At 68.8% G+C, this 57,671-nt stretch carries 50 protein-coding genes (1 of these 50 running past the window's edge); 24 read left to right on the plus strand and 26 right to left on the minus strand.

Annotated elements, in window-relative coordinates; all coding sequences use genetic code 11:
• Both CA236_RS15090 and CA236_RS15095 read right to left on the minus strand, forming a co-directional pair.
• A partial coding sequence (locus CA236_RS15090; RefSeq protein ID WP_206430593.1) for a hypothetical protein occupies positions 1-304 on the minus strand: 304 nt, incomplete at its 3' end.
• Positions 305-375: 71 nt separating this feature from the next.
• The gene (locus tag CA236_RS15095) at positions 376-3,813 is read right to left on the minus strand and encodes a S8 family serine peptidase (RefSeq protein ID WP_164518960.1); all 3,438 of its coding nucleotides are present in this window, start codon (positions 3,811-3,813) and stop codon (positions 376-378) included.
• Positions 3,814-4,261: 448 nt separating this feature from the next.
• Here CA236_RS15095 and CA236_RS15100 point away from each other — a divergent pair, with 448 nt between their 5' ends.
• Positions 4,262-5,299, plus strand: coding sequence for a zinc-dependent alcohol dehydrogenase family protein (locus CA236_RS15100; protein WP_125946201.1), 1,038 nt, complete (start codon positions 4,262-4,264; stop codon positions 5,297-5,299).
• Here the strand turns inward: CA236_RS15100 and CA236_RS15105 are convergent.
• The 6 genes from CA236_RS15105 to CA236_RS15130 all read right to left on the minus strand — a co-directional run bounded on the left by CA236_RS15105 (position 5,296) and on the right by CA236_RS15130 (position 12,413).
• Positions 5,296-5,697, minus strand: a complete 402-nt coding sequence (locus tag CA236_RS15105; protein WP_125946202.1) for a hypothetical protein — start codon at positions 5,695-5,697, stop codon at positions 5,296-5,298. The genes CA236_RS15100 and CA236_RS15105 overlap by 4 nt on opposite strands.
• Positions 5,698-5,712: 15 nt before the next feature.
• Entirely contained in the window at positions 5,713-7,116 is a 1,404-nt protein-coding gene (locus CA236_RS15110) for a hypothetical protein (RefSeq protein WP_125946203.1), read from the minus strand.
• Positions 7,117-7,309: 193 nt separating this feature from the next.
• The gene (locus CA236_RS15115) at positions 7,310-7,813 is read right to left on the minus strand and encodes a hypothetical protein (RefSeq protein ID WP_125946204.1); all 504 of its coding nucleotides are present in this window, start codon (positions 7,811-7,813) and stop codon (positions 7,310-7,312) included.
• A gap of 772 nt (positions 7,814-8,585) precedes the next feature.
• Positions 8,586-9,863: a replication initiator protein A gene (locus tag CA236_RS15120; protein ID WP_125946205.1), complete on the minus strand. Its 1,278-nt coding sequence runs from the start codon at positions 9,861-9,863 to the stop codon at positions 8,586-8,588.
• Between the two features lie 139 nt (positions 9,864-10,002).
• Complete coding sequence (locus CA236_RS15125) at positions 10,003-11,127, minus strand: ParB/RepB/Spo0J family partition protein (protein WP_125946206.1); 1,125 nt, start codon at positions 11,125-11,127, stop codon at positions 10,003-10,005.
• Positions 11,128-11,213: 86 nt separating this feature from the next.
• Entirely contained in the window at positions 11,214-12,413 is a 1,200-nt protein-coding gene (locus CA236_RS15130) for an AAA family ATPase (RefSeq protein WP_125946207.1), read from the minus strand.
• Positions 12,414-12,562: 149 nt separating this feature from the next.
• Here CA236_RS15130 and CA236_RS15135 point away from each other — a divergent pair, with 149 nt between their 5' ends.
• The 6 genes from CA236_RS15135 (at position 12,563) to CA236_RS15160 (ending at position 21,617) form a co-directional block, all read left to right on the plus strand.
• Entirely contained in the window at positions 12,563-12,841 is a 279-nt protein-coding gene (locus CA236_RS15135) for a type II toxin-antitoxin system Phd/YefM family antitoxin (protein ID WP_125946208.1), read from the plus strand.
• Positions 12,838-13,167: a type II toxin-antitoxin system RelE/ParE family toxin gene (locus CA236_RS15140; protein ID WP_125946209.1), complete on the plus strand. Its 330-nt coding sequence runs from the start codon at positions 12,838-12,840 to the stop codon at positions 13,165-13,167. Before CA236_RS15135 ends, CA236_RS15140 begins: the two co-directional genes overlap by 4 nt.
• Before the next feature lie 13 nt (positions 13,168-13,180).
• Complete coding sequence (locus tag CA236_RS15145; protein WP_125946210.1) at positions 13,181-14,428, plus strand: DNA repair exonuclease; 1,248 nt, start codon at positions 13,181-13,183, stop codon at positions 14,426-14,428.
• Positions 14,428-17,742: a YhaN family protein gene (locus tag CA236_RS19290; RefSeq protein WP_125946211.1), complete on the plus strand. Its 3,315-nt coding sequence runs from the start codon at positions 14,428-14,430 to the stop codon at positions 17,740-17,742. The genes CA236_RS15145 and CA236_RS19290 overlap by 1 nt, the downstream gene beginning before the upstream one ends.
• Before the next feature lie 58 nt (positions 17,743-17,800).
• Positions 17,801-19,606, plus strand: a complete 1,806-nt coding sequence (locus CA236_RS15155) for an SLC13 family permease (protein WP_125946212.1) — start codon at positions 17,801-17,803, stop codon at positions 19,604-19,606.
• Positions 19,607-20,126: 520 nt separating this feature from the next.
• Positions 20,127-21,617: an alginate export family protein gene (locus CA236_RS15160; RefSeq protein WP_206430594.1), complete on the plus strand. Its 1,491-nt coding sequence runs from the start codon at positions 20,127-20,129 to the stop codon at positions 21,615-21,617.
• 17 nt (positions 21,618-21,634) lie between these two features.
• On the opposite strand, the gene CA236_RS15165 is transcribed toward CA236_RS15160, so the two are convergent.
• On the minus strand, positions 21,635-23,479 hold the full coding sequence (locus tag CA236_RS15165) for a M14 family zinc carboxypeptidase (protein ID WP_241212694.1): 1,845 nt from the start codon (positions 23,477-23,479) through the stop codon (positions 21,635-21,637).
• A gap of 126 nt (positions 23,480-23,605) precedes the next feature.
• Between CA236_RS15165 and CA236_RS15170 the strand changes: the two genes are divergently transcribed.
• The 4 genes from CA236_RS15170 to CA236_RS15185 are packed head-to-tail and all read left to right on the plus strand — an operon-like array spanning position 23,606 to position 29,119.
• A complete protein-coding gene (locus CA236_RS15170) occupies positions 23,606-25,669 on the plus strand; it encodes a TonB-dependent siderophore receptor (protein ID WP_241212695.1) in 2,064 nt (687 codons plus the stop codon).
• A gap of 11 nt (positions 25,670-25,680) precedes the next feature.
• Entirely contained in the window at positions 25,681-26,421 is a 741-nt protein-coding gene (locus CA236_RS15175) for an ABC transporter ATP-binding protein (protein WP_125946214.1), read from the plus strand.
• Positions 26,418-27,872 carry a DUF3526 domain-containing protein gene (locus CA236_RS15180; protein ID WP_125946215.1) on the plus strand — a complete coding sequence of 485 codons (1,455 nt, stop codon included), beginning with the start codon at positions 26,418-26,420 and terminating at the stop codon, positions 27,870-27,872. The genes CA236_RS15175 and CA236_RS15180 overlap by 4 nt, the downstream gene beginning before the upstream one ends.
• On the plus strand, positions 27,869-29,119 hold the full coding sequence (locus CA236_RS15185; RefSeq protein ID WP_125946216.1) for a DUF3526 domain-containing protein: 1,251 nt from the start codon (positions 27,869-27,871) through the stop codon (positions 29,117-29,119). Before CA236_RS15180 ends, CA236_RS15185 begins: the two co-directional genes overlap by 4 nt.
• A 14-nt stretch (positions 29,120-29,133) precedes the next feature.
• Here CA236_RS15185 and CA236_RS15190 read toward each other — a convergent pair whose 3' ends face one another.
• A complete protein-coding gene (locus CA236_RS15190) occupies positions 29,134-30,231 on the minus strand; it encodes a DUF5694 domain-containing protein (protein ID WP_346962776.1) in 1,098 nt (365 codons plus the stop codon).
• A gap of 79 nt (positions 30,232-30,310) precedes the next feature.
• Positions 30,311-30,967 carry a YoaK family protein gene (locus CA236_RS15195; RefSeq protein ID WP_125946217.1) on the minus strand — a complete coding sequence of 219 codons (657 nt, stop codon included), beginning with the start codon at positions 30,965-30,967 and terminating at the stop codon, positions 30,311-30,313.
• A gap of 246 nt (positions 30,968-31,213) precedes the next feature.
• On the opposite strand from CA236_RS15195, the gene CA236_RS15200 reads away from it, so the two are divergent.
• On the plus strand, positions 31,214-31,519 hold the full coding sequence (locus CA236_RS15200; RefSeq protein ID WP_125946218.1) for a hypothetical protein: 306 nt from the start codon (positions 31,214-31,216) through the stop codon (positions 31,517-31,519).
• A 40-nt stretch (positions 31,520-31,559) separates the two neighbouring features.
• On the opposite strand, the gene CA236_RS15205 is transcribed toward CA236_RS15200, so the two are convergent.
• From CA236_RS15205 to CA236_RS15225, 6 genes are all read right to left on the minus strand, one after another.
• Positions 31,560-32,306: a Crp/Fnr family transcriptional regulator gene (locus CA236_RS15205; RefSeq protein ID WP_125946219.1), complete on the minus strand. Its 747-nt coding sequence runs from the start codon at positions 32,304-32,306 to the stop codon at positions 31,560-31,562.
• A gap of 607 nt (positions 32,307-32,913) precedes the next feature.
• Positions 32,914-33,087, minus strand: a complete 174-nt coding sequence (locus CA236_RS18830) for a hypothetical protein (RefSeq protein ID WP_164518961.1) — start codon at positions 33,085-33,087, stop codon at positions 32,914-32,916.
• Between the two features lie 169 nt (positions 33,088-33,256).
• Positions 33,257-33,829 (minus strand): class I SAM-dependent methyltransferase, encoded by a 573-nt coding sequence (locus tag CA236_RS15210; RefSeq protein WP_125946220.1) that lies wholly within the window; start codon positions 33,827-33,829, stop codon positions 33,257-33,259.
• The gene (locus CA236_RS19165; protein WP_241212696.1) at positions 33,826-34,461 is read right to left on the minus strand and encodes a PIG-L family deacetylase; all 636 of its coding nucleotides are present in this window, start codon (positions 34,459-34,461) and stop codon (positions 33,826-33,828) included. The genes CA236_RS15210 and CA236_RS19165 overlap by 4 nt, the downstream gene beginning before the upstream one ends.
• 29 nt (positions 34,462-34,490) lie before the next feature.
• Positions 34,491-35,474: an acyl-CoA dehydrogenase gene (locus CA236_RS19170; protein WP_125946222.1), complete on the minus strand. Its 984-nt coding sequence runs from the start codon at positions 35,472-35,474 to the stop codon at positions 34,491-34,493.
• Entirely contained in the window at positions 35,471-36,484 is a 1,014-nt protein-coding gene (locus tag CA236_RS15225) for a glycosyltransferase family A protein (protein ID WP_125946223.1), read from the minus strand. The genes CA236_RS19170 and CA236_RS15225 overlap by 4 nt, the downstream gene beginning before the upstream one ends.
• A 200-nt stretch (positions 36,485-36,684) precedes the next feature.
• Between CA236_RS15225 and CA236_RS15230 the strand changes: the two genes are divergently transcribed.
• From CA236_RS15230 to CA236_RS15255, 6 genes are all read left to right on the plus strand, one after another.
• Entirely contained in the window at positions 36,685-37,587 is a 903-nt protein-coding gene (locus CA236_RS15230; RefSeq protein ID WP_125946224.1) for a LysR family transcriptional regulator, read from the plus strand.
• A gap of 128 nt (positions 37,588-37,715) precedes the next feature.
• Entirely contained in the window at positions 37,716-38,258 is a 543-nt protein-coding gene (locus CA236_RS15235) for a nuclear transport factor 2 family protein (RefSeq protein WP_125946225.1), read from the plus strand.
• A 150-nt stretch (positions 38,259-38,408) separates the two neighbouring features.
• Positions 38,409-38,924 carry a 2Fe-2S iron-sulfur cluster-binding protein gene (locus CA236_RS15240; RefSeq protein WP_231621852.1) on the plus strand — a complete coding sequence of 172 codons (516 nt, stop codon included), beginning with the start codon at positions 38,409-38,411 and terminating at the stop codon, positions 38,922-38,924.
• Entirely contained in the window at positions 38,921-39,913 is a 993-nt protein-coding gene (locus tag CA236_RS15245) for a xanthine dehydrogenase family protein subunit M (protein WP_125946226.1), read from the plus strand. The genes CA236_RS15240 and CA236_RS15245 overlap by 4 nt, the downstream gene beginning before the upstream one ends.
• The gene (locus CA236_RS15250; RefSeq protein WP_125946227.1) at positions 39,910-42,132 is read left to right on the plus strand and encodes a xanthine dehydrogenase family protein molybdopterin-binding subunit; all 2,223 of its coding nucleotides are present in this window, start codon (positions 39,910-39,912) and stop codon (positions 42,130-42,132) included. Before CA236_RS15245 ends, CA236_RS15250 begins: the two co-directional genes overlap by 4 nt.
• A 30-nt stretch (positions 42,133-42,162) precedes the next feature.
• Positions 42,163-42,906 carry an SDR family oxidoreductase gene (locus CA236_RS15255; protein WP_125946228.1) on the plus strand — a complete coding sequence of 248 codons (744 nt, stop codon included), beginning with the start codon at positions 42,163-42,165 and terminating at the stop codon, positions 42,904-42,906.
• Between the two features lie 20 nt (positions 42,907-42,926).
• On the opposite strand, the gene catB is transcribed toward CA236_RS15255, so the two are convergent.
• Complete coding sequence (gene catB, locus CA236_RS15260; RefSeq protein ID WP_125946229.1) at positions 42,927-43,565, minus strand: type B chloramphenicol O-acetyltransferase; 639 nt, start codon at positions 43,563-43,565, stop codon at positions 42,927-42,929.
• A gap of 308 nt (positions 43,566-43,873) precedes the next feature.
• Between catB and chrA the strand changes: the two genes are divergently transcribed.
• Complete coding sequence (gene chrA / locus CA236_RS15265; protein WP_125946230.1) at positions 43,874-45,262, plus strand: chromate efflux transporter; 1,389 nt, start codon at positions 43,874-43,876, stop codon at positions 45,260-45,262.
• A 46-nt stretch (positions 45,263-45,308) separates the two neighbouring features.
• On the opposite strand, the gene CA236_RS15270 is transcribed toward chrA, so the two are convergent.
• Entirely contained in the window at positions 45,309-45,761 is a 453-nt protein-coding gene (locus CA236_RS15270; RefSeq protein ID WP_125946231.1) for a DUF3597 domain-containing protein, read from the minus strand.
• Positions 45,762-45,839: 78 nt separating this feature from the next.
• The gene (locus CA236_RS15275) at positions 45,840-46,724 is read right to left on the minus strand and encodes an SDR family NAD(P)-dependent oxidoreductase (RefSeq protein ID WP_125946232.1); all 885 of its coding nucleotides are present in this window, start codon (positions 46,722-46,724) and stop codon (positions 45,840-45,842) included.
• A 150-nt stretch (positions 46,725-46,874) separates the two neighbouring features.
• On the opposite strand from CA236_RS15275, the gene CA236_RS15280 reads away from it, so the two are divergent.
• Both CA236_RS15280 and CA236_RS15285 read left to right on the plus strand, forming a co-directional pair.
• Positions 46,875-47,195, plus strand: coding sequence for a UvrB/UvrC motif-containing protein (locus CA236_RS15280; protein WP_125946233.1), 321 nt, complete (start codon positions 46,875-46,877; stop codon positions 47,193-47,195).
• A 100-nt stretch (positions 47,196-47,295) separates the two neighbouring features.
• The gene (locus CA236_RS15285) at positions 47,296-47,778 is read left to right on the plus strand and encodes a MucR family transcriptional regulator (protein WP_125946234.1); all 483 of its coding nucleotides are present in this window, start codon (positions 47,296-47,298) and stop codon (positions 47,776-47,778) included.
• A gap of 55 nt (positions 47,779-47,833) precedes the next feature.
• Here CA236_RS15285 and CA236_RS15290 read toward each other — a convergent pair whose 3' ends face one another.
• Together CA236_RS15290 and CA236_RS15295 are read right to left on the minus strand one after the other, a co-directional pair.
• Positions 47,834-48,160 carry a hypothetical protein gene (locus CA236_RS15290; protein ID WP_125946235.1) on the minus strand — a complete coding sequence of 109 codons (327 nt, stop codon included), beginning with the start codon at positions 48,158-48,160 and terminating at the stop codon, positions 47,834-47,836.
• A 132-nt stretch (positions 48,161-48,292) separates the two neighbouring features.
• A complete protein-coding gene (locus tag CA236_RS15295) occupies positions 48,293-49,372 on the minus strand; it encodes a hypothetical protein (protein ID WP_125946236.1) in 1,080 nt (359 codons plus the stop codon).
• A gap of 210 nt (positions 49,373-49,582) precedes the next feature.
• Here CA236_RS15295 and CA236_RS15300 point away from each other — a divergent pair, with 210 nt between their 5' ends.
• Positions 49,583-50,233 carry a hypothetical protein gene (locus tag CA236_RS15300; protein WP_164518962.1) on the plus strand — a complete coding sequence of 217 codons (651 nt, stop codon included), beginning with the start codon at positions 49,583-49,585 and terminating at the stop codon, positions 50,231-50,233.
• A gap of 97 nt (positions 50,234-50,330) precedes the next feature.
• Here the strand turns inward: CA236_RS15300 and CA236_RS15305 are convergent, their stop codons facing one another.
• From CA236_RS15305 to CA236_RS15315, 3 genes are all read right to left on the minus strand, one after another.
• Positions 50,331-50,879, minus strand: coding sequence for a GNAT family N-acetyltransferase (locus CA236_RS15305; RefSeq protein WP_125946238.1), 549 nt, complete (start codon positions 50,877-50,879; stop codon positions 50,331-50,333).
• Between the two features lie 122 nt (positions 50,880-51,001).
• Positions 51,002-52,825, minus strand: a complete 1,824-nt coding sequence (locus CA236_RS15310; protein ID WP_241212697.1) for a DUF885 domain-containing protein — start codon at positions 52,823-52,825, stop codon at positions 51,002-51,004.
• Positions 52,826-52,883: 58 nt separating this feature from the next.
• Complete coding sequence (locus CA236_RS15315; RefSeq protein WP_164518963.1) at positions 52,884-55,544, minus strand: M1 family metallopeptidase; 2,661 nt, start codon at positions 55,542-55,544, stop codon at positions 52,884-52,886.
• A 264-nt stretch (positions 55,545-55,808) separates the two neighbouring features.
• Between CA236_RS15315 and CA236_RS15320 the strand changes: the two genes are divergently transcribed.
• A complete protein-coding gene (locus CA236_RS15320) occupies positions 55,809-56,621 on the plus strand; it encodes a hypothetical protein (RefSeq protein ID WP_125946239.1) in 813 nt (270 codons plus the stop codon).
• A gap of 18 nt (positions 56,622-56,639) precedes the next feature.
• On the opposite strand, the gene nikR is transcribed toward CA236_RS15320, so the two are convergent.
• Positions 56,640-57,119, minus strand: a complete 480-nt coding sequence (gene nikR, locus CA236_RS15325) for a nickel-responsive transcriptional regulator NikR (protein ID WP_046407725.1) — start codon at positions 57,117-57,119, stop codon at positions 56,640-56,642.
• A 116-nt stretch (positions 57,120-57,235) separates the two neighbouring features.
• On the opposite strand from nikR, the gene CA236_RS15330 reads away from it, so the two are divergent.
• On the plus strand, positions 57,236-57,671 hold the beginning of the coding sequence (locus CA236_RS15330; RefSeq protein WP_125946240.1) for a TonB-dependent receptor. Its footprint extends 1,664 nt past the window's final position; 436 of the gene's 2,100 nt are visible here — the first part of the coding sequence; the start codon lies at positions 57,236-57,238; its stop codon lies beyond the right edge, outside the window.

Below are 57,671 nucleotides of genomic sequence, written 5' to 3' on the forward strand. Positions count from 1 at the left end.
CGTAAAGGCGCCAGCCGCGCAGCACCATGCAATCCTCGATCGTGGGGGTTGCGACGGCCTCCCACGGCAGGGGAGCGGGGTTTTCCGGCCTGGGTGCGGCCTGTTTCTGGAGAGGAATGGCCGGGGTCAGCGCAGCGGCGGCCCCATCCCCGCCGACCGCATCGGCATGGGGACCGGTGGTGATCATCCGGCAGCGGCGCAGCTCAGCGTCGACCATCGCGGGCGTCGCGCCGGGACGGTTGTAGAAGGTGGCGGCGGGATCGGGGGTCGCCGCGAGAAGGAGCAAGGCAAGCGGCAGCGACACCCGGACATCCTTCCGTGCTGGAAGCGGGGCGGCGGTGGTGCCGGCCCCGCTTCGTTACCGCCCGCCCCCGCCTAGAACCGCACCGTCACGCCGGCGCGGTACGAGCGGTTGCGAACATCCTCGCGCCCGACCGTGCCGTCGAGCGCGACGGAGAACTCAAACCGTTCGGTGCCATAAGCGAGGCCGGCGGACAATTCGCCCCAGTTGCGATCCTGCCCGGCGACGAGGAACGGCGCCTGGATGCCGGTGCCGCCCGCGAGGCCGGCGAAGAACACGTCCGGCCGATCCTTGAAGTCATGGACGAAATAAGCCGAGGCGACCGGTCGGAAGCCGGCGCGGTTGCCGTCGAGCTGAAGCCCGGCGCGGCCCTGCACGCTGAGGAAATCGTCCTTGGCGATCGCCAGCGCCGGTCCGGTGCCGGTTTCGACCAGCGGGGTATATTCGATCCGGCTGGCGCGCACCGCGGCGCGCGGGGCAATGCGAAGCGCGTCACTGCCAAAGGCGTAGCTTGCGCCAAGTTCGGTCGAGAGCGCGAAGGAATTGTCGCGCCCGCGCAGGTCGAACGGCGTGCCGGCGAAGGTGCCGGTGCGATGGGTGCGCGATTCATACACGCCGGCGCTGAACTGCGTATCGAGCGCGGCGCCGAAATCCTCTCCCAGGCGGCCATACAGGGTACCCAGGATCAGCTTGCCATCGGTCTTGCGGCCGAGGCGACGATCGGCGTCGAGATCGGTATAGGACAGGCCGAAGCCGAGCACCGCCGTGTCGGTCACCTGCGCCTCAAGCCCGCCGGCGATGAAGAAGCCGTCGAACTTGTCACGCCCGCCGCCCAGGATCGTGCCGGGCATCGGCCGGCTGGAACCGTCGACATAGCCGCCCGCGAGATAGGCCGAGACCGTGCTGGGCAGCGCGCCTTCCCGAACGACCGTCGCCGGCGTGTCGCTGACCGTCTGCGGCTGGCCCGGCATGACGATGGCATTGGCGGCGAATTGCAGCGGCTTGCCGATCAACGCCACCTGACCGCCGGCGAAGCTGCCGGGGCGCATCGCGCCGGTCCGCTCACGGTAGAAGCGCGCCATATTGTCCAGCCCGACGGTGCCGATCGCACGGCGCGTCGTTTCGGTGGTCGGCGCGAGCTGTTCCAGCGAGGCGCGGATCGTGCCGACACTTTGCAGGTCGAGCGCGTCATAGACGTTGCGCAGCGACGCATAGGCCGGGCGATTGCCGTCGAGCAGCCGGGCGTAGGCGGTCTGCACCGGCGTCCGGTCCACGACGCTGGCATAGGGGCGTGCGGCGATCGTCGCCTGCACCTGGCCGCCGGCATAGCGCACCTCCGGATAGAGGATCGCGCTGAACGGCGTCGCGGCATCGAAGCGGCCCGTGGTGCCGTCGGTGGTGGTCAGCACGGTGTAGCTGGCGCCGTAGCGCGGGAGCTGCCCGAGCGGCGCGAGCGTCAGCGTGCCGCCGAGCTGCGCGCGGTTGGCGACCAGCCGGTCCGAGCTGCCCGAGGCGCCGATATCGATCAGCAAGGTGCTGCCGGCGTTGAACACCGCGTCACCCGCGACCGTCAGCGTGCCGATCGCCCCGGCGCTGCCCGGGGCGACGGTGCCGCCCGACAGCGCGAGGAACGAGGGCACCGTGCCATTGCCGCCCAGCGTGCCGCCATTGCCGATGGTCACCGCGGAGGCCGTGATCCGGCCGTTGACCGTCAGCAGCCCCTGATCGGCGCGCGTCGCACCGGTGTAGCTGTTGCTGCCGGCGAGGATCAGCTCACCCGCGCCACGCTTCGTCAGGCCGCCGATATCATTGCCGAAGCCGGCGAGAACCTCCGCCGAATAGCGATCGCGCGCGTCGGTGATGTCGTTTGACCAGACATCGACGGTGCCGCCGGCGACCTCCACCTCGCGCACGGCGCGAAGCGCGGTGGGGCCGCGGAGCGCAGTGCCCATCTGCGGCGCGCCCCAGCCCGAACGCAGATCGACGCCGGGCGTGTCGAGATCGCGCGAACTGGACACCAGAATGTCCGAAATCAGCGCGGTATTATATTCGGGGAACGCCTCCATCAGCAACGCGGCAAAGCCCGAAACATTGGGCGCCGCCATCGAGGTGCCGGTCAGCGCGGCATAGCCGGGCCCGGTATAGGTGATGAAGCGTGCCAGTTCGGCGCTGATCAACGCATCCGCCTGGGTCAGCACCGAGCCGACGAACTCCGGCGTGAACAGATTGACGTTCGACACCAGGATGTTGGCGAGGGTCGACGTATAGCCATTGGGATCGCCGCCGACGAAGCGCGCGCCATAAGCGAGCGAAATGCCCACCGCCTCGCGTGCGACAAGGGTGCGTTCGCCCGCCTCGTCGAACGGCCGCCCGGCCGCCTGTGCCGCGGCCCGGCGGCTGAGATAGCCGTTCAGCACGTTGATCCAGGCGGTGTTGGCGGCCGATTGCAGCTGCGCCACGGTTCGCCCGGCGTAGATGCCGGGATAGGCCGCCGCCGTATAGGTGGCGCGGATCGCATCGACATTGACGGTATAGCCAAGCGCGCTGGAGATGATCGCACTGCCCGGGCCGGAGACGCACCAGGTGGCCGTCTGGCCGCACAGGCTGGTGCTGGCGGCGGCGGTGCCGTCGGCCAGGTAATTGGTCACCGACAGCCAGTTGCCGCGCAGCCGCGGATCGTTGAGCGGCGTGACCGCGTCGATGCTGGCATGGACGCCGCCGCCATTGCCGGCCGAGAAGACGACCAGCACGTCATTGTCGAGCACCGGCTGGTAGAAGTCGCCCAGGTTCTGCACGAACGTTGCCCGCGCCTGCGCCAGCGTGGCGGTGTAGGGCAAGGTCGTGCCCGAGCCCCAGCTGTTGTTGATGATCCGCACCTGTCCGGTGCTGGCGAGATCGACGATGTTTTCGCGCGGGGTGGCGACAGTGGTGCCGTCGATGAATTCATCCTTCCACCACAGGAAGTCGCCGGCGGCGAAATTGGCGGTCGCCGAGAAGATGTTGGCGCCAAAGGCGTTGCCGAAGCTGCGCTCCCCCGCGATCCGGTTGCCCGCGGCGGTGCCGGCGACATGGGTGCCGTGGATTTCCCAGCGGCGCCGCTGGTTGACGAGGCCGTCATTGCCATAGCCCGCGGGGATCGCGGTGCGCAGGCCGCTGAACTTGCCCGCGCCGGAGAACAGCGGATGATCGACCAGCACACCCGAATCGTTGATGCCGATCGTCTGACCCTTGCCCGTCAGGCCCATCACATAGGCATATTCGAGGCCCATATTGGCCTTGCTGTAGTCGACCGCGAATTGCGCGTCCTCACGCCAGCTTTGCAGCGCGGCGTTGTAATCCGCGGTGCGGGCGCCGGTGGCGGTGTAATAGCCGCCGGCGGGGGGTGGCGGCGCCGCCGCCGCGGCGGGCGCGCCGGTTTGGGCCGCGGCGGGCATGGTGACGAGGCAGGTTGTGCACAGCGCAAGAGCAGACAAAGCAAGCCGTGCAGACGGACGACGGGACGCAGCGAACATCAATGATTCTCCCCGGAACGCGAACTCTTCGGAAATCGCGTCTCGGGCGAGAGAATATTCGTCACGCCTGAAACTTGTCGATGTGAAACCAACATATGTGAAAATGGATCAGATTCCGTGGCTTTCGCGCCACATAGGACCAAAGTCCGGATTGCAAAAACATCCGAGATATGCGTCTCGCGGGATAGTTCTACGCTGCGGCGCAACTGACAACGGTGGCATGATCGCGCCGCGCGGGACGGGTTTACCCTCCCCTCATCTTCATTTCATCGAAGGCGTTATCACGACCGCGCCGCCCACCACCAGATGCGTAATTCCCGAGTCTGCCGGGGCGGGATCGCAGCGGGTACAGCAGCGTCTTCCCGGACCCGGCGCGACCGACGGTGAGATCGCGTGCCGCCAGCGACGCCGCGTCCGCCGACCTCTCGGAAGTGAGAAAGGGCTCTCAATGAAAGCGCTTGTCTACAAAGGCCCCGGCCAGAAGGCGTTCGAAGAGCATGCCAAGCCCGAGATTCGCGATCCCGGAGACGCGATCGTCCGCATCACTCGGACGACGATCTGCGGCACCGACCTGCATATCCTGAAGGGCGATGTGGCGACGTGCGAGCCGGGGCGGATCCTGGGGCATGAGGGCGTCGGCGTGGTCGAGGCGGTGGGGCCCGCGGTGACCACGTTCAAGCCGGGTGACCGGGTGCTGATCTCCTGCGTCAGCGCCTGTGCCAAGTGCGAATATTGCCGGCGCGGCATGTATTCGCATTGCACGACCGGCGGCTGGATCCTGGGCAATATGATCGACGGCACGCAGGCTGAGTTCGTCCGCACGCCGCATGCCGACACCAGCCTGTACCCGATCCCGGAAGGGGCGGACGAGGAAGCGCTGGTGATGCTGAGCGATATCCTGCCCACCGGGTTCGAATGCGGCGTGCTGAACGGCAAGGTGCAGCCCGGCGCGACGGTGGCGATCGTCGGATCGGGGCCGATCGGACTCGCCGCGCTGCTGACGGCGCAATTCTACTCCCCGGCCGAGATCATCATGATCGACCTCGACGACAATCGGCTGGAGATCGCCAAGAGATTTGGCGCGACGCGGACCGTCAACAGCGGCGATGGCAAGGCGGTGGACGCGGTCAAGGCGCTGACCGGCGGGCATGGCGTCGATACCGCGATCGAGGCGGTCGGCGTGCCGGCGACGTTCGAACTGTGCCAGCAGCTGATCGCGCCGGGCGGGGTGATCGCCAATGTCGGCGTGCACGGCCACCCCGTGTCGCTTCACCTCGAGGCGCTGTGGGATCGTAACATCGCCATCACCACGCGGCTGGTGGATACCGTCACCACGCCGATGCTGCTGAAGGTGGTGGGATCGAAGAAGATCGACCCTGCCCTCCTCATCACCCACCGCTTCACCTTCGATCAGATGCTGGAGGCGTATGAGACGTTCGGCAATGCGCAGAAGACCGGCGCGATGAAGGTGATCATCGCCGCCTAGCCGCCGGCGGCGAGCGATGGCGCGGGGGCGATGCCGGGTGCGGCATGGCCCGCGCGGGCGAGGAGCAGATCCTCCAGCCGCCGGATCCGCGCGAGCACTTCGCCGTCGCGGCGTTCGCGCATCCCGGCGATGGCGATGGCGCGCGCGACCGGCCCCGCCGCCTCGCCCAGCGCCTTGCGCTCATCCTTGCCGTAGATCGTGCCGTCGGGCCGCGGGCCGAGCACGAGCCAGCCGACGCGGCCGACCGCCTCCGACTCCAACGGGAGGCGCATCGGGAAGGTCGCGTCGCCGCGCGCGACGCCGGCCGGCTCGACCGCCAGATCGCGTTCGTCCAGCCATGCCCCTGCCGCCTCCGGCGAGAGCCCGTGCGTCGCCACCACGCGATCGCCGACCAGCACGGCGGCGCGGGTGGCCTAGACGTTGCGGGCAGCGGAATCGACCACCGTCTCCGCGATCTGGCCGACCGACCCGGTTTCGCGCAGGTCACCGACGATCTGCGGCAGCCCCTGGCTCAGGCGCAGCAGCTGGCGCTGGAAGCGGCGCTCCGCCCAGCCGCTGACGCGGTGGTGCAGCGGCACGATCAGCACCGCGGCGAGCGCCGCGGCGAGGCCCCCGGCGAGCGCACCGACCTGCGCGTCGAGATAGGTTTCGCACAAGGTCTCGATCAATTTCTCCCCCGCCGCGAACAGCGCGACGAAGCCGAGCGTCAACACGCCATAAGCGGCGGAGCGCCCGATCACCGTGTCCGCGTCATAGAGGCGGTAGCGCAGCAGCGAGACGAGCAGCCCGCCGACCATCGAGATCGTCGCGAATAGGCTGCAGATCAACGAGAGGCCATGAAGCTGGCTATATTGCCCCCCCGCCCCTGTCCCTTGCGCTGCCAGAAACGCCATGCCCGACAGGATCAGCCAGAAGGTGCCCGTGGCGAGGCCGAAAAAGCCCCAGCGGACCTGCTGCCGCATGATGCCTGCCGGCATCTGGCGGTAACGCAGCGCCATCCGCACCAGCACGACCGCGCACAGCGACAACACATAGGGCATGATGATCCACGGCCCGCCGACCCGTAAGATCACCGCCGGCGGGTAAAGCAGGATCAGGCCGATGATTGTCCAGGAGCGCGCCGACCCGATACGACCATCGGGAAAGCCGGCCAGGCCCACGAGCAGCATCGCCAGGCTGAGCGAACCCATCCACTCGCTCAAGAACGGGATGTCCAAGATATCGGCGAGTGGCGTGTTGGCGGTCGCGGCGTTGGTCGCAAAGGCCAGGGCGAGCAGCGCGGGCACCGGTTCACGGCGACGGCGGAACAGGAGGGCCGCGGCGATGAGAAAGGCGATGGACGACACGGTTTCGCTGAACCCCTGGAGCAGGCGCACCTTCTCCACCTCCCGCGTGTTGCTGGCCGCGCGGGTCAACCGGTGCGTGCGCACCTCCCCCTGCGCATTGCGCAGGGTCAGCGCAAGGACGGCGCCTTCGGGCCGGTCGAGCAACCGACGCTGCTCGGCGAAATCCAGAGCGCGCATGGGACGACCATCGATGGCGAGGACTTCGTCGCCGGCCCGGATCCCGGATTGTTGCGCCTGTTGTCCCGTGACAGCGAAGATTTCGCTGCCTGATGACGACGCGCTCAGGCCGTAATTGAGCCAGCGATAGGGATACGGCTTGAAACTCTGCCACGTTCCAAAGACGGTGACGATCAATGCTGTCGCAATGGTCGCGGCCCAGATGATGCTGAAGATACGCAGCCCCGTGCCGGTCAGCCGCGGCAGTGTTTCCGGCAGCCGGATTCGCCATCGTGCAACAGACAGACTGATCATGACATTCCCCCGCGATAGTCATGCCCGACGGGGGCGGTTGCTGTCCAGCCGGGTCGCGACGCGATATCAGCGCGTTACTGTTGCCATGTCTTGTTGCGGGATCGGATCTTCTATGGGTGATCTGGATCAAGGGGCGTGACCGGGCCGGTTCATTGCCCGGGGAGCGTGTTGATACCGGCGGGGTGCCCCCCCCTTACACAAGGGTCGGGCGGGAGCGGATGGCGTTCAGGACCGGGGGTTCGACGGCATAGACCGCCATGCGGCGACCGCCGCGGTTGACGTGATCGGTGATGCGGCCGGCATAGTGGCGGCGGACGAGGCCGGCGCGGACCAGATCGGAGACGGCGCGGCTGACATTGGCGCGGCCGATCGCCAGCGCCTCCTCCGCCACGGCGGCGTCGATCACCGCGGCGTCCTCCGTCGCGATGCGGGCGGCGACCTTGGCGCGCAGCGTGGCGCGGCGGCGGTCGTTGGCGGCGAGCGGGGCGAGTTGCCGTGCGAGCCAGTCGCGCAGGGCGACCCGCTCCCCCTCCCCTTCCGGGCCCTGAGTGCGCGTGCGGATCCAGGGACCGGCGCGGCCGTCGGCACGGGCGGCCTCCGCGATCAGTCCGAGGACGAGGAAGGCGTAGCGCGGACGGCGCGAGGCGGCGGTCAGCGTGGCGAGGATCGAACCGAGATCGAGGGTGCTGCTGCTCATGCGGCGAATCAAGCACAGTGCGAACACAAGGTGAATCCCCCTTGTGCGTCGGCGTGTCGTCTTTGTCGCGGGTGACACTTTCCCAGAAGGGTCTGGGCAGAGTGTCATGGCTGACGCTCGTCGGGCTGCGTCCGAGGCGCGGCGCTTCTCGACTTGGCAGGCTGGCTTGTGGACCGCGGGGCACCGGCAGAGTGTCACCCGTGACGCAAGGCGGACGGCGGTGTCGGCCTGACGGTGGCGACGCGCGGTGAATCCCCTCTTCCAATCCAAAGGATTTCACATCGCCCTTACGGGTTAGACGGTTTATCTTAGGGTTAGAGAGTTAGGCGGCTGCGACGGGCCACCAAACCACTGATATCATGTACTTTCTGGAGGGGCGCTGTTCCCGGAGTGTCGTCGCTGTGTTCCTGAAGGTGCGAGGATGGCGTTCCTGAAGTGTCGGTTGATGGTTCCTGAAGGTGCGAGGGATGTTCCCGGAGTGTCGAAGGACGTGATCGCAGGCCTGTTTGGGGCAGGGAATTGAATCGAAATCGGAGTGGGTGGCCGGATCGACGTTCAAATCTCCGGCGCGGCGCGGTGGACATGGCTGGGCGGCGGCGTTGAGCCGACACTTCGGGAACGGATCGGCGGGACGCGAGGGTATTTTGTCGGTGCTGCCTCCCCTGCCCCGGCCTGGCTTGGATGTCTGCGCGACCTAGCTTGAGAGGTGGTGCGCGATGCGGGGCGGGGAGGTTTTCGGGGCGCATGAGCGGGTGGCCCCCCTCCCCTGTCGTCACCGGCCGAGTTCGTGGCGGTGCTTGTCGTCCCAGCGTTTGACGAAGCCGATGAACGCGTTCTGGTAGTTGACCGGGGTGCGCGCGGGATCGGCGTCGATCCACTGGCGGAACTCTGCATGGAGCGCCTGATAGTCCCAGCCGGGATATTCGGCGCGGAGCGTGTCGAGCGTCGCGTCGGTGAGGTCGCCGGCGGTGGCGCGCGTCGCCAGGCTCTTGACCGAACGGCTGACCGAGCGGCGGATCATCGATGCCATTTCGGACAGCTCTGCGGTGCGCTCAGGCGAGGGGGCGGGGTCACGCGACAGGGCCGGGAGCGGCGGCTGCGCGGGGGTGGTGGGGGCAGCAGCGGGTGTTTCCCCGGGGAAACGGGGCTCTGCGGGCGCCTTTGAGGTGGTGCGCTTGCTGACGGATTTGGGCGTCGCTTCGGCCGCGGCGCCATCGGGGCGGCGGCGCATGCGCAGGTTCGGTTCGCGCTTGCCGGCCGGCTGTTCGATCGCGAGCGTATAGCCGGGCAGGGGGTCCTTCTCGGCAATCTTGGCGATTTCGAACTTGAAGCGGCGATACTGGCCCTCGGCGCCCGATTTCTCGAACAATGTGGGCATGGAGATCGCGAAACCCGCCTCGCCTGCCCCGCCCGCATGCTTGCGCGCGACCTTGTAGAGCCAGCGTTCGCGCCCGCCGGTGAGATCGAAATAGGCGCGGTCGATGCTGAGCACCCCGCCGGTCATCATCACGCCCTCCCAAAACCAATTGGAGAGCTCAATCGTCATGCCGCGCGATCGCTCGGTCTTTTCGTCGACGAGCTGGGTCCAGCCGTCGAGCCAGCTGAATGTCGCCTCGCGGCGATTCTCGGCGCGAATGTTGGTCTTGATCGTGGTGGCGACGAGCCGGTCGAGCGCCTGGCCAAGCAGCTCATAGGCGCGGCCCGTGGTGGGGCGTCCGATCGCGCGCAGCAGGTCGTAGGGCATGAGGTGCAGCTTGCGCGGCACGTCGTTGACGCCGCGGCGCGCCATGTCGGCGAGCACGCTGGCGCAATAGATCAGGATATCGGCGTCCCAGATCGTCGCCATGCCGTAATCGGGGTTGGCCGAGACATGGACCCACAGCTTCCCGTCGGGGCTGCGATAGTCGATCGGTTTCACCCGTTTCGACTTCGCAAGGCTGAAGAACGGTCGCTCCATCATCTCGCGCTGATCGCGCAGTGGCAGATCGGCGAGATAGGGGAGGAAGAGGTCGAATTGTTCGGGCACCGCCTCGCGGCTGGCGCGCGTCACTGGGTGTTTCCCCGGGGAAACGGTGGGTGCCGGGCCGGGACCGGGGGAGGGGAAACGCGCGGCTGTTTCCCCGGGGAAACAGCCGCCGCGGGGCGCAAAGTTCGTGAAGTTGATGCGTATGAGGGGGTAAAAGCGTGGGTCAACGCTGCAGACCCCGGCCCTGCGCCTCCAGATGGGCGAGCGCGCGGCGCAGCGCATCGGCGAGTTCATCCGCGTCGGCGCCGGAGCCCGCATGAAGCCGGATCGTCACGCCCTGGCGGTTGGCGGACTGGATCGACAGGGCAGGGCGGCCGTGCGGGGTGGTCCACACCCAGGGGCGCTCCCCCGCCCCGCCCGCGCCCGCCAGCCGCGGCGCATCGAGCAGCTGGCGTACCACGTCCGCGGCACTCCACGGCCCAAGCCCCTGTTCCTGGCGCGATTTCTGTTCCCGCGCCATCGCCTTCGCCTTGGCGAGGATGGCGGGCGCTGCGCTCTTGTCGTCGAGTGCCTGCGCCAGCGTGTAGGCCGGCTTGAGCTGCACGTCGGCGGGGGAGGCGAAGGCGGCAATCACCGTGTCGGGGAGGGCAGCGACCTTCAGCATCTTCGACAGCCAGCCCTTGGAGAGCTTCAGCCGTTCGGCCATGCGCGTCAGGTGATTGTCGTAATGGCTCCTGAGCGCAGCGGCGTAATTGCGCGCGCGTTCGAGGTCGGAGACGTCCTTGCGGGCGCGGTTCTCGAGGTCGGCGAGGCGGAAGGCGGCCTCGTCATCGAGCACCGCGACCTGCGCGACGAACACCATGTCGGGGTAGGAATGGGCCCGCAGCCACGAGATCGACCAGTGCCGCCGGGTGCCGGCGATCACCTCATAATCGTAATCGGGATCGCCCTCCACGCGGCGGACGACGGCTGGCACCTTCTGCCCGCCCTCGGCAATGATCGAGTCGATCAGTTCGCGGCAGCCCTCTTCGGAGAGATGCGCGTAGGAACGCGCATTGCCGGGCCAGATCCGCACGCGCGCGGGATCGAGCAGCAATTGCGTGACCTGCCGCACCTCACCGCTGGCGACGCGCGCCAGGGCCGATTCGCGGCCGAGCAAGGTGGTGCCGCGCAGCCGCTCGCGCCGTTCCGGCGCAGGGGCGGGCGGTGCCACGGGAGAGGCCGCCGCGGGGGAGGGGACAGATGCCGGGGCAGCGTCCGGGATCGCGTGCGCGACCGGGGCAGTGATCACCGGCGGTTCGTCGTCGGCGAGCAGCCCTGCGAGATAGTCAGATTGCTTACGCGCCATGCCGTGCCTCCATCGCGCGGAACATAGAGTGAACATTGAAAAGTAGGAAAGCCCCCGCCGCGGGCGCCTGCACCGAGGGTGCCTGGTCAGGCCGCGGCATGGATCACATCCTCCTCACGCGCAGGGGCGACGCGGCCCCAGCCCTGGCGGACGAGCTGCTCGATCTGCCCCATCGCCTCGTCGAGGTTGGCGCGGCAGCGCTTGTGCGTCTTGGGCGTGCCGATCGGGCGTTCCAGCTCATAGACGGTCATCATGCGCAGCGCGGCGTGGCTGATTTCCGCGCTGTCGAGGATCGGCACGGGGAGGAGGGCAGGGCCGAAGCTCTGTTCCATGATCGCGCGGACCATCGCGTGGCTGGGATCGTTCGAATCGAACTTCGAGCAGATCAGCCGGACGAAGCTGTAATCGACCGCAATGCCGGCGCTTTCCAGCTGGCGCAGCACCTGATCCATCATCGACAGGAATTGCACCGTCGAGCAGAAATCGGGGGTAGTGGCGGCAAGCGGCACGAGCAGCGCATTGGCCGCCTGCATCACCGCGAGGCTGATCGTGCCGAGCGCGGGCGGCGGATCGAGGATGACCACGTCATAATGTGCCGCCAGATCGATAAGACCCTGTTTCAGCTTGCGAAAACGCGCCGCGAGAACCGATTGGCCGTCCGAGCCGGCGGCCGCCAGCTCATATTCCACGTCGAACAATTCGAGGTTCGAGGGGATGAGATCGACGTTCGGCCAGGGCGTGCGCTTCACCGCATAGCCGAGATCCGCCTGGGTCGGATCGATCGACAGATAGGGGTAGAGCGTCTCTTCGCGGGTGATGTTGAAATGCGGGTTGAAGCCGAACAGTGTCGTCGTGGTCGCCTGGCTGTCGCAATCGACCACCAGCACGCGATAGCCCTGCACCGCGAAATAATGCGCGAGATGCGTGGTGACGGTCGACTTGCCGACGCCGCCCTTGAAATTCTGCACCGCGATGATCGCCGGCATGTCGAGCGGGGCGCGCGCCGGGGAGGCGCCGAGCACCTGGCGCATGTGCAGCAGTTCCTCGACCGAATAGCCGAGGCGGCGGCCCTTTTCGCTGGCCGGGGGCGGGGGGAGGCGGCCGTCATCCTCCGCCATGCGGATGCGATTGGTCGAGCAGCCGAGCAGCGCGGCGGCCTCCGCAATGCCGAAGCGCACGTTGAGCCCCTTGCGGCTTTCCGGCAGGAACGCCTTGCGCCGAAGCCGCTCGATCATCCGCTCGCCAGCATCGGCGAGATCGCCGATCTGGCTGGTGATTGCATTCATGAAGTCACCCCGGCGCGCAATTGAAGCTTGTGCTGCGATGTGTGCCACAAATTACTTCAATTGCGCAACAAATATGCGGAAGGATGCTTCGGCACGCTTGCAGCTGGCGCGCGGGCGGACCATATTCGGACCGAATAAGGATAGGTGCCATGTCACTAGCAGAGCAGATCAGACCCGTCAGCTATCTGAAGGCCAATGCCGCCGAGCTGCTGCGCAGCATCGGAGAGGGGGGTGAGCCGGTGATCATCACCCAGAATGGTGAGGCCAAGGCGGTGCTTCAGGATGTCGCCAGCTATGAGCAGACGCGCCAGACGATGGCGCTGCTGAAGCTGATGGCGCTGGGCGCGCAGGATGTGGCGGCGGGGCGGACGGTGCCGGCGCGCGCGGCGATCGAGCGGTTGCGGCAGCGGCGCGACCCGGCGGCGTGAACGAGCGCTACGACGTCGAACTGACGCAGGGCGCAGAAGGGGACCTGGCGGCGATCCATGGCTGGATTGCGGGGCAGGGGGGCGACGCGGCGGCGGACCGCTTCCTCGACCAGTTGTTGGAGCGGATCGAGCGGCTGGAGACGTTCCCGCTGCGCGGCGCAATGCTGCCCGAGCTGGAGCCGCTGGGGATGCGTGAGTTCCGCCAGATCATCGCCGCGCCCTATCGCATCGTCTATCGCCTGTTCGACCGGCGGGTCGTGATCGTGCTGATCGCGCACGGGCGGCGCGATTTCACCCAGCTGCTGGAAGAGCGGCTGCTGCGCTGATGGGATGTGCCGAATGACCGATTTCACCTTCATCCATGCGGCCGACATTCACCTCGACAGCCCGCTGGCGGGGCTGAGCCGCAAGGACGAGGCCTTTTCCGAGCTGGTGCGCGGGGCGACGCGGCGGGCATTCTCCAACGTGGTGGACCTTGCCATCGCCGAGGAAGCGCGGGTCGTGGTGATCGCGGGCGACCTGTATGACGGGACGTGGAAAGACCAGGCGACCGGGCAGTTCGCGATCCGCGAGCTGGCGCGGCTGACCCGCGCCGGAATCCGCGCGGTGGTGCTGTTCGGCAATCACGATGCGGAAAGCCGGGTGTCGCGGCATTTCACGCCGCCCGAGGGGGTGTTCCTGCTGAGCAACCGGCAGTGCGAGACGGTGCGCTTCGATGATCTGGGGGTGGCGATTCACGGGCGAAGCTATCGCGAGGCGGCGACGACGGAGAATATCGCCGCGACATACTGCCCGCCGGAGCGGGGCATGTTCAACATCGCCGCGCTTCACACTGCGCTGGACGGGCATGACGGCCATGCCAATTACGCGCCCTGCTCGCTGGGCGAATTGCAGGCGGCGGGGCATGATTATTGGGCGCTTGGCCATGTGCATGAGCCGGCGATCCGATCCGAACATCCGCATATCGTGTTCCCCGGCAACACCCAGGGGCGCAACGTGCGCGAGACGGGCGCCAAGGGGGCGATGCTGGTGCGCGTCGCCGACGGGGCGGTGCGATCGGTGGAGCATCGCGCGTGCGACGAAGCGCGCTGGGCACAGGTGGCGGCCGATGTGCGCGGGGCGGGCGATTATGCCGAGGCGCTGGGTGAGATCCGGCGGCTGCTCGCCAGCAGCGTGCGCGAGGCGGACGGGCGCCCGCTGGCGGCGCGGGTGACGGTGATGGCGGACGGCGCGGTAGGGCGGCGGATGCGCGCCGATCCGGCCTGGGCGGAAGGCGAGGTGCGCGCGACGGCGGCGGGCGTATCGGGCGACTTGTGGATCGAGAAGGTGCGGCTGGCGACCGACGACACGGTGCCGATGGGGCTGCCGCCCGAGCTGGTGCAATTGCTGGAGGAGGCGCTGAACGATCCCGATTGCGCACGCGCGGTGGCGGCGGCGACCGCGCCGCTGGTGGCGAAGCTGCCCGCCGATGTGGGCGACGCGGACATTGCGCCGCTGGTGACGGCGGCGCGCGCGGGGGATTCGGCGGCGCTGCTGGGCGCGGCGCGTGCGGCGGTGGCGGCGCGGCTGGGCGAGGGGGAGGATTGATGCGCTTCCGGCAGATCGAACTGATCCGCTACGGCGGTTTTGCCGACCGATTGCTCGATTTCGGGGAGGGCGCGGGGGAGGGCGACCTTCACCTGATCGTCGGGCCGAACGAGGCGGGGAAATCGACCACGCTGCACGCGATCGGCGATTTCCTGTTCGGGATTGCCGGGCAGACCGCGCAAGGCTGGCGGTTCGGCTATGGCGATTTGCGCATCCGTGGGCTGATCGAGGCGGAGGGGCGCACGATCGAGGCGGTGCGGCGCAAGGGCAACAAGGATACGCTGCTTCATCCCGCGACCGGCGCGGCGCTGCCCGGCGACGTGCTGGCGCCATTGCTGGCGGGGGTCGACCGGACGGCGTTTGAGCGGATGTTCGGGCTGGACCACCAACGGCTGCGCGACGGCGGCGAGGCGATCCTGCGCGGGCGCGACGATGCGGCGCAGATCACGCTGGAGGCGGGGACCGGGATCGCCGGGATCGGGCAGGTGCTGGACACGCTGACCGGCGAGGCGGCCGAGCTGTTCAAGCCGAGCGCGTCAAAGCCGGTCGTCAACAAGTTGATGGCGGAGCGTGCCGAGGCGCTGAAGCGGGTACGCGAGGCGAGCATCGGGGAGCGCGACTGGGGCGAGGAGAAGCAGCGGCGCGCGGCGGCGGAGGAGCGTCGCGCCGCGCTGCTGGCCGAGAATGACTCGCTGACCCGCGAGGAGACGCGGCTCGACCGCATCCGCCGGGCGCGCGCGCCGCTGAGCCGGCGGGCGAGCGCCGAGGCGGCGCTGGCGGCGCTGGGGCCAATGCCCGACCTGCCGGCGGATGCGGGCGACACGCTGGCGCGGGCGCGGGGCGACCGGCGGACGGCCGAGGCGCTGGAAATGCAGCTTCAGGGCGATCTCGACCGGGTGGCGCAGGCGATCGGCGGGATTGCGGTGGCGGGCGATGTGCTGGCGCTGGACACGCGGATCGCCGCGCTGGAGGAACGCCGGCCGGTGATCGAGAAAGCGGCGGGCGACCTCCATCGCCGGCTGGCGCGGCGCGAGGAGATCGATGCGCGGCTGGCGAGCGCACGGGCGGAGGCTGGGCTGGCGCCCGACGCGCCGCTGCCGGGCGCGGTGTGGCGCAGGCGCGCGGCGGCGGATCATGCCCGGCGGCTGGCGCGGGCGGCGGAGCAACTGGCGTTGCTGGCGCCGTGGCAGGGCGAGCCGGCGGCGCTGGCGGCGATGGCCTTGCCGGCGCCCTCGACGGTCGCAGCGATCGCGCACGGCATCGCCGAGGCGCGCGACCAGGCGGTGCAGGCGCGGCGCGAGGGCGATGCGCAGGAGGCGGAGCGGATCCGCGCCGAGGGCCGGATCGCGGCGCTGGCGGCGGGGGAGGAACTGCCCACGGCCGAGGCGATCCAGGCAGCGCGCGCGGCGCGCGATGCGCTGGTCGCGGATCTGCTGGCGGGGAAGGGCGTGGCGGCCGAGGCGATCCGCGCGGCGGTGACGCAGGCCGACGCGCTGGCCGACCGGCGCAATGCACAGGCGGCGCGGATGGCGGATCATGCCGCGGCGGTGGCGGCGCGCGACCTGGCGGTGGCGCTGCGCGATGCGGCGCTGGCGCGGATCGCGCGGGCGGAGCAGGATCGCGTGGCGCAGGAGGCGGAATGGGCCGCGCTGCTGGCGCCTTTGGGCTTTGCCGCGCCAGTGCCGGCAGCCGACTGGCCAGCCTGGGTCGAGCGGCGCGCGCAGGCGCTGGCGGCGCGGCGCGAGGCGGACGAAGCGGGCGAGGCGCTGGCCGCGCTGGAGGCGCAGGCGCAGGCGGCGGCGGACGCCGTGGTCGCGGCGCTGCGCGCAATCGGGGCCGAGCCGCCGGCAGACCCGGCGATGCTGGCGGCGAGCGCGCAGGCGCGGGTGCGCGAGGCGATCGCGGCGGCATCGGCGCGGGCCGAGCTGGAAAAGGCGTTGGCGCGGGCGACCGCCGAACTGGCGGCAGCAGAGCGGGACGATGCCGCGCCGGCGTCGGACGCGGAGACTCAATCCGATGCCGGTGCGGTTCAGGGCGCAGGGCGTGATGGGGGGCGGCTTGGCGACTTGCTGCGCGAGGCCGGCTTGCTTCGCGCCGGGTTGATGCCGGAGGATCAGCCGCCAGCCGCTGGCGTCGAGGCGCTGGCCGATGCGCTGGCGGCGATCGAGGGGGTGGCGGAGGAGCTGACCAGCCGCGCCGATGTGGTGCGGCAGATCGCCGGGATGGAAGCGGACGCGCGCGCCTTCGCCGAGGAAACGGCGGCGGTGCTGGCGGCGCTGGGGCGGAGCAGCGCGGAGCCGGCGACGCGGGTCGTCGCGGCGCTGGCGGCGGAATGGCGCCGCGCGGAGGGCGCGCGCGAGCGGCTCGCCGGGCTTACCGCCGAACGCGATCGGCTGAGCCGCGAAAAGGACAAGGCGGCGGCGCAGCGGCTGGCGGCCGAGCGGGTGATCGACGGCCTGCGTGAGCGGATCGGCGCCGAGGACGAGGCGGCGCTGGATTCGGCGGCGGCGGCGGCGGGCGAGCGGGCGCGGCTGATCGCCACGATCCGCGAGACGGAGGCGGAGCTTGCCGGCCTTGCCGGGCCGGACGGGCTCGACGCGCTGGCCGCCGAGGTGGCGGCGCTGTCCCCGGAGGAGGAGGCGATTGCGCAGGCCAGCCTGACCGAGCGGCGGGCCGATGTCGCCGCCGCGCGCGAGGAAGTGGGCCGCGCGCTGGCCGAGGCGGAGGCGGCGTTCGCGCGCGCGGCGCAGGACAGCAGCGCGGCGGACGCGCAGCAGATCGTCGCCGACAGCGCGGCGGCGATGGGCGCGGCGGCGGAGGCGCATGTCGAGGCGGTGGCGGCGGCGGCGCTGCTTCGCTGGGTGCTGGACCGCCATCGCCAGCAGAACCAGGCGCCGCTGATCGACCGCGCGGGCACGCTGTTCGCGACGGTGACGGCGGGGGCGTTCGCCGGGCTGGGCGTCGATTATGACGAGCAGGACCGACCCGCGATCCGCGCGATCCGGGCCGGGGGAACGGCGGTCGGCGTCGAGGCGCTGTCGGAGGGGACGCGCGACCAATTGTACCTGGCGTTGCGGCTGGGCGCGATCGAGACCGGGCAACATGCGCTGCCGATCGTGTGCGACGATTTGCTGATCACCGCCGATGACGAACGCGCGGCGGCGATGCTTCGCGTGCTGGCGGTGGCCGCGCGGCGCAACCAGGTGCTGCTGTTCACCCACCATGCGCATCTGATCGACGTGGCGCGCGGCGCGCTGGGCGAGGGCGGTTTCCGGCTGCACCGGCTCGAGCCCGCGGCGCTGGCGGCGGCGTGAGGCTGCGGGGGGAACGCTTTTGCGTGGCATCATCGCGGGACCGGCCTAGAGGGCGGTGATGATGATGAATGTTGCGCACGCGCTGGCCCCCTATCTGCCGGTGCTTGGCCTGCTGTTTATCGTGCTTCTGTTCGTCGCCTTTGCGGTGGAGCGGTTTCCGCCGGTGACGATCGCGGTATGCGGGGCGGCGCTGATGATCGCGTTCGGCTGGCTGACCCCGGCGCTGATCGCCCAGTCCTTCTCCAATTCGGCGCCGATCGCCATTGGCGCGTTCTTCATCCTGTCGGGTGCGCTGGTCCGCACGGGGACGATCGAGGCGGTGGCGAGCCTCATCATCCGGCGCGCGGGCAAGCACCCGCGGCGGACGGTGGTGGAGATGATGTCGGGCGCGGCGATCGTACCGGCGTTCATCAACAACACGCCGGTCGTCATCGTCCTGATACCGCTGGTCCGGCGGCTGGCGCGCGCGGTTGGCATATCGGCGACGCGGCTGCTGATCCCCTTGTCCTACCTGTCGATCCTGGGCGGGACGCTGACGCTGATCGGCACGTCGACCAACCTGCTGGTGGATGGTGTCGCGCGGGCGAACGGCCAACCGGGGTTCGGCATTTTCGAGATTACCGGCGTGGGGCTGGTGACGATGGCGGCGGGCGTGCTGACGCTGCTGATCCTGGGGCCGCGCGTGCTGCCTGACCGGCCCGACAATGACATCGCCGAGCGGCACGAGCTGCAGTATCTGACCGAGCTGGCCGTGCTGCCCGACGAGGAGGGCGCGCTGCCGACGATCGGCGAATTGGCCTTCCTGAAGCGCGACGCGGTGCGGCTGGTCGCCCTGCGCCGCGGGGCGCGGACGCTGCGATCGCCGGAGCCCAGCGTCCAGCTGCTGCCGACGGACCGGTTGGTGGTGAGCAGTTCCGCGGATGAGCTGGACGACCTGGCGCGGAGCAAGGGTGTCGTGGTGGGCCTGCAGAATGTCGGTCGCGACATCCGCCTGGCACAGGACGAGCGATCGGACGACGTTCGCATGATCGGGCTGACGATATCGCCAACCCATCCCGCGCTGGGCCGCGAGCTGCGCAATATCCCGTTCCTGTCCAATCTGCCGGCGCGTGTGCTGGGGGTCGGTCGGGCGCGCCATTTGCCGGGACCGGACCTTGGCAGCGTCCGGCTGCGGGCGGCGGACAGTCTGCTCGTCGCTGCCGAGACGCCGGCGATCTCCGCGCTGCACGAGAACAGCAACCTGATCGTCGAGGATACCAGCCACGTGCGGCGGTTCCGCCGGCACCGCGCGCCGATCGCGGTACTGACGCTGCTGAGCGTCGTGGTGCTGGCGGCGCTTGGCGTGCTGCCCGTGGCGGCGCTGGCGATCATCGGGGTCGGGGTGGTGCTGATCACCCGATGCGTCGATCCCGAAGAGGCCTGGCGGTCGATCGACGGCAGCGTGCTGGTGCTGATCTTTGCCATGCTGGGGATCGGGAGCGCGCTGGAAGCGATCGGCACGGTGCAGATGATCGTCGATGTCGCCTCGCCCTGGCTTAGCACGCTCTCGCCGTTCGCGTTGTTGCTGGTGCTGTATTTCCTCACTTCCGTGCTGACCGAGACGGTGACCAACAACGCGGTCGCCGTGATCATGACCCCGGTCGCGATCGGCCTCGCGCAGGCAACGGGCAACGACCCGCGGCCGCTGATCATCGCCGTAATGTTCGCTGCCTCCGCCAGCTTCGCGACGCCGATCGGCTATCAGACCAACACGATGGTCTATGCGGCAGCGGATTACCGCTTTTCCGATTTCGTGAAGATCGGTTTGCCGATGAACATTACCGTCGGGCTGGCGACCTGTGCGGCGATCAACATGATGATCTGACCCACGCAGGCGACAAGGCGGATCAGCGCCGGTCAGCGGGCCAGCACGAGGAACAGCGGGGGGGGGGCGAGGACCGCGGCATTAGCCGGATCGGGGAATGGCAGCACGCGAAAGCGTGAGCGGAAAGAACAGGGGCCGGCTCATCACTTCGCAACGAAGCGCGTCGGGCGCGTTGCGCAACTTCATGAAGTTCGTGCCGGCATTCCGGGTCGCAGTTTCGTACCCTGCAATGGCTGGACGGCGCTAACAAACGCAGCTCGTCGGGGCGACCGCGCGGGCTAGGTAATTGTCACGATAGGTCGCCGGGACAGGGGGATTTATCGATCTGCTGCCGGAGCAATTGGGCGCAGTTGCCCGGACTACTCACTTGGGCATGGGGGACCGAGCGTTGAATTTGCCACCACCTCCCGTCTTGGTGCCGATGGTGCAGGAGGCGCCGGCGGCCTCCCAACCAGCCACATCACGACCACCCACATCCCAGCCAGCGGAACCCAGGCCCGAGCGCACCCTGGGCCACGACGTGCCTGCGGCGCGGGCCGACGGCATCCAGGTGATCGAAGGCTCGGTGCGCCGGTCGGGTACGACGACGTTGCCGCAGGCGGGACCGTCGGGGCTGCGCAGCGGCCAGATCGCCACCTCCGCGGCGCAGCAGACGCCGATCACCGATATCTATGACCGCGATGGGCTGCATGTGCGCTGGTACCTGCAGAGCGGGCTCAATTACGATATCGAGAACAACCTGTTCTGGAACCTCGCGTCGGTCTTTTCGCCGCAGTCGCGGTTCAATTCGGACGAGAACTGGCTGGAGGGTTATGCCAAGCCGGGCGTCGGGTTCGACAAGACCTTTGCCGATGGCGCGATATTCTATGGCAAGATTTCCGCCGTTGCGTCGCGTACCTGGGGAACCGATGCGTTCGATTCACGCAACCAGGGCGCGATCACGCTGGAGGAAGGCTATCTGGGGTTCCGCACCGGGGGGGCGGGGGCCAGGTTCGACCTGTCGGTCGGACCGCGCGAGCTGACGCTGGGCAGCGGGATGCTGATCGCCAATGGCGGAGTGAACGGGTTCGAGCGCGGGGCGCTGAAATTCGGGCCGCGCAAGGCGTGGAAACAGGCGGCGATCGGGCGGATCATCAACGGGCGCCAGACGATCACCGGCTATTTCATCGAGCCGCGCGAATTGCCGTCGAACAATGGGCGCAACCAGCTGGCCGGGGTCGATTTCCGCTATGATGCGCCTAACGAGGATTTCCTCGGCTTCACCTATATCAACGTGTTGCGATCGGAATCGCCGTACATCCGCGCCGCGCCCGGCGGGGTCGGGGAGCCGACGATCATCCCCGACGGGCGCGACCAGACCAATGTGGTGAACCTGTATTTCCGCGGCAGCCACGACGCGGGGCCGCTGCGCAACTGGTTCATCACCGGCGACGTCGCCTATCAGTGGAACAACCGGATCAACATGTCCGCCTGGGCCGCGCGCGGACAGATCGGCTACAAGTTCGCCGACACGCCGTGGACGCCGACGCTGATCTACACCGCCAAATATTTCTCTGGCGACAATCCCGATACGCCCAAGCTGGAGCGGTTCGACCCGCTTTACTACGAAGGATCACCCGGCATCTGGGCGACGGGGGCGGAATCGTCGATGGTGTTCATCAACACCAATGTGAAGGCGCTGGAGTTCAGCGGCGCGGTGCAGCCGTCGCAGAAGATCACCGTCACGCTGCGCTATTCCTATATCGCCGCCGCGCAGCTCGACAGCCCGTTGCAGTTCGGACAGGCAACGCGCTTCGTGCGGACGCCGAGCGGGTATAATCTGGTCGACGGGGTGACCAGGTCGCACCTCTCGGACGATTTCTTCCTGGAATATAACCAGATCCTGACCAGCAACATGTTCCTGACGATCGGGCTGGCCGCGTCCTTCCCCGGCGCGGGGATCAAGGCGGCGATCCCGGGCAAGGCGCCGACCTGGACCGGCGCCTTTGCCAATGTGGTGATCAATTTCTGAGCAATGCCCGCGGCGGATCACGGTTCGCGGCGGATCGGATAGAGCGCGTGGAAGGGGTCGCGCGGAGACCCCTGGTCCAGCACCCAGGCGAGCCGGGCATCGGGATCGTTCGCGAACATGGGATCTGTTCGCAGCTTCGCGGAGAAGCGGTCGCGCAAGGGGCGATCGTTGGCGAGCAGCGCTTCGGCGCTTGGCACCAGGACGAACGCCTCGCTGCCCGGCGCGGGGGAGAGCAATTCCGGGAAGAAGCCCCAGGCAAGAAAGGAGTCCTGGCTTTCCGGTTCGAGCAAGGCGGCGGCGAGCAGGCCGAGCGGCTGATCGGCGGGTACGCGGACGCTGCCGGGCGGCATGGTCTCGCGGACCTGCTCATGCACCAGGTCGGCGGCGGTGAGCGGGCTGCGGCCGTCGGTGGCCGGCTGGCTTTGCGGCGAGACGAGGCGCACGCGATCGAGGGTCAGTGTCCGCGGTTCATCAAGCACCTCGTAGCGGATGCCGTGGAGCTGCAGCCGGTCGATCACCTCCGCCTGCGCGGGCGGGATCCACCAGGCGCGGGGCAGGGTGACGCGCTGCGTTGCCTCTTGCCCGATGATCGGCATGCGAAAGGTGATCGGGCGCGCCAGCCAGCGTTGTTCGTCGCGCCCCGTCACCGGCGACCGGTAGGTGTCGAAGGCGACCCCCCTGAACTGGTCGACCCAGCCGATCGGCGCAGCGGCGGGCTGCCACTTCGTCAGGAGGGTGCGGGGGCGGCTGGCACGGTCGCGCGCCTTGGCGGCCACGATCCGCGGCGCCTCTGCGCCGGCGAGGCGAATCGCTTCTTCCAGCAGCACATACGTGCCCAGCACGCGCTGACGATATGGCTTCAGCATGTGGTTTTCGACGAGCACCGTCGGCACGCCGATGAAGTCGCCATAGCCAGTCGAATAGCGTGGTCCCTCGGGAGCATAGCGGATGCCCTTCGCCGGATCGCGCGTGTCGATCGGACTGGGGTAGATGGCGGGGATGTGACCGGCCCGTTCCAGCGCCGCGGTTGCCGCCGGGCCGAAGCGATCCTCCAGCCAGTCAGCGGTGGCGCGATGGCGCGCGTAGCGACCCCAGCCGGCATAAGTGAAGGTGATGTCATATTGCATGTCGAAGCCGTCGCTGACGTGGCAATCGACGTAGAGGATCGGATCGAAGCGCCGCAGCAACGTGATGATGGCGCGCGTTTCGGGGGCGTCCGCCTTGGCATAATCGCGGTTCAGATTGATGTTGCGGGCGTTGCGCTGATAGCCCTTCTGATCCGGGCCGCGCAGCGCGGGGAAGTTCCACGCGCTGGTCCGTTCGTGGCCATCGATATTGAGGATCGGCACGAAGACGAGGTCCACCCGATCGAGCAGGTGGGCCTTTCCCCCCATCGCTATGTCCCGGAGCAGCATCAGCCCGGCATCCTTGCCGTCGATCTCGCCGGCGTGGATGCCCGCCTGCACGAGGACGACGGGACGCTGACCGGCGCCCTTGCTGGCGCGGACGAACACCAGATCGCGGCTTTCGCTCGTCGATCCGAACGTCTCGACCGAGATCAATGGCGAGGCGGCGGCGAGCCGGTCGAGCCACGCGCGGACCTCCGCATAGCCCGGGGTGGTGGCAAAGCCCGCGCGTTCGGCGGGGGTGATCCACGGATGGTCCGCCGCGACGACCAGCCGCTCGCTTGCGCCAGTCCACGGCAGCGCCGGCGGCAGGACCGGTCGGGCGGGAGAGCGTGGAGGGGCGGTGGCGGCGGCCGGTACGGTGGGAGTGGCCGGGGCCGAGGTTGGGACCGGAGTAGGGGTTGGCGAGTGCGAAGCGGTCAATGCCGTTGCTGCGGCGAGAAGGAGCGGAAGCACAAACGATCCTTGTGATGTGATGTTGCAACATTCCAGTTGCGCCTTATGCCAGCGCCTCTATGGGATGTTGCAACATAACTCAACCAAGCGGTGGTTCGTGATCGGTGTGTGGGAATTTCGACGATCGTGGCGCGCCCGACGGATCGGGCAAAGGCCGGCACGTTCATGCTGGCCGCTGCCGGCGTAGCGGCGGCAGTGGGGGCGGGGGTTGCCCGGGCCGACACGGGCGATTCCGACATCGTGGTGCTGGGAACGCGAACGAGCGTCGACCGGACGCGGTCGTCCGACGCGGTGACGGAGCGGACGTCGCAATCGAGCCGATCGGTCGAGCGCGACATTCTGGACGCGGCGGGCACCTATCGGCTCAGCGACGCACTCGAGCTGGTGAGCGGGTTCAGCCAGCAGAACAACCGCGGCGGTGTGATCGACAATTTCGCGGTGCGCGGCTTTCTCGGAACGCCGGATGGGGGCGCCGAATATTATGTGAACGGCTTTCTCGCCAATCGCGGCATGGCCCCTCCGCGTGACCCGGCGACGACCGAACGGATCGAAGTGCTGAAGGGGCCGGCCGGTGCGCTGTTCGGCGATGTTGATCCGGGCGGGCGGGTGAACATCGTGACCAAGGCACCGCGCTTCACGCCGCACGCCAATGCCTCGATCAGCTATGGCTCGTTCGACACGCGCCGGATCGAGGTGGATGCCACCGGGCCGCTGAGCGACACGCTGGCGGGCCGCATCGTCGTGGCGGCGGAGGATAGCGACGGGTGGCGCGATCACGTCACGATCAATCGCCGCATCGTCTCGCCATCGCTGACCTGGCAGCCGAGCGACGCGGTGCGCCTGACCTATATCGGCGAGTTCAGCCGTTTCGACACGCCATTCGATCGGGGCATTCCGGCGATCGGCGGTGACGCCAACGCGCTGCCGCGATCGAACTGGTATGGCGAGCCATCGAACGGCCTCACCCGATCGAGGAACGACCAGCATGAGTTCACCGGACTCGCGCAACTGGGTGACCAGTGGACGCTGAACGGCGGCGTGGTGTGGCGCACCGGGACATTGAAGGGGCTGTCGGCCGATCAGTCGCGTATCGAGGGAAATGCGCTGTGGCGCCAGCGGCGGTCGCGCGACTTCAGCGTGAAGGACGTGTCCGCCCGGCTGGAACTGGCCGGAACGATTGGCCGGCATCGGGTCAGCATCGGCATCAAGGGCTATACATTCGACTATGGCGAGCGCTGGCTGCGGATCAATCCGTCGGCGGCCGCGCCTTATGCCGTCGACCTGTTCAACCCGGTATATGGCGCGGTCGCGGCGCCGCTGCGCCCGTTCACCAACAACGACGAAAGCCGCTGGGTCGGCACGTTCTACGTTCAGGACATGTGGGACGTCACCGACCGGCTGACGCTGGTTGGCGGCGCGCGGATCGATCCGTACCGGCAGAAGATCGTCAACAACAACACCGGGATCACCGGCCGCACCATCGACGAGCCGGTGAATTTCCGGCTGGGCGGCCGGTATCAGGTCAGCGATGCCATCGCGGTTCATGCGAACTGGGGCGAGAGTTTTTCGCTGAACACCGGCACCGACAGCAGCGGGGCCGGGTTCGGGCCGGAATCGGGGCGCGGCTATGAACTGGGGGTCGCGGCCAAGCTGCCCGGCATCGACGTGGCCGCCACATGGTTCGACATTCGCAAGACCGACATCCTGACGACCGATCCGAACAACGCGAACTTCCTGGCGCCGGTCGGCAGTATCGTCAGCCGCGGGATCGAACTGGATGCCTCGGCACGGCTGGGACGGCGCTGGCAGATCGTCGCCAATTACGCCTGGCTCGACGCCAGGGCGGACGATGCCGCTTTCCCCACGCCCGAGGTGCTCAACGTGGCGGCGCATTCGGGCACCTTGCTGGTCGTCCATCGCATCCCGTCGCGACGCGGCGAGTGGCAGGTGAGCGGCGGCGCTGCCTATGTCGGCGATCGCACCGGCGCGGTGACGCAAGATCCCGTCATCTTGCCCGGTTATGTGAAGGCGAAAGCGGCCGTCGAGGCGCCGCTGACCGAAAAATTGCGCCTTCGGGTGGAGGCCGACAACCTCTTCGACACGCGGTACGCCGCCAGCTCCTACAGCGCGCTCTGGATCTATCCCGGTGCGCCGCGAACCGTGCGCGCCTCGCTGCGCCTCGACATCTGAGGAAGAACCCCATGGACCGGAGCGGCACCCCGCCAATCCTCATCGACGACCTGTCCGTCGGCTATGGCGAGCAACGCGTGCTCGACCGGCTGTCGCTGCGGGTGCCCGCGGGCAGCATTACCGCGCTGCTGGGTGGCAATGGCGCCGGCAAGTCGACGACGCTGGCGACATTGCTCGGCTTCGTGCGTGCCCAGTCGGGGACGGTGCTGGTGGCCGGCATCGACCCGGGGACGAACCCGGACGCGGCGCGGCGGCGGATGGCCTATCTGCCGGAGAATGTTGCGCTGTACGAGCATCTCAGCGCGGTCGAGAATGTGGACTATCTTCTCGCCCTGTCGGACGAGCGCAAGGAGCGTGGCGCGATCACCGAGGCGCTGGCCGCGGCGGGGCTGCAGCAGCGCGCCTGGGACCAGCGGCTGGGCGGCTTTTCCAAGGGGATGCGCCAGAAGGTGGCGATTGCGGTCGCGCTGCTGCGGGACGTGCCGGTGCTGCTGCTGGACGAGCCGACGTCGGGTCTGGATCCGCGCGCGACAGCCGATTTCAACGCACTGGTGCAGGCGGTGCGCGACCGGGGAACGGCCGTGCTGATGGTGACGCACGATCTGCTCTCCGCAGCCGACGTGGCCGATCGGATCGGCTTCCTGGAGGCGGGGCGGATCACCGACGAGGCGGAGGCCCGCGGTCCGCAGCGCTTCGACGTGCGCGCGCTGCATGCGCGTTTCGCTGCGGGAACGAAGGGGCAGGCGGCATGAAGCACATCCGGCTGATTGCGACCGACGAACTGCGCCTGATGACGCGCAACCGCGTCGCCATCATCGCCGTCGGGCTGTTCGTTCTGCTGACGATCGTGGCGGTGCTCAGCGCCTGGTCGCACCAGCGCGCCAACGCGGAGCTTCGCGCGCGTCACCAGCATCAGGCGGAACATGCGTTCGACGCGCAGCCCGACCGTCACCCGCACCGCGTGGTGCATTATGGCCATTTCATCTTCCGCCCGCTGGGCCCGCTCGCCGCCTTCGATCCGGGCGTCGATGCCTTTACCGGGAGCAGCATGTTTCTGGAGGGGCACCGCCAGAACACCGCCAATTTCGGTGATGTGCGGCAGAGCTCGATGCTGATCCGCTTCTGGCAGCTGACCCCCGCCTTCGTGCTTCAGGTCGTCGCGCCGTTGCTGCTGATCTTCCTCGGCTTTGGCGCTGTGGCGCGTGAGACGGAGCGCGGGACCATCCGGCTGTTGATGCTGCAAGGCGTGTCCGGCGCACAGATCGCCGGCGGCAAGCTGCTGGCACTGGGCGCGGTCGCCATCCTCGCCGGTGCGCCGGCGATGATCGGCTTCCTCGCGATCGCCGGGCAGCCTGGTGCGCTGATGCTGCCGATCGCCGCCATCGCGCTTGGCTATGCCGCGTATCTCGCACTGTGGGTGGTGATGATCGTGCTGGTATCGACGCTGGTGCGGCGCAGCCGCGACGCCTTGCTTGTGCTGATTGCTTCATGGGCTGTCACCGTTGTCCTGCTGCCGCGCCTCGCGCCCGATGTCGCCACGGCCGCCATCCCTCTACAGAACCGCCTCCAGACCGACGTGGCGATTGCGCGTGACCTGCGGCGGATGGGGGACAGCCATAATCCTGACGACCCCCATTTCGCCGCCTTCAAAGCCGATGTGCTGAAGCGATACGGCGTTGAGCGGGTCGAGGAGCTGCCGGTCAATTACAAGGGACTGCTGGCGCTGGAGGGGGAGCGGCTGACCGCCGGCCTTTTCGACCTGTATGCCGACCAGAACCATGACGCGCAGCAGCGGCAGAACAAAATGGTCCGCGCGATCGGCGTGGTCAGCCCGGCGATCGCGCTGCGCTCACTCTCCATGGCGGCCGCCGGCACCGATTTCGCGGGGCATCGCCGCTTTCTCGAACAGGCGGAGGACTATCGCTACGCGCTCGTCCAGCGGCTGAACCGGATGCAGGCGCAGGGGGTCAGCTACGGCGACGACACGGCAACGGACCCGGATGCTGACCGGCGCAAGCGCGTGGCGGCGAGCAACTGGGGCGAGATACCCGACTTCGCCTATCGACCGCCCGGTGGCCGCGCGCTCGCTGCCGGGGCGGTGCCGGGGGTGATCGTGATCCTGGCATGGCTCATCATCGCCGCTCTGTTGCTCTCAAGAAGGGCGAGCCGCCTGGGCGTAGTGCGACCGGGAGCGGCGCGATGAACCTTTGGATGCAGGAGCTTCGCCTGCTTGTCCGTGCGCGGCTGATCCTCGTCACCCTGGCGTTGCTGGCCGCACTGTCGGTGGCGGCGGTGGCTGCGGGCATGGCGGAGGTGGAGCGTCAGCGCGCTGCGATTGCCGCTGTGCCCGCGGCGCAGGCGGAGGATATCGCTGCCGTCGCCGACTATGTCGGGCGCAGCCGGGATGCCGGAAGTGCGGCGTACTACAGTTTCCATCCGACATGGGATGCGCCGTCGCCGCTTGCGTTCGCCGCGTTGGGGATGCGCGATGTGTCCCCTTTTATCCTGCGCGTCAGGGCGCTGGGGCTGGAAGCGCAAATCTACGATGGGGATGTCTTCAACCCCGAGCTGGCGCTACCGGGCCGGTTCGATTTCTCCTTCGTGCTGGTGTTTCTGGCGCCACTGTTCGTCATCGCGCTGTTCCACGATCTGACGTCCGCGGAGCGGGAGAGCGGGCGGTGGCGCACGCTGGCGGCGTTGCCGCGGGGCGGGGCCGGGCTGATGCGGCGGCGAAGGGCGCTGCGGCTGGTGCTGCTCTGGGCGGCGCTGGGCATACCCTTCACGATCGGCGCGCTGCTATCGGGCGCGGATGGGGGGACGATCCTGCTGATCCTGGCGGTCATTGCCGCCTATCTCTTGTTCTGGATCGGTCTTGCCGCGCTGGTGGGGCGGCTTCGATGGAGCTCGGCCGTCAATGCCGCGACGCTGGCCGCTAGCTGGCTGGTGCTGGTGCTGGTCGCGCCGACGCTGGCGCATGTCGCGATCAACCGCGCGCTGCCGATCAGCCAGGGTGCGGAGATCGCGCTGGCCCAGCGCGAACGGGTGAACCATGCCTGGGATATTCCGCGCGAGGAGACGATGCGTCGCTTCTATGCGCGTCATCCGCAATGGGCCCTGTCGGCGCCGCTGGGCGCGGCGTTCCACTACAAATGGTATTTCGCCTTTCATCAGAACGGCGATGAGGACGTCGCCGATCAGGTGCGCGCCTATCGCGAAGGGCTGGAGCAGCGCGATGCTGTCGCCCGAACGCTCGGCTGGATCATGCCCCCCGCCGGAGTGCAAACGCTGCTGACGCGGCTGGCAGCGACGGATCTGACCGCGCAACTGGCGTATCAGGACCGGATCCGCAGCTTTCACCGGCAATTGCGCGAATTCTACTACGACTATCTGTTCAACGATCGCCCGTTCGATGCTGATGATTTTGCCCGGGCGCCGAGGTTCAAGGGATAGTCGCCGCCGGTCGATCAGCGCAGCACCGCCGCCGCGTCGGCCAGCCGCACGTCGTGCATCAGGTTCAGATAGGCGTCGACGTAGCCCTTGTGCGAGGCGCCGACGATGGTGAGGAGGCGGGTGCCGGGCTGGCGCGCGAGCACGTCGCGGATGTTGGCCACCATGCGCAGGTTGCGCGTTTCCCAATAGCCGACATAGCGGCGGCCAAAGCCCTGCGGCGAGGGTTCGACCAATGCGGCGCCGAAATCGGCCTTATAGGCGAGCGTCGGGGTCTGCGGATCGTTGAGCGCCCGGTACATCGCCAGCAACCCGTCGGGCTGCGTCAGCCGACCCTCATGCTGCTGATCCTGCGCGCGCTGCGCCTTGGCGGCGGGATTGTCCCATGCGCGCATGATCGCTGCCTCTGCCGCCGCGCGATCGGTCGGCTCCGGCGTGTCGGCGGAATGATCGTCGATGCTCCATAAACGTTCATGGCCGAGCCGCGCCGCCAGCACCGCGGCGACCCAGTAATTCTCGTTGCGCCGGCCCTTCAGCGCGGCGAGCGTTGTTGCGAGGTCCGCCGTCAGCCCGTCGCCGGCGCGCTGTTCCGCGGTGGGCAGGCGGAGCCACTGGACCAAAGCGGAGGCTGGCTCCCCCGCGGCGAGCAGGATGGCCGCGAGGTGGCGGCGCTGTCCGGCGGTCGGCTTGGCCGGCCAGGCGGCGAGCAGCCGTTCCACCTCCGCCGTGGCGGCGGGCACGTCCAGCCCGGTGGCGGCGGCGGCGGGGCCGGTGTCGGGGCAATAGCTCTCCACCGTATCGGCATAGCGCGCAGGATAGCGGCGCAGGCTGTCGCATTGCAGGCCGGAGAGCGATTCCGTGGCGATGGCGGTCGGCTGCCAGCGGGCCAGCCGGTCGAGCAAGGGCGACAGCTGGGCCGCGCGGAAGCTGTCGCCGAGCCCCGACAGATGCACGGTGCCGAGCACCAGTACCTCGTTGGGCGCGCCGGCGGGCGGGCCCTTCAGCTGATCGGGGCGGAACGCGGGGCGGTAGTCGCCCGTCGCGGTAGCGGACGTGGCGGCGGCGCCGGCCAGCGTCATCGCGGCAGCCAGCGTGCCCGGTAGCAGGCGTCGCATCATCCTCTCCCTGTCCTGTGTCCCAAGGCCGATGCTAGCGGCACTGTATTATTCGGTCAACACACCCGCGCGGCGGTGCTCAGCGTGCAGCGCGGCTCTCGTCGCCCATCAGCCAGAAGGTCAGCGCGGAGAGAATCGCGGCGGTGGCGGCGGCGCACCAGAGGGCGGCGTTGGGGGACCAGATGAAGGCGCTCGCCCCCGCGATGCCGCCCAGCACCAGCGATAGCCACAGCAGGAAATAGGACAGCCACTCCCGGTCGCCCGTACCGCGCAAGAGGTCGGCAAGCCGGTGTCCGAGCTTCACCAGCGTGCCGGTCATGTAGGTGACGCCGATCCCCACCTCCCCATCGCGGCGGAAGATCGCATTCGCGCTGCCCATCGCGACGCACAGGAAGCCGACCGCGACGCGGTGGCGCCCGGCGCTGTCGATCGCGGCGGCCACGACCAGCAGCAGGGTGACGGTAAGGGTGGCGGCGAACTTGCGATGGTGCGCTGGCGCGCTTTCGCCGATCAGGACGTTGAAGATCACGCCGGCGACGAACAGCGCGACGAGCGTGGCGGCCGCGACGGCGATCGTCAGCGACTGGGTAACGCCAATCGACAGGCGGGTGGAATTGCCGCTCATGAACGAGACGAACAGCCCGCCGGATCTAAGGAAGCCGATCGCATCGACCGCGCCGGCAAGCATGGCGTAGCCCATCGCCAGGATGCGCAGGTTTCGGCCATATCGCAGCATCGCTGCCCTCCAATGCGGCGCGCGGGCGGGATGCCGCCGATCAGCCCGCGCCGCACCCTAGAGCGCGCTGCGCCAAGCGCAATCGGGGCCGTCCGAGCGACGCGAGATGCGCGACCTGATCCAGGTTACGCAGAAAACGGCGCGTACGTTCCGTGGCGGTAACGACTTAGCGCCGGCTGGCCCGTTGATGCGGAAAGGCTATGCGCCGCCCGATGCGGCACGGCCTTGCAGATGAGGAGCCTTGGCATGGAACGCACCGACCATCCCGCCGTCGACGCCGAGCGGCAGACGCCGAAGAACCCGTTCGATCACGGCGAGGGGCTGTACGGCCAATCCTATTCGCCTGCGCGGGAGGAGGCGCTGCGCCGTGAGGATCCGTCTGGCGCCGTCAATGCCGATCCGGCCGGGGCCGGGGAGGGGGCAGGGGCGCGCGCCTCGGTCGACCCGGTCACCGGCGAGGCGCGCGGCAGCGGCGCGGGCGCAGCGGAGGACCCGTCGACCAAGCCCGCCGCGTGGAAGCCGGGGGCGGGCAGGAACGCCGCGAGCCGCTGAGGGGGCGGCCGTCCGCGTGATCGCGGCCCCGGATCGTCGGTCAGGCCGTCGCGCGTTCGGCCGGCTTACGGAATTGCAGGTGCCTAGCGTTATAGCCGGCAAACCGGTGGATCGCGCGCAGATCGTTCAGGGTGATCTCATCGCCCTTGCGGCTGATGAGGCCGCAATCCTTCAGTTCATCGAGGCAGTTTGTCGCGGGCATTGCCGGAAGGCCGCACACCGAGGCGACGTCGTCATCCGTGAGGGGAAGCACGAAGCGATTGGCGCGCACGCGCCCGATGATCCCCAATCGCGCATGTAGCTGGCACAGCAGATGCGCGACGGTTTTCAGCGGGTCATGTTGATCGGCGCTGGCGACCCATTCGCGCAGGATGGTCAGATCGATCAGCACGCTCCTCCAGATTGCGCGTGCAAGGACAGGCACCTCGATGATGACATTGTCGAGTGCCGCGACATCGATCTTGCCGACGCGACAATCCGTCAGCGCCGTCACCCCATGGTCCATGGCAGGAAGGATCGTGGCGTGAACGTTGCAGAAGTCCCCCGGGATCAGCAATTCGGTCAACTGTCGATTGCCGTCGGCCGTCATCCGGTAGCGGGCGGCCCAACCATCCAGGATGACACGGAGGCTCTCGATCCTGGTCCCTGCGGAAACAATGTCGCTTCCCGCGGTGGTTTTATATTCGTTGATCCAAGTGCTATTTACCTTCGCAGCGTCTTCGTCCCGTATTCTTGTCACTGCGCGCAGTTTTGCGATCAGGGGAGAGTATGGCATCGGGTTGCGCATTCTACACGGTCACGTCCGATCCATTCATTGCTCCTTCCATCGTTCTTGCGCAAGCGTATGGTTAACGATGGTAAAATGACATCGCTGTCGACCAAGGTTTCGTGGTCCTGTACGATCAGAAGGTGCATCCTTTTCTCGCCCCGATGCGCCAATGCAGCGCCGGGCCTGAAGCGGGCGGCGCCAAGCCGGTAAGGCTTTGATCTGGAACAAGAGACTGATAGTCTGGCGCGTCGCATGACCAGTATCTTGGCGTAACTGATGGGGTTTATCGTGCTGACCGGGGGCAGCCGATGCGGAGGGGCAGTTGGCAAACCGGGATGATGATGGCTCGCCGCAGCGAGTCACAGACGCTCTCTTGGCGGGGCGGGATGCGTTTGCGAAGGGCGATCCGATCTCCGCATGCCCTTTCAACCCGAACACGGTTGAATATGACGCATGGCGCCGCGGGTACCGAAGCGCCTATTTCGATGTGACCGGAAAATCCGGCAAATGAACACAGCGGCGGGGCGCCTCTGCTCACGCCTCAATTACACCGATCTGCCCTGCCTCCGCCGGGCACATCAGCTTCCCGTCAGAGAGTATAGTCCGAGATCATCCTTTCCGCAGCTCATTCTGCCGCAGAGGCGGGCAGGTTGCGTAACTGACCACCATGCGCACGATTGAGATAGTGACCGGCCAGCGTGTAGTGCGCGCGCTTCGCGGCGGGATTCTGTGCTGCCTTGGCCATCTGCAGCTCACTTTCGGCGCGGACGCAGAAGTATTCCTTATCGTAGATCGACATGGCAACCTCCTCGCTACTCGATAGCTGTGAGTCGGATCGTCCGCCACAACGTGGGTTAGACAGGTCTGCGACAGGGCAGGATCACTGCGCCCCGCTGCCGTTTGCCGCGACATCGCTCGCGGCTTCGGTCCTGCCGGTCGTGAGCGTGGCCTCGACTTCAGCCGGCGTGTCAGGTGAGGGCGACGACGCTCCAGCGCCCGGTCCGGCGGACAAGGCGGGACGACCAGCGGCGGCCGCTCGCGGCGGCGAAGCGATCGTGGATGCCGGCCGCCTGCTGCGCGAAATCGTAAAAGGTGATGCGGTGATGCGCGAGCACAAGCCGCCCGCCGGGGCGCAGCACGCCGGCCACCTGCCGCGCCAGCGCGTTCATCGCGGCGGGATCGAGATAATAGAGCAATTCGGCGATGACCACCGCGTCATAACAGGGGCGGGGCGGCGGCGCGGGCACGGCGAGCTGGCGGGCACGGGCGCGCGGGGCGTGGCCGGCGATCGCGCGGGCGACCAGCCGGGTGCCGTGCGCGGTCGCCTCCGTCGCGTCGAGGCGGAGGGCGCGCGCGGCGAGCGAGCGGCTGTTGGAGCCATTGCCCGCGCCAAGTTCCAGCACGCGGCCGAGCGGGCCGGGGCCGAGCGCGTGGAGGATGGCGTGGCGCTTCACCACCTCGTCGGGCTTGTCCCACGTCGACCAGGGATCATCGCTCTGGGCAAATTTTGCCTCGAACCCGGCGAGGTCGATCGGTTTCATGCGTCCCATCCGAACCGTTCGCGCGGGGCGGCGAAGGCGGCGAGGTGGTGGTGGGTGATGGTGAAGCCCGCGGTGGCATCGGTGATCAGCCCCGCCTGCGTGCGGTAGCGGCGGATCGCGGCGCGCTTCATCGGCACCTGCGAGGCGGTGAGCGGCAGGTGCGGGCCGCGCAGCCGGCGCCCCGCGCCTGCCGGCCAGACGTTATACACCGCGCGTGCCTCCCCGCGGCGGGGGGCCGCGCGCAGGGCGCGGGCGACCGCGGCGTGATCTTCATGCGCGTCCTCGGCGATCGGGGCGATGATCAGGTCGGGCGCGCGGCGCGACAGCAAGGCGCGGCGCAGCGCGTGGGGCAGGCGCGATGCCGGCGCGCCGAGCCCACCGTCGGGCAGGCCGAGGAAGCGGATCGCCGGCGGCGTGATGCCGATCGGGCGCAGCGCGCGCCGCGTCTCGCGCCGCCGCTCCGCCACCAGCCGGGGGCGGGGCCAGCGCTGGCTGCCGGGATGTGAGGCACCACCGTCGCTGACCACCAGCACCTCCACCGTCGCGCCGCGCGCGCGAAGCCGCCGCATCAGCGCCCAGGCGGCAACTGCCTCATCATCGGGGTGCGGCGCGATCACCAGCAGGCGGCGCACGTGGCCGAAGCCGCGTTTCCCTGGGTTTGTCACAGTGTCGGGGTCAGCAGCCCGGCGGCGACCGCCGCGCCAGCCCGGTCGCGCTGCAGATCGGGGGCGGGCTGGCGCAGATAGACGGTGAGGTCGGCGAGCGCGGCATTGAGCGGGTGATCGAGGAACATCGCCTGCACGCCGACCGCCGCCTGCGCCAGCGTCAGCACGGCTTCGCCCGCGGCATAGACCGCCGCGCGCGCCGCGGCGACATGCGCCAGCGTGTCGTCGGGGCGGTCGACGCGCCAGTTGGCGGCCGCACGCGCGACCGCGTCGGCGGCGCCCTGCGCCGCGCGGTAGAGATCGGCGAGGCGGCCGCGCTGGTGCGGATCGCCATCCCGGCCGGCGGTGACGAGATGGTCGCGCGTGCGATCGACCACGCCCGCGATCCCGCCCGCCTGCACCGCGGCAAAACGGATCGCGCCGCCGCTGAACCATGGTTCGCGCACGTAATCGCCCGGCTGGCCGATCAGCGCCTCGGGCGGCAGCGCTGCGCCGTCCCAGCGGGCAAGATGCGTTTCCGACCGCTGCATCCCGCTGACCCGCCACCAGGAGCGGTCGATCGCCGGCGGCGTCTCCGTCAGGTCGATGAGCAGCAACTGTCGGCCGCCGTCGACATCGACCGGGACCAGCGCATGGCTGAGCAGCCCGGCGCCAGAGGCAAAGGCCTTGGCCCCCGACAAGCGGCCGTCGCTAAGCGTCGCGGGGTCGCCGGGCTGATCGGCGTTCCACACGCCGAAGGCGCCGCCCGCCTGCGCCGCCGCCTGTGCCGCCTTGCGCTGCGCGGCGTTGCCGTACCGGGCGATGATCTGCAGCGCATCGACATGCCCTTCGAACAACCGGCCGAGCGGAAGGTCGCTGCGGCCGACCGCGTAGAGCAGCCGCAGCAGGCGCAGCAGCGCGTCGGGATCAGCAGGGTCGGCGAGGCTCTCCAGCCGGGGTGTGAGCGCGGCGATGGCGGCGCGGTCCAGCGGGGCGATCATGCCGCGCCCTCCAGCCGGTCCTGCTCCAGCCCCGCGATCAGCCGCTCGGCATCGGGCAGGGTGACCGTGCGCATCCCGCCCGGCGGGGCGCCGACGATCCGGGCGGCGAACGCCTCGCCATTGGTACATTCGGCGGCCACCGCGACGATCTCCGCCAGCGGCAGGCGCAGCGGGGCGGCGAGCCGGGCATAGAAGCGCCGGTCGCAGCCGTGGCGCTGGCGTGCCTCCGCCTGCATCGCATAGCGCCATGCCTCGTCCGCCGGATGCGCCACCAGCGGCGGCTGCTCCGCGGTGTCGAGCGTCGCGAGATGCGCGGCAAAGCCGCCGCCGGCGCGGCCATCGCGCCGGGTCGATGTTGCCACCCGTACCGCGCCATCGCGGCGCAGCGCGAAGCCCAGCCGCGCCGCGGCATCGGCAAAGGTTGCATCCTCGCCATGCCCCAGCGGGGGGAAGCCGCCGGCCGCGCGATACACTGCGCTCGTCATCGCCAGGCTGGCGGCGCTGGTCCAGTGATGCGTGTCGGCCGCCTCCCACGGGACGGGATCGAGCCGGCGGCGCAGGGCGTGGAGGCGATCGTAATAGACCTCCAGCCGCGCCTGCAGCGGCGCGGCGTGGCCGGGTTGCTGCACGATCCGCCCGGCGACCACATCGGCCTCAGCCAGCCCCGCCAAGGTCGCCGCGACCCAGTCGGGCGCGGGGCAACTGTCGGCATCGGTAGTCAGCAGCAGCCCGTCAGGCGCGACCGACAGCGCAAGCGCCGTCGCCCGCCTGCGCGCGAGCCCGGCATTGGACGGGCGACCTGCGTCGCAACAGTCGGTGATGATGCGATAGGGAAGCGTCGGGGCCAGCCGCCGGGCGATCGCAAGGCTGTCGTCGGCGCAATTGTCGAAGAACAGCGCCAGCGTGAAGCGGGGCGCGCCGACCTGCCGCGCCAGCGCATTGAGCAGCCGGGGAAGCCGGTCCGCCTCGTCACGCACCGGGACCGCAATCGCGACCTCAGCGCCGGTCACGACATCCTGTCGATCGCATCTCGATCATCGCCCCTGCCCCTTGTCTATCCATGTTATACGCCCGAACACAGGTTAGGCTCCCGTGGTGAAGGTTGCGGTCAGGGGAGATCGTGGCCGATCCGTCGCGCCTCGCGCGACGCAAAGGCGCCGTGCCGCGCGCGGTGCATCTATGATAGCCTTCGCACCGGAAGGGAGCGCCATTGCTGTTCGACGGCCGGATCATCGCGGGGATCACCGTGTTCGTCGCCGTGGCGCGCACGGGCAGCTATGCGCGCGCCAGCGAGTTGCTTGGCCTGTCGCGTTCGGGGGTGGGGAAGGCGATCGGCCGGCTGGAGGAGCGTACCGGCCTGCGGCTGTTCGATCGCAATGCCCGCGCGCTGAAGCTTACCGACCAGGGACGCCTGTTCCTCGACGAGGCGACGCCGATGCTGGAGGCGCTGGGCCGCATCGCCACGCCAGCGGCGCCGGCCGAGATCCGCGGGCGGCTGCGCGTGTCGACCGACGGGGCATTCGGGCCCGATGTGCTGATCCCGATCCTGCCCGATTTCCTCGCCGAGCATCCGCGCGTCCGGCTGGACGTGCTGGTGCGCGACCGGATCGACAATCTGTTGACCGACGGGTTCGACGTCGCGCTGCGCTTTGGCGATCCCGATGCGCGCGGGCTGGACAAGCAATTGCTGATGAAGAGCCGGGTGCTGACCTGCGCCAGCCGGGGCTATCTCGCCCGGCATGGCACGCCGATGGTGCCGGAGGACATTGGCGAGGAGCATCGCTGCGTCCGCCTGATCGACGATGTGACCGGGCGCCCGCATGCGTGGCATTTCATCGACGCTGCGGGGGAGACGCGCACGATCGCGCCCGAATGCGGCCTGACCGTCAACGACGCCGCCTCACTGATCGCCGCGGCGCGCTGTGACCATGGCATCGTCCGGCTGCTCGACGTGGTGGCGGAGGGCCCCTTGCGGACCGGCGAACTGGTCGAGATCCTGCCGGAGTGGAACTGCCTGCGCTGGCCGGCCTATCTCTACACCCCCGACGACGCGCATCGCTCCCCCGCGCTGGAGGCGTTCATGGGGTTCGTGCGCAGGCGCCTGTCGGCCTGATCCCGTCGCGGCGCAGGCCTAGCCCGATCTGGCCGCGTTGCGGCCCGTCCCGCCAGGGGGGACATTTCGGCGACGAACTCGCGCGCCCGCTGCGCTGTTCTTGCAGCAGCATCCGGGAGAACAAGTCGTTGCGATCGTCCATCATGCCTGCCGCGCTGGCGGCGGTTCTGCTTGCCGCCCCCGTTGCCACACCCGTTGCCGCCGTGCCGCGTCAGGATCCGGTGGCGGCGCCCAGCCGCGAACCGGTCAATCGCCAACCGGCCAATCGCGCGCTGATCGAGCGGGCCTTTGCGCAATGGGCGCGCGGCGAGGCGGACGTCTTCGACCTGCTCACCGATGACGTGGTCTGGCATATCACCGGCCAGGATCCGGCGGTCGCCACCACCTACCGGTCGCGTGAGGCGCTGCTCGCGGGCGCGGCGCGGCCGCTCGCCGCGCGGCTCACCGCGCCGCTCACCCCGACCGTGCGGCGCATCTGGGCCGACGGCGACGACGTGCTGGTCCATTGGGGCGGCACTGCGCCGCTCGCCGACGGCTCCACCTATCGCAATACCTATCTGTGGATCATGACCGTGCGCGGCGATCGGGTGACCGCCGTCACCGCATTTCTCGACAATGCAGCGTTCAAGGCCGCGCTCGCCAAAGTGCCGCGGCGCGACGCCCGCGACTGACAATTCTGTCCCCGCTGCGTCGACAGATCGGCGCGGAACGGCGGGCGTCGGCCATGCGATACGATCGCATCGCACAGAGGAATGGAGCCCGGAAACGCGGGCGCCGAGGGAGTGACTGTGGATTGGATCGACGCGGAAGCGACCACCGATATCGACCTGACGATCAACGGCACGACGCACCGGCTGGCGATCGACGCGCGCGTGACCTTGCTCGACGCGCTGCGCGAGCATCTGCACCTGACGGGCACCAAGAAGGGCTGCGATCATGGCCAGTGCGGCGCCTGTACCGTGCTGGTCGACGGCCGCCGCATCAACAGCTGCCTGACGCTGGCGGTGATGCATCAGGGCGATGCGATCACCACGATCGAAGGCATCGGCACGCCCGAGGCGCTTCACCCGCTGCAGGCGGCGTTCGTCGCGACCGACGGATTCCAGTGCGGCTATTGCACGCCGGGCCAGATCTGCTCCGCGATCGGCATGCTGGGCGAGGTGGCGGAGAACTGGCCGAGCCATGTCAGCGACGACCTTGAGGCGCCGGTGACGCTCGACGCCGCGCAGATCCGCGAGCGGATGAGCGGCAATCTGTGCCGCTGCGCCGCCTATCCGCGCATCGTGGAGGCAATCGCGCAGGTTGCCGACCAGCAGGCGGCGGAGGCGGCGGCATGATCGCGTTCGACTATATCCGCCCCGCCTCCGTCGACGCGGCGCTCGCGGCGCAGGGTGCGCGGGGGGAGGGCCGTTTCATCGCAGGGGGAACGAACCTCCTCGACCTGATGAAGCTCGGCATCGAGCGTCCGCGCCAGCTGGTCGATATCAACGGCCTTGATCTGAAGGCGATCGAGGAAACGGCGGAGGGCGGGCTGCGCATCGGCGCGCTCGTCACCAATGCCGATCTTGCCGCGCACCCCCGCGTGCGGGCGCGCTATCCCGTGCTGTCGCGCGCGATCCTCGCGGGGGCGTCGGCGCAGCTGCGCAACAAGGCGACGACCGCGGGCAATCTGCTGCAGCGCACGCGCTGCTTCTATTTCTATGACCCGGCGACGCCCTGCAACAAGCGCGAGCCGGGCAGCGGCTGCAGCGCGATCGGCGGGTTCAACCGGATCATGGCGATCCTCGGCACCTCGCCGGCCTGCATCGCCTCGCATCCGTCGGACATGGCGGTGGCGATGCGCGCGCTCGATGCGCGGGTGGAGACGGTCGGGCATGACGATGGCCCGCGCACGCTGACGCTGGAAGCGTTGTACCGGCTGCCGGGCGATACGCCGGAGCGCGAGACGATACTGGCACCGGGTGAGCTCATCACCGCGGTGACGCTGCCTCCGCCGCCGCCCGGACGCCAGAGCTATCGCAAGGTGCGCGACCGGGCGTCCTATGCCTTTGCGCTGGTGTCGGTGGCGGGGATTGTCGCGGTTGCTGACGGGCGGATCAGCCATGCCGCGCTCGCCTTCGGTGGGGTCGGGACGATGCCGTGGCGCGATCGCGCAGCGGAGGCGATGCTGGTGGGCGAGGCACCCGATCGCGCGCTGTTCGCCCGTGTCGCCGACGCGGTGCTCGCCGAGGCGCGCGGCAGCGGCGCGAACGATTTCAAGCTGCCGCTGTTCAGGCGCACGCTTGTCGCCAGCCTTGCGTCCCTTGCCCAGGAGAGTGCCCGATGAGCGCGACGATCAAGCTCGACGCGCCGTTCAGCCACAGCCTGGTCGACAACGCCGCCGATCCGCAGGTGGGGCGGCCGCTGCCGCGCGTCGATGGCCCGCGCAAGGTGGCCGGGCAGGCGCGCTATGCCGCGGAGCATTTCCCTGACCGCCTCGCGCATGGCGTGCTGCTGCGCGCGCCCGTCGGCAAGGGGCGGATCACCCGGCTGGAGGCGACGGCGGCGCGGGCGATGCCTGGGGTATTGGCGGTCGTCACCGACCCGCGGCTGATCCGCAACGGCGGCGATTTCGCCGGATCGGCCGCGCCGGTGCAGGGGGTGGAAGAGGTCGTCTATTTCGGCCAGCCGGTCGGCGTGGTGGTGGCCGAGACGTTCGAGCAGGCGCGCGCCGCCGCGCTCATGGTGACGATCAACTGCGCCGCCGACGATGACGGCGTGTTCGACATGGAAGCCGCGCTGGACCGCGCCGCGCCGCCGACCGACGACATCTTCGGCCTGTTCCTGATCCACACCGAACAGGGCGATGTGGAGGCGGCGATGGAGGCCGCGGCGCATCGCGTCGATGCGGTCTGGACCACCCCCAGCCACAGCCATTCGGCGATGGAGCCGCATGCCGCAGTCGCCACCTGGGAGGGCGACCGGCTGACGCTGGACGCATCCTATCAGTCGCCCGTCACCTCGCGCGACCAGCTTGCCACCGTGCTTGGCATCGCGCCCGAGAACGTGCGCGTTCGGTCGCCCTTCGTCGGTGGCGGTTTCGGCGGCAAGCTGGGCCTGATGCCGGAGGCCGCGGCGGCAGCGATCGCGGCGCAGCAGCTGGGCCGGCCGGTCAAGGTCGCGATGACCCGCCAGAACGTCTATGAGACGACGGGCCGCCGCCCCGCCACGCACCAGCGGCTGCGGCTGGCCGCCGACGCCGACGGCCGGCTGACCGCGATCGCGCATGAGACGATCACCGACCAGCTGGCGGGCGAGAGCTTCTTCGAGCCCGCCGGCATCGCCACGCACCTTCTGTATGCCGGGGCCAACCGCCTCGTCGATCACAAGGTGGTGCGGGTGAACAAGCTGCTGGCGGTGTCGATGCGCGCGCCGGGCGAGGCGGCGGGGCAGCTTGGGCTGGAATGCGCGATGGACGAGCTGGCCGAGCAGCTCGGTATCGACCCGGTCGATCTGCGCCTGCGTAACGAGCCGGATCGGCACCCGGAGGAGGGCATGCCCTTTTCCAGCCGCGCGCTGGTCGATTGCCTGCAGCGCGGGGCGGAGCGGTTCGGCTGGTCGAAACGCAACCGCACGCCGGGCGCGATGCGCGACGGCGAATGGCTGATCGGGCACGGCATGGCGGCATCGGTGCGCGGCAATCTGTACGGGCCGAGCGCGGCGCGCGTGTCGATCGGCGGCAACGGCCAGGTGACGATCGAGAGCGAGATGACCGACATCGGCACCGGCACCTATACGATCCTGACGCAGATCGTTGCCGATTTGCTGGGCGTGTCGTCCGACCGGGTGGAGGTGCGGCTGGGCGATACCGACAACCCGCGCAGCGCCGGGTCGGGCGGCAGCTGGGGCGCGGCCACGGCCGGGTCGGCGGTTTATGCCGCGTGCGAGGCGCTGCGTGCGCAGCTGGCGGCGGCGGCCGGTGTCCCGCTGGCGGAGGCGCGCTTTGCCGACAATGCGCTGATCGCGCGCGGCGCGCGGCATCCGCTGGCGCGGCTCGCCGGTGAGGGGATGAGCGTCGAGGGGTCGACCGAGCCCGGCGAGAACAATGCGCGCTACAGCCAGGCGGCCTATGGCGCGCATTTCTGCGAGGTGCGCGTCAATGCGGTGACCGGCGAGACGCGATTGTCCCGCTGGAACAGCGTGTTCGCTGCGGGCCGTATCTTGAACCCGCGCACCGCCACGTCGCAGGCGATCGGCGGCATCGTCTTTGGCATTGGCGCGGCGCTGACCGAGGAACTGGTCCACGACGCGCGGACCGGCAAGGTCGTCAATCGCGACCTCGGCGAATATCACGTCCCCGCGCATGCCGACATTCCCGCGATCGACGTGCTGTTCCTCGACGAGCGCGATTCCATCGCCAATCCGCTGCTCCTGAAGGGAGTGGGGGAGCTTGGCACCTGCGGATCGGGCGCGGCGGTGGCCAATGCGATCTACAATGCAACGGGTGTTCGCGTCCGGGAGTTTCCCGTGACGCTCGACAAGCTGCTGCCCGGCCTGCCGGACTGACGGCTTGTCCCTCAGCGCACAGGAGCGACGATGAAGAACAGCGGCAACACGATCCTCATCACCGGCGGCGGATCGGGGATCGGGGAGGCTCTGGCGCATCGGTTCAACGATGCCGGCAATACGGTGATCGTCGCGGGGCGGCGGCGCGCGGCGCTGGAGGCGTCGATCGCCGGCCGCGCCAACATGCATGCGATCGAGCTCGACGTGACGAGCGCGCCAGCCATCGCCGATTTCGCGCGGCGCCTGCTGGCCGAGCATCCGGACGTCAACGTTCTCGTCAACAATGCCGGCATCATGCGGATGGAGCCGCTCGACCGGGCACGCGACCTCAGCGATGCGGAGGCGACGATCACCACCAACCTGCTGGGCCCGATCCGGCTGATCGATGCGCTGATCGACCATCTGGTCGGCCAGCCCGATGCCGCGATCGTCAACGTCAGCTCCGGTCTCGCCTTCGTCCCGCTGGTCGCGACGCCGACCTATGACGCGACCAAGGCGGCGATCCATTCCTACACCGTCGCGCTGCGCCATGCGCTTGCCGGCCGGGTCGAGGTGATCGAGCTGGTGCCCCCGGCGGTGCAGACCGGGCTGACGCCGGGGCAGGAAACGCGCGAGGGGTATCTGCCGCTGGGCGCGTTCATCGATGAGGTCATGACGCTGTTCGCGCAGGACCCGACCCCGCCCGAGATCCTGGTCGAGCGGGTCGGCTTCCTGCGCGATGCCGAGCGCGAGGGGCGGTTCGACGAGGCGTTGGCGGCGCTCAACAGCCGCTAGGCGCCCCGCCGGCGGCCCCGCTAGCGTGCGCCGCGCACCCTCGCATGCCAATGGTCGTACAGCGCGGCAATGTCGCCGCTGGTCAGGATCGGCATCGCCTCCTGCAAGGCTTCGTCGGTCCAGTCCCACCAGCGCATGTCCAGGAGGCGCGCGATGTCCGCCGGTTCGAAGCGGTGGCGCAGTACGCGCGCCGGGTTGCCGCCGACGATCGCATAGGGCGCGACGTCCTTGGTCACGAGGCTGCGCGTGCCGATGACCGCGCCGTCGCCGATGGCGATGCCGGGCATGATCACCGCCTCCGACCCGATCCACACGTCGTTGCCGATGACCGTGTCGCCCGCCGGCTGGAACCCGTTCGCCGCGCCGGCAAAGCTGGGGACGTCGGGCATCCAGTAGAAGGGAAAGGTGCTGATCCAGTCGCTGCGATGCCCCTGGTTGCCGGCCATGATGAACGCCGCGCCCGATCCGATCGAGCAGAAGGAGCCGATGATCAGCCGGTCGACACCCGGATCGGGCAGTAGATAGCGGGCGCAATCGTCGAAGCCGTGGCCGTGATAATAGCCCGAATAATAGCTGTAGCGCCCGACCGAGATGTTGGGATTGGTGACCTGCTGGTCGAGCGTGATGCCCTTGAACGGGCTTTCGAAAACCTGCTGCATGGGTGAAGATCCGTAGGAAATTGGCAGAGCAACGGGGCAGGGGATCGCATGGATACCCTGCCGCGGCCGCTCCCGTCATCGACGGAAGGGCGCGATTCAGCGGCTACTCGGCGTGATCTTCATGCCGCGATCATGCGCCAGGCGCACCGCCCTGCCAACCCTCGTGCACGCAGCCGCGCCGCCGATTGACACGGGCCGGGCGGCGTGGCTCATTCGTCCTTTCGGGACAGGGCCGCGCTCGTCCCGGCATGATCATGCGAGGGAGGGGGCGCCATGTCTGCTGTCCGTGACCGGCCATCGCCTCCGTCGTGCAGCGCCGCGATCGCATCGTGACAGCGCCGCCGCCGGTGACCCTGGGTGAGGCCGTCCGCGTGTGGCTGCGCATCGCCCTTTTGTCCTTTGGCGGGCCGGCCGGGCAGATCGCAGTGATGCACCGCATCCTCGTCGACGAGAAGCGCTGGATCGGCGAGCATCGGTTCCTGCACGCGCTCAATTACTGCATGATGCTGCCCGGCCCCGAGGCGCAGCAGCTGGCGACCTATATCGGCTGGCTCCTGCACCGGACGAGGGGCGGGATCATCGCCGGCGTGCTGTTCATCCTGCCCGGCGCGATCTCGATCATGGTGCTGAGCTGGATCTATGTCCTCTACGGCCGGCTCGGCATCGTCTCGGCCTTGTTCTTCGGGTTGAAGGCGGCGGTGCTGGCGGTGGTGGTGCAGGCGGTGGTGCGCATCGGCAGCCGCGCGCTGCGCAGCGGCGCCGCGCGCGCACTGGCGGCGGCGGCCTTTGCGCTCATCTTCTTCGCCGGCGTGCCCTTTCCGCTGATCGTTCTGGGTGCCGGCATCATCGGATGGTGGTCGGCGCGACGCGGGAGCGCGGCATTCCGGGCGGGCGGCCATGGCAGCACGACGGGGACGATCGTTGCCGACGCCGACACCGTGCTGGGCGAGGAGCTGCCCGACCATGCCCGGCCCGGCTGGCGCGCGGCGGCGCGAACCGCGATCGTCTGGCTGGCCTTGTGGCTGGTGCCGGTCGCCGCGCTGATCGCGGCGCTTGGCCCCGACAATGTGTTCAGCCGCATCGCGACCTTCTTCTCCACCATGGCGATGGTGACGTTCGGCGGCGCCTATGCGGTGCTTGCCTATGTCGCGCAACAGGCGGTGGAGAGCTATGGCTGGCTGGCCCCGGGCGAGATGCTGGACGGGTTGGGACTGGCCGAAACGACACCCGGGCCGCTCATCATGGTGCTCCAGTTCGTTGGTTTCCTCGGTGCCTATCGCGATCCCGGCGTGCTGTCGCCGCTCCTCGCGGGTACGCTCGGCGGGCTGCTCGCGACCTGGGTGACGTTCGTGCCGTGCTTCCTGTGGATCTTCCTCGGCGCGCCGTTCATCGAACGGCTGCGCGGCAATGTGGCGGTGGCGGGCGCGCTTTCCGCGATCACCGCCGCGGTGGTCGGCGTCGTGCTCAACCTGGCGATCTGGTTCGCGCTCCACACGCTGTTTCGCGAGACGGCCAGTATTTCGGCGGGCCCGCTGCGCTTCGACGCGCCGGTGCTGTCCAGTATCGACCCCGCGGCGCTGGCGCTGTCGCTGGGTGCCGCTGTGGCGATCTTCGTGCTGCGGGCGGGGGTCATCACGACGCTGCTCGCAACCGCGGCGGCGGGGCTGGCGCTCTACGCCCTTGGCTGGATCCGGTAACGGGGCGGCACGGGCGGGGGCGGGCGCCCCCGCCCGCCGTTCCGGCTCAGTCCTTGAGGCTGGCGGGCACGATCCCGCCGTTCTTCTCCAGCTCGCGCATCACGGCCTTGTGCAGCCAGATGTTCATTTCCGCCGACCCGTCCTTGGCGCCGGTATAGCCAAGCTCTGTCGCCAGTTCCTTGCGGTTGGCGAGGCTGGAATCGATCCCCAGCAGCTTCATCAGGTCGACGATCGAGGTGCGCCAGTTGAGCGCGGGGCCGCCGTGCTTTGCCGCGAGATCGCTCAGCACCTTTTCAACGTCGACCGGGGCCGCGGCAGGCGCGGGGGCCGCAGCGGGCGCAGCGGCCGGCGCAGAGGTGTGCGGGGAGGTCTGCGGCGCCGGGGCGGCCTGTGGCGCGGGAGCGGCTTGCGGGGCAGGGGCGGGCTTGCCCGAGAACTGGCCACCAAGCGGCCCGCGATCGCCAAAGATCGCCTTCTTGATCGAGCCGAAGATACTCATGACCTCACTCCTGTCGTTTCGCTGCGACTGCAACGCGGCGCACGGAGGATGGTGCCCGCCCCGACCGCCCCGACCCGCTCAGCCGTCGATGCTCACCACGTCCAGCCGGCGGTCGCGGGGGAGGGTGTTCAGCGCGGGGCTTTGTTTCGATTTGTCGAACCCGGCCATGATCTGGTCGAACCGGTCGCGCACCACGCGCTCATATTCGACGTGGCTGAGGATATAGAGGTCATTGTCGCGGACCCCCTCGACCACGCGCTGGCCGACGACCAGCGGGTCGATGCCGCCCGCCATCCATTCGCGCTGCCGCTCGATATCGGCCTGGCCGTAATCCTTGTCCCGCTCGCCATAGACCGCATGCTGGCGATTGCGTCGGCCGGCATAGATGTTGGTGCTCACCAGCCCGGGGCACAGCACCGAAACGCCGATGTTGCGGGGGGCAAGCTGCTGGCGCCAGCCCTCGCTCATCGCCACCACGGCGAACTTGCTGGCACAATAGGGCTCCATCCCCGCCGGGCTGATCAGCCCCGCCATCGAGGCGGTGTTGACGATGTGCCCGCCCTCGCCGTGGCTTTCGATCAGCGGCACGAACACCTCGACACCATAGACCACGCCCTTCAAATTGACGTCGATCACCCAGTCCCAGTCGCCCTCCGGCACGCTGCCCAGCGCACCGCCCGCGCCGACCCCGGCGTTGTTGGCGATGAGGTGGACCTTGCCGAAGCGGGCGATCGTCTCGATCGCGCCCTTGCGCACCGAATCGCGGCTCGTGACGTCGACCTGCACCCATTCGGCGCGGATTTGGCGTGCGCGCAGCTCCTCCACCTTCCGCTGCGCGGCCTCGGCCTCGATGTCGGCGATCATGATGTTCATGCCGTCGCGCCCGAGCGCCTCGGCCATGGCGAAGCCCAGCCCGCTCGCGCCCCCGGTGATGAACGCGGTCTTTCCACGCAGGTCCTTCATGGCATCTCTCCCGATACCCGTCCTTTGCGGACGGTGTTGTCGCGCGTGATGCTAGGTGCTTCGCCGGCGCGGCGCCAGCCAGCGCGTGCGGCGGCGTCGGGAGATGGGGGGAGGGTGCTACCCGAAGGCGCATATGCGCGTTGAGCCGGCATGACCGACACGATCGAGGATCTTCACCGCCGGATGGAGGAGGCAGCGCACGCGCTCGATTTCGAGGAGGCGCGTCGTCTGCGTGATCGCATCAACCTGATCCGCGGCGGCGCGAGCGGTGACGAGGCCGCGCGGGCCGACACCTCCGGCCTCGCGCGGCAGCAGCCGGGCGCGATGGGCCTCGGCACCAGCCGGCAGCGCCCCGTGCCGCCGCCCGGATGGAAACCGCCGCCCAAGCCCGATCTGATGACCTCCGGCAGCAAGGCGCCGCGCGGATCAGCGCCGAAAATCCCGCCGCTCAGGAACGACAAGAAGAGGTGACGGTATTACCGGCGTGCATATACTTTAAGATATGTTAAACTTGCGCCGGCTATATTAGGCCGCCACTTCCGCTTCTTCCCCTGTGAAAGATTACAACATAATGACGGACAATTCCCCCTATGACGGGACGCTCGACACGATTGATTTTGCGGTTCAGCTGACGACCGCATGGCTGTCGAATCCCAGCACGCGCGCGTCGGAGGATGATGTGCTGGCCTTTCTCCAGAACATGCATCGCGCGGTCGATGATCTTTCGGGACCAAAGGAAACCGAGGAGCCGTCGGAAGCAACGCTCGACTATATTCCCGCCGTGTCGGTCAGAAAGTCGCTCGCTTCGCCGGACCACATCCTGTCGATGATCGACGGCAAACCCTATCGCACGCTGCGGCGCCATCTTGCCGGCCACGGATTGACGCCGGAGGAATATCGCGCGCGTTACGGGCTGAAGCCAGATTATCCGATGGTCGCGGCCAGCTATTCGGAAGCGCGCCGTGCGATGGCGAAGAAGATCGGGCTCGGCCGCAAGGCCGGCAAGACGGCAGAGGGCGCGACCGCGCCGAAGCCGCGCGCCAAGCGGGGCTGACGCCAAGCGGCGGATCGGGCAGCCCGGGCGCCGGTCGCGTCCGGCCTGCCCGGCGTTATCGGACGCAGACCTGCCGCGGGATCATCGTCATGCTGCCATCGCTGGTGATGGGGCGCATTTCGGTGCGCGTCCTGGTGCAGGGGCGACCATGTTTGTCGGTGGGGGGTGCATTGCGCTTTGCCCGCAAGGCGGCGCGCGCCTCCGGGCATACCCGGGTGCGGACCCATTCCTCTGCGACTGCCTTGCCCTTTGTCCGCACGCGGAAGCGATAGCGCGATCCATATTGCTTCTGATCCGTCGCAGGCAGCGTGGCGAAGGATGAGCAGCGCGGCGGCGACGGAGCCGGTGCGGCGAGGAGCATCAGGGCAAGGGTCGTGATCATCGGCACCTCTTCATGCGGGAATGAAGCTGGTAGGGAAGACGCATGAGCGGCGCGATAGTCGCCGCGCGCCTCGAGGACCGTGTTGCCTGCCGTTTTCCGGCGTTCGCCTGACGGGTTGCGGGCGGCGACCCGTCACCGCGGCGGCGCGGGCGCCGCGACCGGGGCGTCGCCGGGAGGAGGCGCCGGGAGCGGCTCAACGTCGGGCGGCGGGTTTTCGGTGGCGACCGCCGGCGGCGCTTGGACGACCGTCTCCGGCGTGGAGGCACCCCCCGCTGGCGCCTCGATGACTGTTTCCGGCATGACGGCGCCTGCTGCCGGTGCCTCGATGACCGTTTCCGGCATGACCGCGCCCGCTGCCGGTGCCTCGATCACGCCTTCCGCCATGGCTGCGCCCGCGGCAGGCGCCTCGATGACGGTCTCTGGCGTTGCGGTGCCGACGGCCGGCATGTCGCCGCCGACCGGCGCGGCCACGCCGACCGCCGCCACCGCAGCCGGTGGCTCCTCCGGTGGCAGCGACGCCTTATAATAATCGCGCCACTTGTCGTAGGCGGCGAAAAACTCGACGAACGGCCGGTCCAGCCGCAGCAGGGATTCACGCGCAAAGGCGGGCAGATCAGCCTCGGCGACCTGGCCTACCTTCGCCACCTCCTCGCGGGCCACCGCGCAGAACGCCTGGCGGACCGCCGGCCGGGCATAGAAATTGTAGATACGCGTCTGGTTGTCGTCATAGACGCGCTGCCAGTCCCACCAGCCGGGCGCCTGCCATTCGCGGATATAGGCCTTGTAATAGCGATCGATCGCGGCCGCCTGGGTCGTGACCCACGCGCTGTACAGTTCCGCGACCCCGCCGCCCGCCTGGTCGCATCCGAGTGCCGCGACATTCAACGCATTGCGCAAATGCCAGACCGCGGCCTGATCGGTATTGTCCAGATTGGGCGTGAAATACTTTCCGTCGGTGGTGCGCTTGGGCGGGATCTTCATCCCGATATAGCCGCCCGCCGGCATGACGGGGGGCGGCGGCGTCACCGTGGGGACCACGGCCGGCGGCTGCACAGGCGCGGGCGCCGTCGCACAGCCCGACAGCGCGATCGCCATCCCGCCCAGCAATCCCCAGCCAAGGTTCGCACGTACCGTCATCATCTCGCCCGAATAATCATCAGCAGCGCGCCTATGCCGCGCCGGCTGAACATCACAAATATGACCGACCTTCATTCGTCCCTTCATCCGCGGCGCCCGCTCGTCAACTGTGGTCGCGGCCGACCGAGCCGGCACCCGGTTGACGAGGCGGGGCAGCAGCGCGGCGGCGCGAAGGTCTGGTCGACGGCGTGGTCATGAACGGTCTCCTGCGCGCCCACAACGCACGAGCCGGAGGAAAGTGGCTGGGACTGTTGCGTGCCGGCCTGCGCTGGCAGAAAACGCGCCATGGCGGACGGGGAATTGATCAACTATCACAGGCGGATGCTCGCACGGTTGATCCCGCTCGCTGCTCTCATGCTGACCGGCTGCCTGACAGGGGAGAACGTCGGGCGCGGCAGCGATCTTCGCGCGCCGGACGATGCGAAGCGGACATTCGCCAGCTGTCCGGGCGCGGACGCGCTGGCGACCGCGACGGACGTGTCATGGGCGCCGCAGGCCAGCCGTCTCGCCGAGCATCGGGCGCTTCGCACGCGCATGAAGATACCGCTGCCGGAAGGCACCAGCCGCATCCTGTTCTGGTCGTCGGGCACGCACCACACCAGCTTCGACTTCAGCGTCATTGCCGTACGCGACGCGCAGGGCCAGTGGCGGACGAGCGGTATCGGTGAACAGGGGCCGGGGCTTCCGTCGATCGCGCCACGTCCGGCTCTGACGCTCGAGCGCGACCTGTCGGTGGACGAGGGCCGCGCGCTGGACCGCGCCCTCGCGGACCCCTGCCTCTACGCCTCGCCAACATTCCAGCGAAACCCGGGGATCGTGGCGGGGGGTGCCATTCAGACGATGGAGATCGAAACGCCGCAGCGTCGCTGGACGGGCAGCTGGGCCGGCATCCGCACGCCGCAACAGGCGTCGGTCGTCAACCTGATTACGGAATGACCGGCTGATCACGCTATGACCGGGTCGGCGCAGCAATCCAGCCGATTATTGACCGTTCAATGACGTCCGATTGCGGGGCACAGGCTTTCCGCGTGTGTCACAGCTGCTTCTGCATCCGGATCAGCGGTATCGCAATCCCGTCGACGACTGCCTCCACCTTCTCGACGGGGACATAGCCGGCGGTGGCATAGAGACGCTCGCCGCTCAACGTCGCCATCAACTCGACACTGGCAAAGCCGTGGCGGGCAGCGGCCCTTTCGCATCCGTCCAGGATCAGCCGCCCAATTCCCTGCCGCGCGAAATCGGGGTCGGTGTACATCGCCCGGATCTTCGCGGGGTCGCGCGCGGGATCGAGCAGTGCGGGATTGCGCAGGCTGGTGCTGTGATCGCCACCGTACAGCGTCGCCCTGTTGCTCCACCCGCCGCAGCCCGCGATGATCCCATCACGCACTGCGATCAGATAGGTGCCATCCTCGATCAGCTGGGTGTCCAGCCCCATGATCGCGTGACTGGCGGCGACCTGCTCAGGGGTGAGCAGGCCGGTCTGCAAGGCGTCAATCGCCCGCTTCATCAGCCTTTCGAGTGCCGGGAGGTCGGCGTTGGTTGCCCATCGCGTGTCGAAGGCAGTGTTGGTCGTTGGGGTCATGTCATGCCTTGCAGGTCTCGTCCGCCGCGACCTATCTCATGGCTGCCGCCCGTGTCAGCCACGATTGCCTGAGCCGCGGTCGTTCCGGGCGGACGCCCGGAACGACGATGGCGGCATTCAGGCTAGGCGCGCGACTTGATCCAGTCGTTCACGCGGCGCTCCAGGATCGACAAGGGCTGCGATCCCGACGCGATCAGCAGGTCGTGGAAGCCCTTGATGTCGAACTTCGGCCCCAGCGCGGCCTCCGCCTTGCGGCGCAGCTCGACGATCTTGAGCATGCCGATCTTGTAGCCGGTCGCCTGCCCCGGGAGCGTGATGTAGCGGCGCACTTCCGACCGCGCCTTTTCGATCGGCTGCCGGCCCGTCTTGTGCAGATAGTCGACCGCCTGATCCTCGGTCCAGCCGAGCGCGTGGATGCCGGTGTCCACCACCAGCCGCGCGGCGCGGAACAGCTCGGCATCGAGGCGCATGAAATCGGCCGCAATGTCGGGGAAGGCGTTCATTTCCTTGCACATCGCCTCGGCATACAGGCCCCAGCCTTCGCCGAACGCGACATAGCCGGTGACCGAGCGGAACTTGGGTCCGCCCTTCTGCCGGACCTGGATGTCGCCCTGCATGTTGTGGCCGGGGATCGCCTCGTGACACATCAGCGTGTACATCGCGGCGGGATCTTCCTGGTTGCCGACCATGTGCACATAGGTGCGCGCCGGGCGCGACCCGTCCGGGCTGGGCGCCGAGGCATGTGCCGCGCCGCCGGGTACTTCGCTGAACGACGGCTCGCGCACGACCTCGATGCGATATTCCGGCAGGGTGCCGAAGTAATTGGGCAGCAGCGTGCGAGTGCGGGCGACGAACGCATTGGCGTTGGCGAGATATTCCGCGCGCGAGGCGTCGGTCCACGGCCGCGAGGGGAAGAGGCGGGCGCGCTCGGCATAATAAGCCTGGCGGTCCTTCAGCCCGGCCTTGCGCGCCAGCGCGTCCTGCTCCGCCTCGATCCGCGCGACTTCCGACCGGCCGATCGCGTGGATCTGGTCGGCGGTATAATCGGTCGTGGTGTTGAGCTTCAGCTCATCGGCGTAGAAGGCCGCGCCGCCGGGCAGCGAGACCGCGCCGACGCGGCCGCTGGGCGCGGTCGGCAGCGCGCTTTTCGCCCAGGCGATCACGCGGCCATAGGCGGGCTGCAGCGCGAGGATCGCGGTGCGCGCCTCTTCCAGCAGCGTGTCGGCCTGCGCGCGGTCAAGCTTGCCGGCGGCGACCAGCTTTTCCGTCTTGGCCTTGACGTCGGCCCATAGCGCGACGTCCGGCCCGGTGCCGAAGGGCGCGCCCTGGGTCAGCTTCTCGCTGCCGGCGATGATCGTCTCGATCTGGAAGCGCGGCACGCGGATGCCGGCGGCCTCGCTCGCGCGGGTCCGCTCGATCGCGACATCGAGCACGGCGGGCAGGCCGCGCAGCCGGGCGATGTAGTTCCTAAGGTCGGTCACATCGGCGACGGCATGGGTGTTGATCAGGAAATCGGGCAGCTGGCTGTGCGTCGAATAAAGGCGCGAATAGAGCGGCGGCTTGAACCGCCGGTTGGCGTTGGCCATCGCCGCACGCTCGGCCTCGAGCAGCCAGATGTCGTAATTGACCTGCGCCTGCGGGGACAGTTTGGCGCGGTCGAACCCTGCCTTCAGCCGCGCGGCGCTGGCCTGCCGCCACGCGACAAAGGCGTCGGCGGCGGAATCGCTGATGTCGTTCCACCGGTCCCCGCCGTCCTTCAGCCCCAGCCGGGTCGCGGTTTGCGGCTGGAACTTCAGCATCTCGGCGAATTCGGCGTCGAGGAAGGCGGTAAGCCGCGCGTCCTCGGCGTTGGCGGATGTCGCCGCCGGCGTCTGCGCGGCAGCCGGCAGGGCCAGTCCGCTGGTGGCGAGGGAGGCGATCGCAGTGGCAAGGAGGAAGGGCTGCACAATGGCTCCTATCAAGGGTGGCAAGGCTTAGGGTCGGTCAGTCGATCGCTGGCGGCGCTCACTTCTTCGCGGTCAGCGCGGCGCCGAGCTCGGCCGACTTCGCATCGCGCAGCGCGCCGCACAGGCGGATCCCCTCCAGCGTGCGCTCGTAATCGAGCACGCCGGCACCTGCTTCGCGGATCTTGCCGCCGACCGCGGCATCGATGCGCGCCGCACGATCGGCGCCGCATTGCGTGGCGAAGGATTGCGCGAGGCGGCCGGCGAAGATGCCGTTGGCATTGCCCAGCAGCGTATCGATATTCTCGACGATCCAGTCGCCGGTCATCGCGCTGGAGCCCCGTGCCTGCGCCAGCCGCAGCAGCATCGTCGCCCGCTCGAGCGAGCGAAGCCGCGCATCGCCGAAGCCGAGCGCCCAGGTGGCGATTTCCGGCTGGCCGCTGTCGGCGACCGCGGTCAGCGCGGCGCTGCGCACCACCGGGTCCTCGCTGGTGAGGCCAAGGTCCATGATCTTCTTGGCCGCGGGGAGGCCGCCCTGCCCGACGATCGCGGCGAAGCCATCGGCAAGATAGGTCGGGTCGAGCGCGGCCTTGTCGCCCGCGATGTAGCGCTGCGCCGCGGCGGACAGCTTCGCCAGCACCGCCTTGTCCTCCGCCTCATGCGCCAGCAGCGAGACGAGGTCGGCGCGCAGCTTCTGCCGGTCGGGATCGTCGCTGGCATAGGCGCCCGCCGCCGGATCGAAGCCGAGCGCGGCGAGGCGCGGCGCAAAGGTACGGTCGAGATAGGCGCGATACGCCGGCACGGCGGCGGCAGGGATCACGCCCCGGCGATTGAGCCCGGCAAGCCGCTGCGCCCCGTCGAGTGCAGCGTTGGAATCAGCGTTGGCCGCAAGCGCCGCGGTGCCGGCCAGCAGGCGAGGCGCATCCATCCGGCCGGCGCGGAACGCCGCCCACAGGCTGTCGCTGGCGGCGATCGCCTCCGCGCCCGACATCGACGGGAACGTTGCGATCAGGCGGTCCCAGTCGGCCGGCTCCAGATCGAAGCGGTAATAGCCGGTGCCGCCCGCGTTGGGCATCAGCGCGGCATTGCCGGCCGGCGCGTCGATCACCGCCGACGGGCCGTCGATCAACGTGCACTTCCGTGTCGCCGCGACGCTGTAGCAGAACGGCACCGTCCAGCGCGTCGGTTGCGGCGTCTGGCCGATGAAGGTGTAGCGCGACTGGCTGGCGACCAGGCGGTTGCCGTCGCGCTTCAGCGTGATCAGCGGCACGCCCTGCTGGTCGACGAAGCTCTGCATCGCCGTCACCACGCGCGGGTCCTGCGCCGCATCGGCCAGGCTCTTGAAGAAGTCGGCGGTCGCGGCGTTGCCATAGGCATGGCGCTTGAGGTGCAGGCGCACGCCGTCGCGGAACTTCTCGTCCCCCAGATAGCCGGCGATCATCGCGATCACATGGCCGCCCTTGCCATAAGTGATGCTGTCGAAGGCGGAATCGATGTTCGCATTCTCGGTGATCGGCTCATGGATCGGCCGCCCGACGGTGAGCGAATCCGTGTTCATCGCGGAGAAGCCATCCTCCAGCCCGCCGACGCCGATGTTCAGCTCCGGCCGCCATTCGCCACCAATGCGGAAACCCATCCAGTTGGCGAAGCTTTCGTTCAGCCACAGGTCGTCCCACCAGACAGGGGAGACGAGGTCGCCGAACCATTGGTGGGCAAGCTCATGCGCCACCACCATGCCGAACACCTTCTTCTGCGACACCGGCGCATCGGGCGCGAGCGCGATGATCCCGTCGCCGTAAATGTCGGCCCCGGCATTCTCCATCGCGCCCGGCATGATCGGGGAGCCGATCTGGTCCAGCTTGGGGAAGGGGAAGGGGGTGCCGAAATATTGCTCCAGCAGCGTCACGATGCGCGGCGTTTCCGCCTGCACATAGGCTGTCCGGTCCTTCAGCGGCTGGGTGACGGCGATGCCGAGCGGCAGCGGCTCGGCACGCTCCGGCGTCGGCGCGATCGCCGCGGTCTCGTGCACGAACGGGCCGGTGACCAGCGCGACCAGATAGGTGGGCAGCGGGCGCGTGGGGGCGAACTGGTGCTTCTCCAGCCCGCCGACCCGGGTCACGCCCTGCTCGGGCGCATTGGTGATCGCCTTGGAGCCGGGGTCGGTGGTGATCGAGATGGTGAAGGGCGTCTTGAACCCGGGCTCGTCGAAGCCGGGGAAGGCGGCGCGCGCGTCGATCGACTGGAATTGCGTCCAGCTATACCATTGGTCGCCGACCTTGACGCGGTAGAGGCCCGACGCGCTGTCGCCGAAGCTGCCGGTCCAGTCGAACACCAGCGTTACGGCGCCGGCAGGCACCGGCTGCGCGAAGTCGAGCCGCGCGGTGCCCGTCTTGTCGACCTGCGTGAAGGTGGCCGGGATCGTCCGTCCGCCGACGCGCGCCGATGCCTTTACCTTGAGGTCGCGGCCGTGGAGGTAGAGCCGGCTGGTCGGCGCCTTCACCATCACGTCGATCTCGCCATGGCCGGAAAAGTCCGGCTTGCTCGGCTGGATCGTGAAATCGAGCCGGTACGCCTTGGGCATGGCGGCGTCCGACAACCGCCCCTTGGGCGCGGCGGGGTCGGCGGCGATCGTGGGAGCAGCGGTGGCCGCCGGGGCTGCGGTCTGCGCGCCGGCGGTGGTTGCCAGCAGGGACAGTGTCGTCGCGAGAAGGATGGCGCGCATGAAGGCTCCGAAAACCAGTTCCACGCAACCGGTACGGCGCGCCGCGACGCGCAGCAAGTATCCGTCGCAACGACGCGCAGGTGCGTGCGGCGGTGCGGGCGTTTCCGTCAACAGTTGTCGGCCGGGCCGCGCGCGCTCCACCGGCCCGGGCCGGGAAGAATGGCACGGTTTCGCCGCGATAACCGCAATTTAGCCCCTCCTGCCCATTGCCAGTCAGGCGCCGCTCGTTCAGCCTCCGTCTTGGTATAACGGGGGGATGAAGTGATGCTGGTCGTTGCAGCGTTGATGTCGGCGGCGCTGGTCCAAGATGCGGACGCTCCACCGCCGCCGCAGAACACCGCTCCCGCACCTTCCGTCGAGCAACGGATCGCCGAGGCAGCGCGGCTTGGCCAGTTGATCTTTGTGTTCGATCGCGCGGCCTGGGTCAGTTCCGACGCGCTGGTGGCCGTGCTGCAGAAGGATCAATTGTCGGACATCGGCGGCTATGTCGTCGAGCCGGCGGGGCCGCAGATGCTTCGCGTCACCTATTATCGTGGCAATGCGGCGGCGGCGCAGGCGGTCTTCGTGGCCGAGGTGAAGGGCGGCAAGGTCGTGCGCAGCACAGTGCTCGCCACGCCCGTCCCGCTCAGCGCGGAACAAGCGGTGCTCGCCCGTGCGCGCGAGGTGGCGGCGCAAACGGCTGAGGCGCGCGCGTTCACGCCATGCACGCCCGTCCCCTTCAATACCGTCGTCGTGCCACCGCGCGCGGGCGGTCCGGTTGCGGTCTATCTGCTGACGGCGCAGCAGGAGGCCGCGACCTATCCGATGGGCGGCCATTTTCGCGTCGTCATCGGTCCCGACGGCAAGGTGCTCGCGTCCCGCCCCTATACCGCCAGTTGCATGAACATGACGGCGCCCAAGCTGCCGAAGGGCGCGCAGCCGGTCGGCTTCACCGTCTCGCACCATCTCGATCCGGTGCCGACCGAGATGCATGTCGTCGCATCCTACAACCTCCGCCTGCCGGTATTTGTCGCGACCCCGGACAAGCGCCTGTGGGAGGTGAAGGGCAGCAGCATCACCCTGGCCGCCGCGCCGTGACGTGGCGCGCGCGGACGCTCAGTTGGTGGGGGACAGGTGCGCCAGGCCGGCGTGGACATGAACGTCCGCCCCGTCGTGATGCTCATGATGCTCATGCGCGTCGACGCGCAGCAGATTGATCGCGCCTGACCGCACCCCGCGTTCGGCGCGCACCTGATCGGCAAAGGCCCGAACCGCCGCGGCGGGCCCCCTCATCAGAACGCTTTCCATCGTGTGGAAATGGTCGAGCCGCACCGCGGTGGTGGCGACGATCAGGTCATGGCTCGCGTGCTGCATCTCGGCGAGCCGCTTGGCGAGCAGGCGAATGCGCCGGTCAAAGACATAGGACAGGTTGCCGACGCAGATCGCTGCGATCTCATTTTCCTGCTGCCAGCGATCGATGCCGTCGCGCACCAGATCCCGCACCGCCTCGGACCGGGTCTGGTACCCGCGCTCGGCCCGTATCGTGTCCAGGTCTGCACTGAGCTGGTCGCCGACGGAAATGGTGATGCGCTGCATGGACGTGATCCAATCACACGAGGCCGGCAAGAAGCATACGTAAAGTGCCGAATTCGCGGCCATTCAGCAATGCGTATGAAGGTTGCTCGGAAACCTCTTACTGAGGCGAGCAGCACATGGGGCAGCAGCAGATCGGCGCCGCAGGCCCGCACGGCTCGCTGCTGCCGCGGGCGCTCGCCTGGCTCGTCACCTGCGGGGCCTTTACAGCGACGGCGGCTGTGGCGCAGGAGCGACCGGCCAGCTCCGCACCTCGGGACGCCGGGGATGACACGGACGGCGATCGCGCGACGGATATCGTCGTCAAGGGCCAGCGGCTTCGCGCCAACAACGCCTTCTCCTCCACCAGCTTCGATACCAAGGCGATCAAGGACCGACGGCTGACCGAGGTGGAACAGATTTTCCGCGAAGTGCCGGGCATGAACGTGCGCGATTACAACCTGTCCGGCGTCGCCAACCAGATCGTCATCCGCGGCTTTGGCAACGGCGGGCATGGCGGCGACCTCGGCATGGTGATCGATGGCATCCCGCTCAACGAAGCCAACAGCCATGCCG

Source organism: Sphingomonas sp. ABOLG, from assembly GCF_003950435.1.
In the GTDB taxonomy this organism is placed as follows: domain Bacteria; phylum Pseudomonadota; class Alphaproteobacteria; order Sphingomonadales; family Sphingomonadaceae; genus Sphingomonas; species Sphingomonas panaciterrae.

Coding starts and splice junctions, on each gene's coding strand:
- CA236_RS15095 (WP_164518960.1), bottom strand. CDS start 3,813: ATGTTCGCTGCGTCCCGTCGTCCGTCTGCACGGCTTGCTTTGTCTGCT.
- CA236_RS15100 (WP_125946201.1), top strand. CDS start 4,262: ATGAAAGCGCTTGTCTACAAAGGCCCCGGCCAGAAGGCGTTCGAAGAG.
- CA236_RS15110 (WP_125946203.1), bottom strand. CDS start 7,116: ATGATCAGTCTGTCTGTTGCACGATGGCGAATCCGGCTGCCGGAAACA.
- CA236_RS15115 (WP_125946204.1), bottom strand. CDS start 7,813: ATGAGCAGCAGCACCCTCGATCTCGGTTCGATCCTCGCCACGCTGACC.
- CA236_RS15125 (WP_125946206.1), bottom strand. CDS start 11,127: ATGGCGCGTAAGCAATCTGACTATCTCGCAGGGCTGCTCGCCGACGAC.
- CA236_RS15130 (WP_125946207.1), bottom strand. CDS start 12,413: ATGAATGCAATCACCAGCCAGATCGGCGATCTCGCCGATGCTGGCGAG.
- CA236_RS15135 (WP_125946208.1), top strand. CDS start 12,563: ATGTCACTAGCAGAGCAGATCAGACCCGTCAGCTATCTGAAGGCCAAT.
- CA236_RS15145 (WP_125946210.1), top strand. CDS start 13,181: ATGACCGATTTCACCTTCATCCATGCGGCCGACATTCACCTCGACAGC.
- CA236_RS19290 (WP_125946211.1), top strand. CDS start 14,428: ATGCGCTTCCGGCAGATCGAACTGATCCGCTACGGCGGTTTTGCCGAC.
- CA236_RS15155 (WP_125946212.1), top strand. CDS start 17,801: ATGATGATGAATGTTGCGCACGCGCTGGCCCCCTATCTGCCGGTGCTT.
- CA236_RS15175 (WP_125946214.1), top strand. CDS start 25,681: ATGGACCGGAGCGGCACCCCGCCAATCCTCATCGACGACCTGTCCGTC.
- CA236_RS15180 (WP_125946215.1), top strand. CDS start 26,418: ATGAAGCACATCCGGCTGATTGCGACCGACGAACTGCGCCTGATGACG.
- CA236_RS15185 (WP_125946216.1), top strand. CDS start 27,869: ATGAACCTTTGGATGCAGGAGCTTCGCCTGCTTGTCCGTGCGCGGCTG.
- CA236_RS15190 (WP_346962776.1), bottom strand. CDS start 30,231: ATGCGACGCCTGCTACCGGGCACGCTGGCTGCCGCGATGACGCTGGCC.
- CA236_RS15195 (WP_125946217.1), bottom strand. CDS start 30,967: ATGCTGCGATATGGCCGAAACCTGCGCATCCTGGCGATGGGCTACGCC.
- CA236_RS15200 (WP_125946218.1), top strand. CDS start 31,214: ATGGAACGCACCGACCATCCCGCCGTCGACGCCGAGCGGCAGACGCCG.
- CA236_RS15205 (WP_125946219.1), bottom strand. CDS start 32,306: ATGCGCAACCCGATGCCATACTCTCCCCTGATCGCAAAACTGCGCGCA.
- CA236_RS18830 (WP_164518961.1), bottom strand. CDS start 33,087: ATGTCGATCTACGATAAGGAATACTTCTGCGTCCGCGCCGAAAGTGAG.
- CA236_RS15210 (WP_125946220.1), bottom strand. CDS start 33,829: ATGAAACCGATCGACCTCGCCGGGTTCGAGGCAAAATTTGCCCAGAGC.
- CA236_RS19170 (WP_125946222.1), bottom strand. CDS start 35,474: ATGATCGCCCCGCTGGACCGCGCCGCCATCGCCGCGCTCACACCCCGG.
- CA236_RS15245 (WP_125946226.1), top strand. CDS start 38,921: ATGATCGCGTTCGACTATATCCGCCCCGCCTCCGTCGACGCGGCGCTC.
- CA236_RS15250 (WP_125946227.1), top strand. CDS start 39,910: ATGAGCGCGACGATCAAGCTCGACGCGCCGTTCAGCCACAGCCTGGTC.
- CA236_RS15255 (WP_125946228.1), top strand. CDS start 42,163: ATGAAGAACAGCGGCAACACGATCCTCATCACCGGCGGCGGATCGGGG.
- catB (WP_125946229.1), bottom strand. CDS start 43,565: ATGCAGCAGGTTTTCGAAAGCCCGTTCAAGGGCATCACGCTCGACCAG.
- CA236_RS15270 (WP_125946231.1), bottom strand. CDS start 45,761: ATGAGTATCTTCGGCTCGATCAAGAAGGCGATCTTTGGCGATCGCGGG.
- CA236_RS15275 (WP_125946232.1), bottom strand. CDS start 46,724: ATGAAGGACCTGCGTGGAAAGACCGCGTTCATCACCGGGGGCGCGAGC.
- CA236_RS15280 (WP_125946233.1), top strand. CDS start 46,875: ATGACCGACACGATCGAGGATCTTCACCGCCGGATGGAGGAGGCAGCG.
- CA236_RS15285 (WP_125946234.1), top strand. CDS start 47,296: ATGACGGACAATTCCCCCTATGACGGGACGCTCGACACGATTGATTTT.
- CA236_RS15290 (WP_125946235.1), bottom strand. CDS start 48,160: ATGATCACGACCCTTGCCCTGATGCTCCTCGCCGCACCGGCTCCGTCG.
- CA236_RS15295 (WP_125946236.1), bottom strand. CDS start 49,372: ATGAAGGTCGGTCATATTTGTGATGTTCAGCCGGCGCGGCATAGGCGC.
- CA236_RS15300 (WP_164518962.1), top strand. CDS start 49,583: ATGGCGGACGGGGAATTGATCAACTATCACAGGCGGATGCTCGCACGG.
- CA236_RS15305 (WP_125946238.1), bottom strand. CDS start 50,879: ATGACCCCAACGACCAACACTGCCTTCGACACGCGATGGGCAACCAAC.
- CA236_RS15315 (WP_164518963.1), bottom strand. CDS start 55,544: ATGCGCGCCATCCTTCTCGCGACGACACTGTCCCTGCTGGCAACCACC.
- CA236_RS15320 (WP_125946239.1), top strand. CDS start 55,809: ATGCTGGTCGTTGCAGCGTTGATGTCGGCGGCGCTGGTCCAAGATGCG.
- nikR (WP_046407725.1), bottom strand. CDS start 57,119: ATGCAGCGCATCACCATTTCCGTCGGCGACCAGCTCAGTGCAGACCTG.